Source organism: Thiomicrospira cyclica ALM1 (assembly GCF_000214825.1).
Taxonomy (GTDB): domain Bacteria; phylum Pseudomonadota; class Gammaproteobacteria; order Thiomicrospirales; family Thiomicrospiraceae; genus Thiomicrospira; species Thiomicrospira cyclica.
In genome coordinates this window covers 1729128-1786798 of record NC_015581.1, presented here as the reverse complement: position 1 = coordinate 1786798, position 57671 = coordinate 1729128, and the positions used below count along the sequence as shown (strand labels likewise).

The following is a 57671-nucleotide window of genomic DNA, read 5'->3' as shown; positions in this document are numbered from 1 at the left end:
CCGCGTCACGGATGTCAATAAATTGTACGCCTTTAACAACGCGACCGTTTGCAACATCTAAACATGGGATAATACGTTTTGCTAAACCCATTTAAAACTTAGCCCCGGCCAGTTTATCTGCTAAAGCTTGACCTTCCGAAAAATCGAGTGATCCCTCATAAATTGCACGACCTGTAATGGCTCCCATAACACCATCTTCGGCCAAGGGTGCAAGTGCTCTAATGTCATCAAGATTGGTGATGCCACCAGATGCGATAATAGGCGTGCTAGTCGATTTTGCGAGCTGATGGGTGGCGGCGATATTAACACCTTGCATCATGCCGTCACGGCCGATATCTGTGTAAATGATTGCGGCAATTCCGTCTTGTTCAAAGCGCTTGGCTAGGTCGATGACTTGGTGATCCGTCACTTCAGCCCAGCCGTTAATAGCCACAAGCCCCTCTTTGGCATCTAGACCAACCATAATGTGACCAGGAAATGCTTTGCAGGCTTGCGCAACAAATTCTGGGTGATGTACGGCTTGGGTGCCAATGATGCAGGTTTCAACGCCCGCAGTTAAATAGGCGTCAATAGTTTTTAGGTCGCGAATTCCGCCACCAATTTGGATAGGGAGAGCTGGGAAAGCTTTTGTGATCTCTAATATCGCATCACGATTAACCGGTGTACCTTCAAAAGCACCGTTAAGGTCGACCATATGAAGCCGACGAGCGCCCTGCTTAACCCAGCGATCAGCCATAGCAGTTATATCGCTAGAAAATACGGTTGCATCGTCCATAAGCCCTTGTCTTAGTCGAACACACTGGCCATCTTTTAAGTCAATTGCGGGTATAAGTAGCATTGAAATTATCTAATCCTAATGGTTATAAAACTGGCACTATTTTATGCCGATTTCGGTTGCCAGTTCATAAAGTTTTTTAAAAGTTGCAGACCTGCTTGAGCGCTTTTTTCTGGGTGTGCTTGGATGGCAAATAATTGATTTTGCGCAACGCAGCTGGCAAATGTTTGGTGGGCATAATCCGTTGAACCCAGGATTAAGTCACTATTGTCGGGTACTACAAAATAGCTATGTACAAAGTAGAAACGGCTATCTTGCGGTATGCCATGCCACATAGGGTGGCCGTCTTGTTGGTGAATTTGGTTCCAGCCCATGTGGGGGATTTTAAATTCAGATAAGCCGGATGTGTCAAACCTAGATACCTGACCCTTAATAACATTCAAGCAATCTACACCATTATTTTCATGCGAATGTGTCATTAGGACCTGTAGGCCCATACAAATTCCCAAAAAAGGCTTCTCATTCGCTGCTTGATGTAATGCTGTCGTTAAATTATGTTCAGCAATAGCTGCCATACAGGCTTTCGCAGCACCTTGTCCTGGAAATATTACGGCATCAGCTTCGGCAATTTCGTGTGCATCATGACTAATCTGAATGTGGCAGTGATCAGGTGCAACATGCTCCGCAGCCTTAGCTACAGAGCGAAGATTACCCATACCGTAATCAACCACCACAACTAGCTTGCTATTCATAGACTAAAGCGCCCCTTTGGTTGAGGGGAGTTGGTTTTGCATTCTATCATCGGCTGAAAGCGCCATTCGTAATGCGCGCCCAAAGGCTTTGAAGATGGTCTCAACCTGGTGATGGGCGTTTTTACCGTAAAGATTGTCTATGTGCAAGGTAACACGGGCATTATTAGCAAATGCTTGGAAAAACTCTTCAACCAGTTGGGTTTCAAATTGGCCAATTTTTTCACGATTGAAGTTGGCATTAAATACCAGGCCTGGTCGACCTGATAAGTCAATGACCACGAGAGAAAGTGCTTCGTCTAGTGGTACATAAGCATGGCCATAGCGTACAATGCCTCGTTTATCACCAACAGCATTAAGAACAGCTTGCCCGAATGCAATGCCAATGTCTTCGACGGTGTGGTGGTCGTCTATGTGCAGGTCGCCATCAGCATGAATGTTTAGGTCAACTAAGCCATGACGTGCAATTTGTTCAAGCATGTGTTCAAAAAAGGGCACGCCCGTATTAAATTTTGCAACGCCTGTACCGTCAAGGTTGACTGAAATTTTGATTTTAGTTTCAAGTGTGTTGCGCTCAATATTGGCTTCGCGTGCGACCATGGCTGTTGTCCTTAAGAAACAAAGTGCTAAAAATTTTTTTATGATAACGAAATTTATTGGTTTTTGCAGGATTTAATATAAAACCTTATAAAACATAGGGAAATTAGCGGTAAATGGCATATTTTATTAGTGAAAAGACTGAAAGCAAGTTACGAATTAAAGTGATTTAATGCTGGGTCATAAATTTTTTTTAATTGTATATGTCGGTATGGTTATAAGATAATTCGCGAGAAATTACAAATGTCGAGAGTTATTGGTTGTTCCGTTCTGGGGTTGGCTAGATGAATTTTGACTGCTCGTGGCTAAGACCTGATCGGCAGAGTTCGGGAAATTAACAATAACTCAAAACGTATTATTAACTAAGGGGAATCCAAAAATGGATACAGCAATAGCTAAACCTAAGTACGACGATAGTGTTGTCAAGTATTTGACTGTCATGGCCGTGGTATTTTTGGTACTCGGTACCTCTATGGGTACTATGGCGGCTTCACAGCTTGCTTGGCCAGCGTTAAATTTTGATATCGCTGAAATAACGTTTGCACGTCTTCGTGTTATGCACACTAATACGGTAATTTTTGCTTTTGGTGGTATGACGTTGATGGCAACTGCCTTCTACACGGTTCAGCGTACCAATGGCGTTAAATTATTTAGTAATGGCACGGCATGGACAATGGCCATTGTGTATACGATTGCATTGGTGCTTGGTGTTATATCTTTATCAATGGGGATGACCCAAGGTAAGGAATACCATGAGCTAATCTGGCCAATCGATATTGTCATTGCAGCGGTTTGGCTAATGTTTACCTTCAACTTTATTATGACTATTGCTTCACGTAATAAGCAAACGCATTCACACGTGTATGTCTCTAACTGGTTCTTTATGGGTATGATGATCATGATCACTTATCTGTATGTTGTGAATGGTCTAGCTATCCCTGTATCTCTATTCACCTCCTACTCTATTTTTAGTGGTGTTCAAGATGCCATGATTCAATGGTGGTGGGGTCATAATGCGGTTGGTTTCTTCTTGACGGCTGGTTTCCTGGCGATTATGTACTACTTTGTACCTAAGCAAGCGCAGCGTCCAATCTATTCATACCGCCTTTCGGTTATCCACTTTTGGGCATTGATGTTTGGTTATGTGTGGTTAGGTGCTCACCACCTTCAATATACCGCATTGCCAGACTGGACAGGCTCGTTAGGTGCCGCTATTTCTCTAGCGATGATCATTCCTTCATGGGGTGGTGCATTGAACGGTATGTTGACTCTGTCAGGTGCTTGGGATCGTCTACGTACGGACTACATTCTTCGCTTCCTAATTATGGCTTTAGCTTTCTATGCCATGGCGACGTTTGAGGGGCCGGTAATGGCATCTAAAACAGTGAACGCACTTTCTCACTACACTGACTGGACTATCGGTCACGTTCACTCCGGTGCACTTGGCTGGGTTGCGATGGTATCCATTGGGGCTATCTATCATATGGTCATGAAGTTGTGGAATACTGAAATGTATTCGATGAAGTTAATTAACTTCCACTTCTGGTTGGCCACAATTGGTACTGTGCTATATATCGTAGCTATGTGGGTATCTGGCATCATGCAAGGTCTAATGTGGCGTGCCTACGATGAATATGGCATGTTGGCATACTCTTTTGTTGAATCTGTTGCAGCTATGCATCCTTACTATGTGATGCGTACTATGGGCGGCATTCTGTTTACTTCTGGTGCGGCATTGATGTTATTCAACGTCATTATGACCGTTAGAATGGCGAAAGCGCGTCAGAGCGCAGGCCAAAATGTGGCTGCAGCAACAGCGTAATTAATAGTGTAATTTCGCCACCAATTTTGGTGGCGGTAATGAATTGAGTTGAGGAGAAGAACTCATGGCAAGAGGTGTCGGTGGTGAAGACAAACCCAAGAACCTACAAGACCGATTTGAGCGAAATATTTTTGCGCTAATGATTGCGACTGCTTTTGCAGTGTCAATTGCCGGTATCGTTCAGATCGTTCCATTGTTTTATTTGAAGTCAGCAGTTGACTACACGGAGAAGGTTGACCAGTTTGGTAACATTAAGAATGAAAAGTTCCCAGAGCTTGTGTGGCAGCGTGAATTCGTAATGGATGAAAATGGTCGGGTAGTATTGGCTCCTGGTAGTGAGAATAAGCGCCTAATCTTCAAGCGTGAAGATGGTAGTTGGGGATCTGATTGGAAGGCGGGCGATGGTGTGCGTCCTTACACACCATTAGAGTTGGCTGGACGTGATATTTACCTTCGCGAAGGTTGCTATATCTGTCACTCTCAGATGATTCGTCCATTCCGTGATGAGCGTGAACGTTATGGTCATTTTTCATTGGCAACCGAGTCAATTTATGACCATCCTTTTCAGTGGGGCTCAAAGCGTACGGGCCCAGATCTGGCACGTGTAGGGGGCAAGTATTCTGATGAGTGGCATATTATGCACCTTATTCGCCCAAAGGACATGATTCCTGAGTCAATCATGCCAGCTTACCCATGGCTTGCTGAAAGAAGTATTGAAGGTTATTTCTTTGGTATGACCCGTGACATGCAGGCTCGTTTGCGTGCCATGCGTCGCATTGGTGTGCCATACACTGATGACGAAATCGAAATGGCGCAAGAGCATGTAAAAGGTAAAACTGAAATGGATGCCATTGTCGCTTATATGCAAGTCTTAGGCACAATGGTTACACTAGACGATAGTAAGGTTTACCGTGAGTAATCTTCAAAGCTACTTCAGTACGGACTGGTCAGCTATGACCGGTCACGACTGGGCAGGGCTCATCGTAACCATTGTGATCTTTTTTGGCTTAGCTTATGCCTTTTGGTGGGCACTGCGTCCAAGTAAGAAAAAAGAGTTAGAAGAACAAAAGTTTAAAGTATTAGACGAAGATTGACGTATTCTGAGGAGAATAGGGATGACACAACATAATCCATGGCCAGATGAAGGAAATACTGGGCACATTTGGGATGATGACATCCGCGAATTGGACAATCCACCACCCTTATGGTGGATGTTAGCCTTTTATGCGGGTTTCGTTGCTATCATTTTTTACGTGATTTATTACCCGGCGATTCCATGGGTTAGCTCACATTCTAAAGGGGTCGCTGGTTGGACTCAGATAGAAGAGTACCATCAAGATTTTCAGGTTTTGAATGACTGGCGCCAGCGAACCTTTGCAGCGGAAGAAGAGCAGTTGCGTGCATTAGATGTCACTGAAATTATTCAAGACGACAACCTTCGTGCCTATGCGATTAATACGTCAAGAGTTATATTCTCTGACTACTGTATGGCCTGCCATGGCGCCGAGGGTTCAGGTAACCCAAACTTTCCAATCCTAGCAAATGACGATTGGTTGTGGGGTGGTTCAGTTAAAGCAATTGAAGCGGCGATGATCAATGGTCGTGTTGGTAATATGCCAGCACGCGGTATGATGGGTAATCTTACCGATGAAGAGGTGATTGAAGTTGCTAAATACTCAATCGCTCTGTCTGAAGGTAATCCAGAGGCTGAAGAATTTGCGGTTGGCAAAGCCTTGTATAATGGTAAGGGTATGTGTATGGCTTGCCATGGCCCTGCTGGTAAGCCGCTAGCTCCAAATGGTGCCGCGAACCTGGCTAATGAAATTAACCGCTTCCAAGGTGTGCCTGATAACCTGCAAGCCAGTCGCATAGATTCTTATATTCACACAATCAAATATGGTGTAAACGTTCGCGATGGTGGTGCATATTTAGCAAATACCCGCCGTGCAGAAATGCCTTCTTTTAAAGAACGTTTACCTGATGCGGAAGTGAACATTAAGCGTTTAGCAGTCTATGTTCATTCTTTGGGCGGTGGTGAGTGATTTTAGCTGTTGTTCTAAAGAGGAGATTATTATGAACGAGTTAAATAATGATTGGGTGCTTTGGGCATCAATATTGAGTGTTGCAATTACGTTAATTACATTTTTAGCTTTTGGGTGGAAAATGTTTAAGCGACTCGATAATAAGAAGTAAAAAATGGGCCTACGGGCCCATTTTTGTTAATGGCGCTTTATAAAAAATTTTGTATGTTTTGTTATGCCTCAACTGAGTACAATATGGCAAAACATAGGGGTAACTGATGTCAGAGCATAACAAAGAAGCGTATCGTCCTAATATTCACACAGGATCAGTGCTGGATGATGTTTCGGTACAGTCCAAAACATTGGATGATATTGGTGTTGAAATTTTACCAATTCATGCAGGGGGGACGATACACGCTAAGCGGATTCCAGGCCGATTTCGTACTCTAAAGTGGATTGCGGCATCTTTCTGGTTGTTATTATTCTTTGGCCCTTACTTACGCTGGGATGGTCGTCAGGCAGTTCTTTGGGACATTGGTAATCGACAATTCCATATTTTTGGCATCACAGTTTTGCCACAAGATATTTGGCTACTTGCGATGATATTGTTGTTTTTTGCGCTGTTTCTGGCCGCTGCAACGGCCATTGCTGGGCGAGTTTGGTGTGGCTTTTTCTGTTTTCATACTGTGTGGGTTGATGTTTATACCTGGCTTGAAGAAAAGCTAGAAGGTAAACCTGCTAAGCGTATTAAGATGGATGCGGCACCCTTTAGCATGCAAAAACTCAAAGTTAAGTTACCAAAGCACTTAATTTGGTTGTTTATTGCCTTTATGACCGGTTTTAGTTTTGTGGCTTACTTTACGGATGCTTTTCAGTTATGGATTAGACTTTTTTATTTCCAACTTGGTTATTATGAATTTGCGATAATTGCAGTTTTAATGGTTTTAACTTACTTGATTGCTGGCTTTATGCGGGAACAAGTTTGTATTGGATTTTGTCCCTATTCTCGAATCCAAGGTGCAATGACCGATACGGAAACGGTATTACCAACCTATGATCGAGACCGTGGTGAACCTCGAGGACGTCAGCGTCGAGTAAAATCGGGTGAAGAAGCAGAGCCTTTAGGCGATTGTATTGATTGTCGTATGTGTGTTGATGTTTGCCCAACAGGGGTTGATATTCGTTTAGGACAGCAGTTTGGTTGTATTACCTGTGGGTTGTGCATAGACGCCTGTGACGAGATTATGACGAAAGTGAATAAGCCGAAGGGTTTAATTCGCTATGCGGCACTTAATGAATTTGCTGGAAAGGCATTGCCGCCGATTTGGCGACGTCCGCGGGTAGTTGTTTATTCTTCTATTATGGGTATTGCGGCGGCTGCGCTCTTATGGGGCTTAATGAATATGTCGCCAATGGATGTGACGGTGTTGAAGGCACGTGCACCCTTATTCGTTCAAATGAGTGATGGTTCCATTCAAAACCGTTATGACGTAAAAGTCGTTAATAAAACCAATGATGTTATGCGTGCGCAGGTTGAGGTGTTTGGACATGATGACTTGCTCGCATTACCCGACAGGGTCGCCGAGGTGGATCCTGGTAATGTTGCAACGATAGGTTTATTTATTCGTATTCCACGCAGTGAAGTAACCCAGGTTTCAACGCCCATTACTGTTCGCGTGACGGATCTAAATAATCCGAGTACGGTTGTAAATTACCAAGCGGTATTTCACGGTCCCGCTCAATAGTACTTTGTAATACAAGAGAAAATAAGATGACAAAGAAGATTGATAAACGCGATTGGAGCAAACCTTGGAAAAACCCAATCGTTTTAATGTGGTTTGGTGTACTAATGGCAGTATTAATGACTAACTTTTTCATGGTCGGTATGGCGATTTCAACAAATCCAGGACTGGTCATTGACAATGCCTATGAGCGTGGTAAAAACCATGCCTCTATCATAGCGCATCGCCAAGAAATGGAGCGAATGGGTTGGCAATTACGCGTTGATATGCCGGTATTAACCGTTGGCAAGTCGGAACGCGTTACGCTGGATATTTTAGATCGAGATAACCGGCCATTTGATGTCGATTCTGCAACTCTCTACTTTTATCGCCCATCCGACAGAAATCTTGATGGCGAACTCGTTTTTCAATCAGCCGGCGCGTCAGGTCAGTATCTTGCTGACTTCGAGTTACCGGTTAAGGGTAAGTGGGATTTAATCGTCGAAGTTGTAAAAGGTGATAAACATTACAGCATAGGCCGCTCAATTATGGTTCAGTCTGACTCCTAATTCATGTCAGGTTGTTATCATTGCGGACAGGCGATTCCACCTGGTGAAAAGGTGGTTCGGTCTATTGAGGGTCACGAACGTGATTTTTGTTGTCACGGGTGTGGCTCTGTCTGTGAAACCATTCATGCCGCTGGCTTAGCCAGCTTTTATAAATTATCTCCCGACACGCAACGCCCTGTTGCTCCCGATCTTAAGCAACTAGCCTCCGCTGACTTTTACGATTATGACGAAGTTCAAGCCGACTTTATTAAGCAAAAAGGAAAGCAGCGCGAAGTCACACTTATGTCTGACTCCATTCACTGTGCCGCCTGTATCTGGCTCATTGAACATTCACTTGCCAAGGTCGAGGGTATTAGTTATGCCAACGTTAACTTTACTAACAAGCAAATAAAACTTCGTTGGGATCAACAGCAGGTTAAGTTATCAACTATTCTCAAGGAACTCGCCAGAATTGGTTACGAGGCGCGTCCCTATGATGCTGCTGAGAGTGAGCAGGCTTATCGCAAAGCAAATCGAGATTTGCTTTACCGCATAGGTTTTGCTGGTTTTGCCTTGATGAACTCGATGTGGTTTTCTGTTGCGCTCTATACCGGTGCACAGGATGATTCGGCGTATCGTATCTATTTCTATTGGATGTTGTTTTTTCTAGCTGGGGTTACGCTGGTTTACTCTGCTCAGCCGTTTTTAAAAGGCGCCTGGCAAGGTTTAAAAGCCAAAACCTTGGGTATGGATTTTTCGATAACACTGGGACTACTGGTTACTTTTATCTATTCAACCTGGGTGATGCTTCATCCAGAGGAGTTTGGTCGTGCCTTCTTTGGCACGGTTATAGATTTAACCTTCTTACTATTGATTGGCCGTTATCTAGAAGCGATATCTAAAAATCGAGCCCTAGATGCCACAAAACGTTTAATGGACTTGCAACCTAAAATGGCTCGCAAATGGCTTGAGGGTGAGGAGCAGATTACACCGGTTAGTCGATTAAAGCTCGGCGATTTTGTGCGGGTTAAACCTGGGGAAAAGTTTCCGGTTGATGGACTGGTTGTGGTCGGGCAGGGCAGTGTCAATGAATCTATGTTAAGTGGTGAGTCACGTGAAGTCTACAAGCAACCGGGTGACCAGGTAGCGGCAGGTACTATTAACCTAGATGGCAGTTTAGAAGTTCGAGTAGAAGCCACGCTCGCAGACACCAAGCTAGGACAAATCATTCATCTGGTATCCGATGCGCAAGGCTCTAAAGCCGGTATTCAATGCACCGCTGAAAAAATTATGCCTTGGTTTGTAACCGTGACGGTATCTCTAGCCGTTGCGGCCTTTGTGTTTTGGTATTGGCAAGCCGGTATCGAGGTAGCGGTTTTGGCAGGTACTGCAGTGCTAATTATCACCTGTCCCTGTGCTCTTGGTCTCGCCACGCCGATGGCTATGGCCGTTGCGGCGGGGGTGTCAGCCAAAAATGGTATTTTGATCAAAAATACCGTGGTACTAGAAACCTTGAATGAGGTCGATCATATTGTCTTTGATAAAACCGGAACCTTAACGCAAGGCAAGATGGCGTGGGTTGACCAGGCCTGGTTAGCCGATATCGATGTTACTGAAGTAGTCAGCGTAATGGCTAAAATCGAGCAGCAATCTGAGCATAGTTTGGCACAAGCGATTATGGATTATGCTAATCAGCATGCGCCACAGTGGAATCGACAAATCTTGTGTGACGATTTTAAAGCCTGGCCAGGTCAGGGAGTGTCGGCAAGGGTACAGCAGCAGGCCTGGTATTTAGGGACTCAAAAATGGCTTGAAGCGCAAGGCTTGGTCTGCCCAGAACAACTCATTACACATTCAGAGCAACAGGCTCAGATGGGTCGCACGAGTATGTGGGTGGCGCGAGATCAACAGGTGTTGGGTGTGGTGTTTATTGAAGATCAGCTTCGTCCCGATGCGATTCTTTTAATCCAGCGTTTAAAAGCGCGAGGAAAAGCGTTAACCATTTTAAGTGGCGATCGCTATGAAGTCGCTCAAGCCGTTGCGAAACAGCTGGGCGGTATGAATGTCATCGCTGAGGTTATGCCGGAAGATAAAAGCCAAGTTATTGCGGATTTGCAAGCACAGGGGCAACAGGTGGCTATGGTCGGTGATGGCATTAATGATGCACCGGCACTCAGTCGTGCCAATGTAGGTATTGCCATGGGTAGTGGTACAGATGTGTCGATGGATTCAGCCGATATTGTGCTACTACACAGTCGCCTGTTGGCGATTGATACGGCCTTTGATTTAGCGAAGAGAACCCTCAAAACGGTAAAAGAAAACATCGCGATATCAATCGCTTATAATATTACGATGGTGCCTTTAGCTATGGCCGCTATGTTGACCCCAATAATCGCCTCGATTACTATGCCATTGAGCGGTTTAGTGGTGATACTTAATGCCATGCGGATTAGGCGCTTTTACAAGGATGGTCAGCCACGCAACCCACGCTTTGTTGGGGATAGCGTGACTGACATAAAGCAAGAGGTGTAATTTGGAAATTATTTATATCACCATCCCCTTGGTATTGGTTGTTGGTGCTTTAGTGGTAGCGGTCTTTATCTTGATGGCAAAAAGTGGTCAATTTGACGATATGGATGGCGCGGCCCATCGAATGTTAATGGAAGAAGATGTTTCCGCTGATGCGCAGGAAGCCGCTGGTGGTAAGAAAGTGGTTATGCCGGGTGACCCAAAAAAGAACTCTCAGTCCTAAGCGCGCCAGAAGCTGCGGGTTAGAATAACCAATAGCGTAAAGATTTCTAAACGCCCCAGCAGCATTGACAGCGTTAAGATCCATTTTTGCGGGTCATTGATCTGCCCAAAGTTATCAGCAACTTCACCTAAACCGGGCCCTAGATTGTTTAAGGTCGCCGCTGTGGCTGAAAATGCGGTAACTTGATCCATACCAAATGCCATCAGTAGTAATAGAATGACCGCAAAGGTGGCAACATAGAGTGCAAAGAAACCCCAAACAGACGACATAACCCGTTCTGAAATAGCCCTTCCATTCAATTTCACGGGCATGAGTGCATTCGGATGCATTAATCGTTGCACCTCGCGCACCCCCTGTTTCAATAACAGCAAGAAGCGAATAACCTTAATCCCGCCGCCGGTTGAACCGGCACTGCCGCCAATAAAGCTCATCAGAATCAACATGACGGGTAAAAAACCTGGCCAGGTTGCAAAGTCGGCATTCCCAAAGCCCGTTGTGGTTGCAATCGACACGGTCATGAAGCTTCCGTAGCGCAAGGCTTCGCCCCAGCTTGGGTAAACTGCTTGCCAATACAAGTAGCCCGTGCTTATTAAAATACCAATAATTAACACACTGGTGTAGGTCTTAAATTCAGGGTCGGTAATGTAGGTACGCACCTCTAGGGTACGAAAAGCCCGAAAATGCAGGGCAAAGTTTGCGCCAGCTAGAAACATAAAAAATATCGCAATCGCTTCAATTAGAGCACTGTCAAAATAGCCCATACTGGCATCGTGGGTTGAGAAGCCACCAATAGCAACGGTTGAAAAGCTGTGTCCAATCGCATCAAACCAATTCATCCCGGCGAGTTTATAGGCCGCGGCACAAGCAACGGTGAGCGCGACATAAATAAGCCAGAGGGTCTTAGCCGTTTCTGAAATACGCGGGGCGATTTTATTATCCTTGGTTGGCCCCGGCATTTCAGCACGATACAGCTGCATCCCCCCAATGCCCAGCATCGGCAGAATGGCTACGGCTAATACGATAATCCCCATCCCGCCTAGCCATTGTAATTGTTGGCGATACCATAAAATCGCATGTGGCATGGTATCCAGACCGCTTAATATAGTCGCACCTGTGGTGGTCAAGCCAGAAAAGGATTCAAAAACGGCATCGGTAATACTGATTGGAACCTCTTCTTCGAGCACCAGCGGGAGCGCCCCCACCAATCCAAGTGCGGTCCAAAACATCACCACCACAATAAAGCCATCTCGAATTTTGAGTTCGCGTCTTTCCCGGCGATTAGGATACCAGAGCAGCAGGCCTGCTAATAGAGTGATAACCAAGGCTGATGCAAACGCCCAATGCGCGCCATCTTGGTAAATGAGCGCAATGATGATCGGAGGCACAAGGGTCACGCTATACACCATCAGCAGTAAACCCAAAATTTTGATAATCATTGAGTTTTGCATGCTTAGCGCAACCAGCCTCGTTTTTGTTCGGGCGAAAAAAGCTCCGCAATCTGTTGGGTGCGACTACGATCGGTTAAAAATAAAATGACATGATCTTCGGCTTCAATAACCAAGTCTCGATGCGCCAGCATCACCTCGTTATCACGAATAATACAACCAATGGTAATGTCTTGTGGCCAGTCGACATCAATTAGGCGTTTGCCAATAATCTTTGAGGAGTTTTCACTGCCATGGACAATAACCTCCATCGCCTCTGCTGTACCTCTCCTCAGCGTAAACGCTTTTACGGTATCACCCTTACGCATATAGTGCAGTAGGTTATTGGTCGTGATGCGATCGGCTGAAATGGCAATATCAATGGAGTTAAGGTGAATTAGATCCAAGTAAGACTGGTTGTTCACTAACGCAATAACGCGTTTGACGCCCAGCTTTTTAGCCAGCATGGAAGAGATAATGTTGGCCTCATCTTGATTGGTGACCGCGATGAAAAGATCAATCTCATCAATATTTTCTTCAATTAGTAGATCCTTATCTGCCACATCGCCATTAATTATGATGGCGCGATCGAGAACTTCGGCAATTTCTCTGGCTCGCGTGATATTGTGCTCAATAATTTTGACTTGATGGCTGTTCTCGAGTTGTTTGGCTAAGTTAAAACCAATGTGCCCGCCCCCGGCAATCATGATATTGCGTGCACGTTTTTGTTTTTCACGCCGAAACTCTTCTACGATTTGAGAAATATCGTGTGGTTCGGCCATAAAAAACACCTCATCGCCAACCCGAATGGTCACATCCCCAGTCGGCATAACGACCTCATCATGGCGGTAAATCGCGACAATTCGAAAGCGCAATCGGCTTGGTAAATGGTGCTTCAGCTCTGATATTTTTTTACCGACGAGTGGACCACCGTTGTGTGCACGCATGGCGACAAGGCGTACTCGGCCATCAGCAAAATCAATGACTTGTAAAGAGCCTGGGTAGGCGATGAGTTGCAAGATATAGTTGGTAACCAAACCTTCCGGACTAATCAAAACATCAATAGGTATCGCATTGTCGTTAAGCGTTTTATCAAACAGCTCCGCGTGCTCAAGATAACTATTGCCGCGAACGCGGGCAATTTTAGTGACGCTTTTTTGCAGAATATGCGCAATTTGGCAGGCGCAAATATTGGTTTCATCGTTTTGCGTTGCCGCGATTAATAAGTCAGCGGTTTCTAAACCGGCTTGAATCAAAATGTCTGGATGGGACGCATGGCCATGTATGGTGCGAATATCAAGCCTATCTTGCAGGCGTTGTAGATGACTATTGTCTAAATCAACAAGGGTAATGTCGTTATCGTCGGTCACTAATAGTTCGGCAAGAGAGGAGCCAACTTGACCAGCGCCTAGGATGATTATGTTCATTTGTGAGGTTTCCTACAAAGGATCTTTTGGATCGATGTCGAGGCTCTTAAGTTTTCGGTAGAGGTGGGTTCGCTCTAAGCCAGCCATTTTAGCAGCTTCGCTAACGTTGCCTTGGGTTTCAAGTAGTAGTTTTTTCAAATACTGCGCTTCAAATATCTCTTTCGCCTGCTTAAGTGGAACGCCGGTATCAATTTGTACTTCATTATAGTGTTGCAGATGTTTCTCGGTCAACATTTGCTGAATTTCAGCCGGTGTTAATTGGTGGGTTTGGCCAAAAATGAGTAGTCGTTGCACTAGGTTTTTTAATTCCCGAATGTTACCAGGCCAGGTGTGTTGTTGTAATACCGCATAATCATCCGGGCTAAACTCTCGTTTGGGCAGGCCTTCTTGGGATACCGCTTGTTCGACAAAATGTGTGACTAGGTCAGGAATATCCTCTAAATGCTGGCGCAGTGGTGGTACTTGAATGGGCATAACATTAAGGCGTTTAAATAGGTCTTCCCGAAATTGTCCTTGCTCAACCAGGGGCGCCAAGTCCTGTTGTGTTGTGCACAAAACGCGCAGGTCTAGTTTGGTCAATTTTTGCGACTGGCTGTCTTGTTGATTGGGTGCAAAGATCAACTGGGCTAAAAAATTTTGTGCCTCGCTACTGAGCTGGTCTAGATGAGAAACCACTAAGCTCCCGCCTTTTAGTGGATCAAGTAAGCTAGGTTGCTCGCTATTGAGTTGCCAATCGGCTAAGTTTGCGGATAACTCCAAGGCATGGACTTCGGTAATTCGTGCTTGGTGGCGGGTCGAGTGGTTGTGGAGTGCTTTTGCAAACAAGTGCTTTCCAACACCGGCCTCGCCATTAATCAGCACGGGCATCGTATATTTTGCCAGACGCGCAATGGTATCGCGTAATTCACGAATGACCTTACTTTTGCCTATCGGCATGATGTTTTGTGGCTGTTGACGTCGCCATGCGGTGTTTTCGGATTTTAGGCGATTATGCTCGAACGCCCGCTCCGCGGTTAAGATCACTTTCGCTAAAGAAAGGGGTTTTTCTAAAAAATCATAGGCGCCATGTCGAGTGGCCTCCATCGCAGTTTCAATTGTGCCGTGTCCAGACATCATTATGACAGTGGTATGCTCTAGCCATTGATCATGTGCCATATTTTTTAGAAGTGTAAGCCCATCGGTGTCAGGCATCCAAATATCTAAAAAAATGACATCGGGGCGATGCTCTTGCCAAAGTTGTTGTCCTTGCGTGCCATTGCTGGCTAAAAATACGTCATAGCCTTCTTCGTCAAAAATTTCTTTCATTAATAGACGAATGTCTTTTTCATCATCAATAATTAGCAATGTTCCAGGCATCAAAGAGCGTCCTTTTTGTGGCGATGAAAGCAAATAATAAACTCAGTGCCTTGTTCATTGGTTTTGAGTTCAATTTGAGCTTGGTGTTCTTCAACAATTTTTTTTACGATGGCTAACCCCAGCCCGGTGCCCTTTGGTTTATTTGTCGCATAGGGTTCAAACACCCAATTATCTGCCGCATTAGGTATGCCAGGTCCGTTATCTTGTACTGATAAACAGATACGTTCAGGGTTATTTGCAGCCGTTGTACTGATTGTCACCAGTGGGCTTGGTTGCTCTGCTAGTGCCTCAATTGCGTTTTTAACCAGGTTATGAAGCATTTGGCGAATACGATTGGCATCTACAGATACCCTAATGTCCCCTTTGTAGAGGTTCAACTCAAGGCAGTTAGCGGGTAAGCTGGTTTGATAGAGAATAGCAATTTCCTGAACCAAATCGTTTAGGTTGGTATCGGCTAAGTTTAAGTCCGGTGTATGGGCATAATCAATAAATGCTTGCACAAGACTTTGCATACTTTGCACCTGCTGTGTAATGGTTTGGGTCATCCGTTGCAACAAGGCTTGGTCGTTTTCATCGAGTTTTGGCATCAGTTTAAATGCCAAACGTTCCGCACTCAACTGGATAGGCGTAAGTGGGTTTTTTATTTCATGCGCTAAACGTCGCGCTACATCACCCCAAGCGGCATGTAATTGGGCTTGCACTAAATCGGTAATGTCATCGAGTACCAACACATAACCGGCTAGTTGGTGATCCAGGGTAGTCAAGCTTGCGCCTTGGACGCGTAAAATACGTTGTTCATTGTCGATTTGAAGCGAAACCTCAAATGCCCAGGGCTGGTGGTCTTTGTAAAGTGTCTTATCATCGGTTTGTTGCGGTTTTTGTAATTTATTAATAAGCCGCTTAATCAGTGGTGCCAAATGAGGATCTTGAATTTCATTAAAAACCTCACTAAATACTTGTCCTGTCAGCGGGTGATGATGGAGTTTGAGAATATCTATGGCACGATTGTTAAAGGTACGCAACCGTCGTTGGGTATCAAAAGTGATCACGCCATTGGTCAGGTTGCGGATAACCGCTTGAAAGTAGAGTTTCTGTAATTCGGTTTGTTGATGGTTAAGCTTAATATCATTACGCGCTTTAGCCACTTGTTGCGTCATAACATTAAACGATTGGATCAGGCGACCAAATTCATCATTGCGCTCGATAGGCATAACAGTCGTGTAGTCGCCATCGGCGACTCGCTGGGTACTTTGGATCAGTTGTCGAATGGGGCGCGTTAGATTTTGAACCGCTTGAATCGTAAAAAGAATCGTACTGACAAGGGTTCCTAAAACAACCAAAAACAACAGCAGGCTAAAACTGGTTTTTAGGGGTTGGCGTAGGTAATTGAGCTCCTGATACTGGCTTTCAGCGAGTCGAACGGATTCGGCATAACGGGTGATATAATCTGGCACGGTAAAAATGGCCTGTAGCGCAAAGGTTTGATTTAAAAAGGGATCAATAACCGGTACGAGTACGCGAATAATGTCTTGTTCATTATTCAATTGTGTTTCTAATGCCGCGTAGTTATTGCGCTGACGTACCTGTTGCAGTAAGTTGTCAGCAGGGCGCTCTGGTAGGATGGTTAAACCAAAGGCATTACTAAAAGCGATCAATTGTCCATTGCTTTGGTAAAGAGAAACCTCTTGGGCATTTAGCGTTTCGCGTAGATCATTAATGCTAAACGCGGGTCGCTGAATTAAGGCTTCTCGAAAGCGCTCCTCAGTGCGCAAAGTCGCATTAAGATGGTCGCGCGTGGCATTGTCTAAATTACTTCTAACCAGTGCACTCGCATCACTTAAGGCTTCTTCGGTTTTTAAGTCAAACCATTGGTCAATGCTCTGGTGAATCACACTGAGCGAAAAATAAAATAAAATCATAATAGGCACGGCGAGTAATAGAGACAGCGTCCCCGACAACTGAACGGTCGTTTGAATGCCCGATTCGCCTCGCCGGTATTGTTGGTACAGTTTGACTAAACTTCGTGCCAATATCGCTAACAAGGCCAAGCTGGCCATCAGGCTGAAAATTAGCAAGGCAAGATAATAAGAAACCAAGTCCGGTGCATGCTGTAATAAATAACGCATCACCGCAAGGGCGCTAATGAGCAGTAGGGTACTCAGTAGAATCCAACCATAACTTCTAAAAAATTGTTGGCTACGTCTGAACACTTAAATTCGTCCTAGTTGAACGGGAACATGGTTCCACCGACTGGCTAAGCGCCAATCGCGATTGAATAAGGCATGGGTTAATAGTGGCGCATTTAATTGCCAATAGTCTACCGAAAATTTTAGTCTAATTTGGTAGTCCAGTCCGGGATGCAGTTGCGACATCGGCAACAATGGAAAGCTCTGCAGTCGAGTTAACGTATTGAGGGCTTGGTTAATGTTTTGAAAATGTCTGACATTGCCATTGCGCTGATTGACTAGCGTGTAGCGTTGATAGAAGCGAGAGTAGCTGAGCTCGGTTAGGTAATCAATCTGGGTAATAACCGGTTGGTGCCAAGCCATTAAGCCCGATTTTTGCTGGCGCACTTCAACTTGAGTTCTAAAATAGACCTTAATGCCCTTATCAATGGCTTCCATCAGGCCTGGTGACAAGAGAATGTCGCCTTGTGCATCCAGAAGTAATTGCCCACCTTGTTGTGATTCATTTAAATGAATAATGGTGATTTCACCCTTTGGTGTCATGGCGCTAGCACTCAATGGCACAGTGACCAGGAAGCAGATGAGCAGGCTGAGCTTAACGTTTTGCCAAAAGTGCATAGTAAAAACCATCCATGCCTGCTTGGCCGGGCAGGATTTGCCAACCGACCTGCGTCGCAGAAGTTAATGCCATCGGTGGCGTAATGGGTACCAGTTGAGCATCCGGGTGTGCTGCCAGAAAGGCGGAAATTTGTTCACTATTTTCTTGTGGCAAAACAGAGCAGGTTGCATAGAGCAAGTGGCCACCGGGCTTAAGTGTTGACCAGAGTTGGTGCAGTAGGCCTGCTTGAATAGGCTGTAGTGCCGCTATATCCTCGGGACGACGATGCAACTTAATATCGGGATGACGCCGAATGATACCCGTCGCCGAGCAGGGCGCATCTAATAAAATTCTGTCAAAAAGTTTCCCATCCCACCAGGTCTCTAAATTTGCGGCATCGGCGGCTTTTAAGTTAGCCTTCAACTGCAGTCGAGCTAAATTTTCGGCGACACGTCTAAGCCGATCAGGGTCTTTATCCAGTGCTAACAGGTCTAGCTTGTTATTCGCGTATTCCAGTAAATGGGTGGTCTTGCCCCCGGGTGCGGCACAAGCATCGAGGATGCGTTCACCGGGTTGTGGCGCTAGTAGAGCGGCGGCTTGTTGAGCTGCAATATCTTGGACGCTAAACCAGCCCTCGCCATAGCCGGGTAAAGTGGTTATATCCGTTGGTTGTTGCAATACTAAACCATCAGGGCTGGCAGGATGCGTCGTAGCGAGGATCTCGGCTTTACCCAGCTGGTCTATAAAATCGTTGATTGGGCATTGGGTGGGGTTAACGCGCAGCGTGATTAACGGGTTACTGTTGTTCGCCGCTAATACCGCTAAATATTCGTCAGGATAGGCCGCTGCTAATTGATCTACCAGCCATTGCGGATGGGCTTGCTCGATCGCCGGTGTATTTGTCAGTTTTGCCAGCACCTCGGTTTGTTCACGAATAAAGCGGCGTAACAGTCCATTCAATAGACCTTTAGCCCATGGTTTTTTTAGTTTTTGCGCCACTTTTAAGGTTTCTGCAACTGCGGCATGACTGGGCGTGTCGAGATACAGGATTTGATAGAGTGCCAGCAAAATTAAACTATTCACATCTTCATCTTTGGCGCGCATTGGTTTGTCGAGCAAGCATTCCCGAATCGCAGTCAGTCGACCGTGCCAGCGTAAACAACCAAAAACTAAGTTTTGGCAAAATGCTCGGTCTCGACGGTCCGCTATTTGAGGCAAAATTTCAGGCATCACCTGACTCAGTGATTTGCCGTGTTGGGTGACTTGTAGTAGCGCTTTGAGTGCCAGGTGACGAGACATTAGCGCAACACCCGTCCCAGCAGGTTACGCGCCTGGGCAAAATCGTAGGCACTCATCGCTTTTTTTCCGGCGGGTTGCACCTGGGTTAATCGGACTTGTCCTTGCCCACAAGCCACATAAAGCCCGTCTTTATCAAGATGGATGATTTCGCCAGGTTGATCGTTCATATGCTCGGTATGCGTGGTGACCACTTCCGCGTTCAGCAGACGTAAAGGTTGCTCATCTAAGAGCGAAAAAGCCATCGGCCAAGGATTAAAGGCATGGATTTGTCGCACCAACTCCTCGGCATGTTGTTGCCAATTCAGCTGTGCTTCGGCCTTGGTTAGCTTTGCGGCATAGCAGGCCTGCACATCATCTTGAACTTCTGGCGTCAAATTAGGTAAATGAGCTAGTGTGGCTAACAAGGCATCTGCTCCCAGTGGGGCTAATTTGTCATGAAGCGTTTGTGCCGTGTCATCAGTATTGATGCTAAGTTCAGCTTTATAGAGCATGGGGCCGGTATCGAGTCCGGCATCCATTTGCATAATGGTAATGCCCGTTATCGCATCACCCGCAGCAATGGCCCGCTGTATCGGTGCCGCACCGCGCCATCGGGGCAATAAGGACGCGTGGATGTTTAAACAACCGAGTTTTGGCGTGGTCAGTACCGCTGGTGGCAGCAGTAAACCGTAAGCCACTACTATCATTAAATCGGCTTGATAGCTGGCAAGGATGGCTTGTGCATCGGTAGTTTTGAGTGATTCGGGTTGCTCAACCGGAAGTTGGTGCACCAGTGCGAGCTGTTTGACCGGGCTGGGTGTCAGTTTGCGTCCGCGACCGGCGGGTCGGTCAGGTTGGGTATAAACCCCAACAACGTCATGCTCAGAGTCGAGCAGGGCTTGTAGCGGTGCGACCGAGAATTCGGGTGTGCCTGCAAACAGAATCCGATAACCCATTAGTCCTGTCCTCGTTCAGCCGCTTGCATTTTCTTAAATTTGTGTAGTAAGCGTGTGCGCTTGAGAGTGGACAAGTGATCGGTAAATAGCACGCCGTTTAAATGGTCAATTTCGTGTTGAATGCAAACCGCAAGTAGATCATCGGCGATCATTTCAGTGTGCTGACCATCGCGATTTAAGCCACGAACTTTAATATGGCGTGGACGTTTAACCTCACCATAAATCCCAGGCAGTGATAAACAGCCTTCTTCCCAACTAATATCGCCTTCGGCGCCAATGATTTCAGGGTTAATCAAGGCGATGGGTTTGGAATTATCTTCACTGACATCAACCACAATAACCCGCTCTTGTACGGCTACTTGTGGCGCGGCTAAGCCAATGCCTGGTGCTTCGTACATGGTATAAAACATATCATCGATCAATCGATCAATACGGTCATTCATTTCCGCCACGGGACGACATTTTTCGCGTAATCCAGTATCCGGATACAAAACAAGCTCGAGTTTTTGCATATTAGTAGTTATACTTAGTTTTTAAATTAAATTTATTTCTTATTATAGCGAAAATATGAGCATTCTACTGACCGACCTGCAGACAAGTTTTAGCATTGATGCACCGCTAGGCATTCCACCCCTACTCATTAAGCGTTTGGTGCTGGGGCAGGCGAGCCTAAAAGGACTTACAGCGTTGGTGCATTCTTTTCCGAGTTGGGAGGCTATTTATGATGCCGATCCGCAGGCCTGGTCTCAGCTTGCAGGTTGGCGTGGTGAAGCCGTTGCCCGATGTTTTGGGGTTACTGAGCAGGCGATTGAGGCTTTGGATCAGTGGTTGTTGCAACCCCAAAATCATTTGGTCTTGCTTGGAGATGCCGCCTATCCACCCTTGCTAAAAACCATTGCTGACCCACCGATTGCGCTATTTGTAAAGGGGGATATTGTTTGCTTACAACAGCCCCAGTTTGCGATAGTGGGCAGTCGGCATGCCACTCGTCAAGGTTTAGCTGTGACAGCCGATTTTGCTGAAGCCTTAGCGAACGCCGGCTTGCAAATCGTGAGCGGGTTGGCGCGGGGCATTGATGCGGCGGCCCATCAAGGCGGATTACAGGGCTTGGCGGGTACTCTGGCGGTGGTAGGTACCGGTTTAGATCAAGTCTATCCAAAAGCACATCAGCGTTTGGCGGATCAGATTGTCGAGCAAGGCGCGATAGTCAGCGAATATCCGCTTGGCACGCCGCCACTACGGCATCACTTTCCACAGCGCAATCGTATTATCAGTGGTATGGCGTTAGGCTGTTTAGTCGTAGAGGCGGCGTTGCAAAGTGGCTCGCTTATCACCGCAAGGCAAGCACTAGAGCAGGGTCGGGAGGTGTTTGCGATACCCGGTAGCATTCAAAATAGTCTGGCACGTGGACCTCATGCCATCATTCGCCAGGGCGCAAAGTTAGTTGAGCAGGTGACCGACATTTTGGAAGACTTGTGGCCGTTACTACAACAACATCAAGCCCTATCGGGTCAGCTATGTTTGACCAACTTAGACGAGGACAAGGCAACTCAGAAACCGCCAGAGCTCGATAGTTTATCGGAGCAAGAGCGTCAACTTTATGGTTTGATGGAGTTTGAACCGGTTTCTTTAGAGCAGTTGATGGCATTAAGTGATTACAATGCCGCCGAGGTACAGACAGCGATGATGATGTTGGAATTGGCTGGGTTATGTCAGGGTCTATCGGCTGGGCGCTGGCAGCGAAGTTAGTCCTCATCATCAATCGACGTTATATTTCGCTTGAGTTAAGGGAATCTTTGCGGATAAACTTAAACGGTCTGTTTTACGGTTCAATTTATCTTTTATTGATTAAGTGGAGTGCATGTAATGATTAAAAAATGGTTTGGTGGTGTCTTGGCCGCAATTGTTTTAGGTGCCGCAAGCATGGGTGCGCAAGCGAGCATGATTTCTAATGCGGAATTAGCCGCTATGGAGGCGCAATTAGAGTTGCGTGATCAAGTCATGCAGCAGATTAGTCGTGCTGACGTTCAACAGCAGTTAGTTGCGATGGGCGTGTCGGTAATGGAGGTTGAGCAACGTGTTGCGGCTATGACCGATGCCGAAATTGCGCAATTACACAGTCAATTACAAGATTTACCAGCGGGTGCGGGTGTTGTTGGTATCGCGTTGTTTATCTTTGTGGTGTTTGTGGTGACAGACGTCATTGGCGCAACGGATATTTTCCCATTCATTCATCCGGTTAGATAATGGCCCCTACTGCCCTTAAATGGCCACTCAACACCCGGCTTTGGCTGGGTGTTTTGTTTTTGGTGTCTGTGCTTTGGTTAAGCGGCTGTGCGACGCCTAAGCAAAGCCAGGCCTGGTTGCAAGCAACCAGTGCAACGATGCAGTTTGAGTTGCTAGAGGTCCCTTTTTTTCCAAATCAAGACTACTATTGTGGACCTGCGGCCTTGGCCAGTATGATGGCTTACCAAGGGGATGATGTTGGCCCAGAAGACTTAATCGGTCGGTTGTTTATTCCTGAAAAGGCCGGTACCTTACAAATTGAGTTAATGGCCGTCGTGCGCCAAGCTGGTTGGTTGCCCTATCAGATTCCGGGTAATTTGGCGGCGTTGGAAGAAGCGGTTCTGGCCGGTTATCCTGTGTTGGTGCTGCAAAACCTGGGTTTAGAATCGGTGCCGCGATGGCATTACGCGGTAGTGGTCGGATTTGATCGCCGTGCAGGAGATTGGATTTTACGTTCGGAAAATGAGCCTAGGCGTTTAACTAAAACGGGTGTTTTTGAGCGAACTTGGGCTAGAGGTGATTACTGGGGAATTGTGTTAGCAGACCCTATTAAACCGCCGCCATTTGCGCAAGCACGTGGTTGGTTTCAACGCGCGTTTGATCTCGAATCAGTTGGGCAGGTCACAGCGGCTCAAGCCGCCTATGCGTCAGGCTATCAGCGGTGGCCAGAGTTTTTGCCATTGGGTTTAGCTCTGCTCAATCATCACTATGACCAGCAGGCCTGGTCAGCCGGTGATGCGCTGTTAGCACAGCTTTGGCCTCAGCACGCAGATTCGGCGCAGCTGTGGAATAATTGGGCAGTGTGGCTTGACGCGCAGGGGTGTCCTAACTTAGCCCAGCAGGCCTTGCAATGTGGGTGGCAGCGCCAGCCCGGTGCCCCATTTTTGAGTCAAACAGCCACGCAGTTGGGTGTTACGGATTTAGACCAACTTGCACCATTATCTTTTACAGATTGTGAGATACTGCGATGCCTGAATTGATTTTATTGGGTATTGATCAAGTTTTCGGTAGAATGCCTGCATTTAATGTGCAAAACAATTTTTTAGGTTGAGGTGAATGAAGAACTTAGTTATTGTGGAATCGCCAGCAAAGGCCAAGACCATTGAGCAGTACTTAGGTAAGGACTTTGTGGTTCGTTCTAGCTATGGTCATATTCGCGACCTGTCCAAAAAGGGTATGGGGATTGATATCCCTAATCGTTTCTTACCCAGTTATGAAGTCTCACCCGACAAGAAAAAAACCGTCACGGAATTACGCAAATTAGCTAAAGAGGCAGATGCCGTTTGGTTGGCCACGGACGAGGACCGCGAGGGAGAGGCGATTGCCTGGCATTTAGCCGAAGCCTTAAACCTGAATGTAGCTGAAACCAAGCGCATCGTGTTTCATGAGATTACCAAGCCGGCGATTACGCAGGCGGTAGCGAATCCGCGTCAGGTGGATTTGAACTTAGTCAATGCCCAGCAGGCCCGACGTATTCTAGACCGGGTAGTGGGTTTTGAGCTCTCCCCCATTTTGTGGAAAAAAATTCGTACCGGCTTATCAGCCGGGCGCGTACAGTCAGTGGCTGTGCGTCTAATTGTTGAGCGTGAGCGAGAAATAGATGCCTTTACACCCGTTTCGAGTTTTAAGGTTTCTGGCGAACTCTACACATTAAATGCGCAAGGTCAGCCAGATGAAATGTTGCCGGTTAAACGTCTGGCTGCTTTTGACGATGAAGCCAGTGCGCAAGCCTATTTAGCCAGTTTAACGGGCGCGACCTTTAGTGTTGCACAACTCGATCAAAAACCTGCCAAACGCTCGCCAAAACCGCCGTTTACGACCTCGACTTTGCAGCAAGAAGCCTCGCAAAAGCTGGGCTTTTCAGTCAAACAAACCATGGTCATTGCCCAGCGATTATATGAGTCTGGCAAGATCACCTATATGCGTACTGATTCGGTTAATCTGTCGGAAGTGGCGATTGGGCAAGCTAAGGATGTCATCACCAAGCGTTTTGGTGCTAATTACAGCCATCCTCGTCGCTATAAAACCAAGCAAGCCGATGCCCAAGAAGCGCACGAAGCCATTCGTCCGACCGATTTTTCCGTAACTGAGGTGGGTGGTGAGCGAAATGAGCAGCGTTTATATCAATTGATTTGGGCTCGAGCCCTGGCCTCGCAAATGAGTGAGGCCGAGTTATTACGCAGCCAAGTAGATATTGCGATTGCCCCTTCCAACAACGAACTACTTGTCGCCAAAGGCGAAGTCGTAACCTTTGAAGGCTTTATGAAAGTCTACAACCTCGATGGTCAAAAGGATCAAGATGTGCTGTTACCCGCGTTAAAAGTTGGTCAAAATCTGCAACCAGTCCTGCTGCAAGCGAAGCAAAGTTTTAGTCGCGCGCCGGCCCGTTATAATGAAGCTAGCCTAGTACGTACCTTAGAAGAAATGGGTATTGGACGTCCGTCTACTTATGCCCCTACGATTGATACCATTCAACAGCGTGGCTATGTAATTAAAGAAGATCGCGAAGGCTCACCTCGTGCGGTGCGTCTGCTGAGTTGGCAGGCTGGACAAGTCAAGGCTGAAACCCTCGAAGAAATTACCGGTAGCGAAAAAAACAAACTGTTTCCTACGGACATTGCCGGAATCGTCAACGACTTTTTGGTCAAGAACTTTGGTCAGGTGTTAGATTTTCAATTTACCGCCCAAGTAGAAGCTAAGTTTGACCAAATCGCGATGGGTCAGCAGGCCTGGCAGGATATGCTCGAAGACTTCTATCATAAGTTTCACCCCAATGTTGAGCTAGCCGAAACGCTATCTCGTGAAGAAGCCGGCCAGGCACGGTTACTCGGCAATGATCCGAAGACCGGTAAACCGATGCTGGTCAAAATTGGTCGCTTTGGCCCCTTCGTTCAGCTCGGTGATGGCGAAAATGATGAAAAACCCACCTTTGCCAGCCTGAAACCGGGTCAAAAAATGGATACGATTAAACTTGAAGAAGCCTTAGAGCTATTTAAGTTACCACGGGTGTTGGGTGATATGCCCGAAGCCTATCATGCGGCGGCCGCTGATGGCACCCCGTTTGGTGTCGAACAAGGTCAAACCATTACTGCGAAACAAGGGCCTTTTGGTCCCTACCTAGAGTATGGCGAAAAACAATTTGCGCCGATTAAAGGCTATGATCCGCTTAGCATTACGCTTGAAGAAGCGGTACTCGTGATTGAAGCCAAAATTCAAGCCGATGCCGATAAAATTGTGCGTAGTTTCCCAAGTACAGATGTCAAAATTTTGAAAGGGCGCTGGGGGCCTTACATCACCGATACTGTGACTAAAGTGAATGCTAAAATTGCCAAAGATGAAGACCCGATGGAGTTAACTCTTGAAGAGTGTCAAACGCGTTTAGCGGCGGCGCCGCCACCGAAAAAACGGGGTCGCGCCGCGGCGGCGAAAAAGCCGGCGGCCAAGAGAGCACCGGCTAAAAAAACAACGACAAAGAAAGTGACCGCAAAAAAATAACCGGCTACTTACAACAGATTTACTATTAGGTTTAATGAGATAGCAATGAAAAACACGCTGAATCAATTATTGATCACTGCCATTAAAACGTTGCAGGCAGACCAAGTTTTACCGCAAGAACTGAATTTTACTTTGCAAATTGATGCAACCAAAGATAAAGCCCATGGCGATTTTGCCACCAACCTAGCGATGATGCTGGCCAAACAAGCAGGCCTGCCACCGCGCGCCTTAGCGGAAAAATTAGTAGCAGCCTTACCCGCACACGAATCGGTGACTCAAGTGGTCATTGCCGGTCCTGGGTTTATTAATTTTTATGTGAATGAACAAGCCAAAATGGCGGTAGTTGCTCAAGTTCATCAACAAGGCCCGCAATTTGGTCAAACCAGTACGGGTCAAGGCGCATCGGTATTGGTGGAATTTGTATCAGCCAACCCCACAGGCCCATTGCATGTGGGTCATGGCCGTGGTGCGGCCTATGGTGCGAGCTTAGCGAATTTGTTGGCGTTTGCCGGTTATCAGGTGACGCGTGAGTATTATGTTAATGATGCCGGTCGCCAAATGGATATCTTGGCGACTTCGGTTTGGTTGCGTTATTTGGAGCTTTGCGGTGAAAGCTTCCGTTTTCCGAGTAATGGCTATAAGGGCGATTACATCTACGCGATCGCGCGTCAATTAGAGGTTAAATTTGGCCAGACCTTGCGTAAACCCAGTTTTGAAGTTATGGCCGGAATTGCCGCTGATGAAGGTGAAACGGATGCACAGGGGCAGGCGGGTGATAAAGAACGTCATATTGACGATCTCATTGCCAAAGCGAAAGCCTTATTGGGTGCGCATGACTATGAAGAGCTGTTTAATTTGGCTCTGCACGATATTTTAGCCGATATCGAAGAAGACCTAGCTGAGTTTGGTGTGACCTTTGATAACTGGTTCTCTGAGCGTTCATTAATGAATTCCGGAGTGGTTGATGCCGCGATTGAAAAACTCCAACAAGCCGGGAAAATTTATGAACAAAATGGCGCGTTATGGTTTCGCTCAACCGATTATGGTGATGAAAAAGATCGTGTTGTGGTGCGTGAGAATGGCATCAAAACCTATTTTGCATCCGATATAGCTTATCACTTTAATAAGCTAGAGCGCGAGTTTGAAACCCTCATTGATATTTGGGGCGCCGATCATCATGGCTATATTCCACGGGTGAAAGCGGCGATGGACGCGATGGGGACTAACCCCAATGCTTTACAAGTGCAGTTAGTGCAGTTTGCCATTCTCTATCGCGGTGGTGAGCGTGCCCAAATGTCAACGCGTAGTGGCCAATTTGTGACCTTGCGTGAATTGCGTGACGAAGTGGGTAATGATGCGGCGCGATATTTTTATGTGTCACGAAAATCCGAACAGCACATGGACTTTGATTTGGATTTAGCGAAATCGAAATCCAATGAAAACCCAGTCTATTACATCCAATATGCTCATGCGCGTATTTGCAGTGTACTGCAACAGGTAACCGAAAAAGGCTTCACAGCCTTTGATGCCCAAGCAGGCCTGGAAAATCTGGCACTATTAACCACTGAGCACGAACAAGACGTTGCCGCCAAGTTGGCGCAGTTTCCAGATTTGATTGCGCGGGCGGCGGAAGCGCGTGAACCGCATCAGATTGCCTATTACCTAAAAGACCTGGCCCATGCGTTGCATAGTTACTACAATGCGCAACCGTTATTAGTAGCCGATGATCATTTGCGCAATGCGCGTTTGAGTTTGCTGGTTGCGATTAAGCAAGTGTTGGTCAATGGTTTAACCTTACTCGGGGTTAGCGCCCCTGAGCGTATGTAGTGAACCATTATGGCGCGTGACTATCGCTATGGCCCAGCTCAAAAAGCCGGATATCAACGTAAATCGCAACAGGCGCCAACGCCAAATAATGCTCAGCCGTCGCAGCGACCACTAAGCTCTAAGGGCTTTGTGTGGTTGATTTTGGGTTTAAGTCTTGTCTTAGCGCTCGGTTTTTATGTAACCAACCACTTTAAACAACATGGGCCGAAAAGCCAGTGGTCGCAAGATGCGTTAAGAGATGAAGCCTTGGCATTAGAAGCCTTAGCCCATGAATCAACCAAGCCTACTGAATCGTCAGCGCCAGCGGTTGTAGTTGAGCCGGTGGCTACGCCAGAGGTTGCAGCAAGTGTTACAGAGCCATCAAGGCCAAGTTTTCGTTTTTATGAAGATCTGCCGCGCTTGGCCACGGTTACCGATGTTCAGCCCTTACCTGTTCAGCTTCCGGAGCCCTTATGGATTCAAGCCGGTTCTTTTCGTCATTTGGAGCAAGCCCAGCGTGAACAACGTCGTTTATCGACCGAAGATAGGGTCATGCAAATTGCACCGATCGAAACGGCTAATGGTAAGTTTTATCGAATTGTCATTGGACCTTACACAGATCGATTAAAACTTAATCAGCACCGTAATGAGTTGCGTCGTTTTGGTGCTGATACGCGCGTGGTTAAAATAGCGCCACAAGTCATTAATAATTAGTAAAAATACTTATCTATTCTATCGTTTCATGGTGTTTTAAGTTATACTTATAACCCTTAACTCTCTTATTCACCCTAAAGAAAAAGGTAATCCCATGTTCAATCCACAGCATCTTGATGGCATCGTAAAACAAGTTTTAGACGCCATACCTGCCGAAGTCGGCCAAGCCCCTGAACAGTTTAAAGCGCAAGTTAAAGCTAAAATTCAACAAGCACTGCAAGAAATGGACTTAGTGACTCGTGAAGAATTTGAAATTCAGCAGCAGGTGTTAGCGAAAACGCGTGCTAAGCTAGATGCCCTAGAAGCAAAACTGGCCGAATTCGAACAGTCTGGTGCCCAAAACCGTTGAGTGTTGCGCGAATTTATTGTCGAACCCAAGTAGGATTAACGGCTGAACAGGTAACCATTGAAGTTCATGCCGCGAATGGCTTACCCAGTTTGACCTTGGTCGGCTTGCCAGAAGCGGCGGTGAAAGAAAGCAAAGATCGCGTGCGAAGTGCGATTCTTAATAGTGGTTTTGACTTACCGCCCAAGCGGATTACGATTAATCTTGCCCCCGCCGACCTTCCCAAAGCCGGCAGTCGCTTTGATTTGGGTATTGCGTTGGGTGTTTTAGTGGCCACGGGGCAATTAACGGGCGCCCGCCTTGCCGAGCACGAATTTTATGGCGAGCTGGGTTTGGAGGGGCAGGTGCGGATGTGTCAGGGGCTGTTGCCAGCACTTGTTGCGGGGGCGTCAGCAGGTCATCGGCTGGTACTTCCAAGTGATATGGCCGAGCAGGTGGGTTTGCTTGATTATCCCAATGTGGGCTTAGCGGACAATTTACGTCAGGTCTGTGATTATTTGCTGGGTCATGTCGAGTTGGCTGCGCAGAAACCCGTTGCCCTTGCAACAGAGCCTGATTATGCATTTGATCTGGTCGATGTTCAGGGTCAAGCGCAAGCGAAGCGAGTATTAGAAATTGCAGCGAGTGGCCATCATTCGTTGTTAATGGTGGGTCCTCCGGGTGCGGGTAAAAGTATGCTGGCACAGCGTTTGGTTAGTTTATTACCACCACTCAATCGGGATGAAGCGCTTGAGGTGGCACAATTGCAATCCTTGGCCGGTCAGCGCGTTAAAGCCGAAAGTTTTTTACAGCGTCCATGGCAAGCCCCCCATCATTCATCCTCGGCGGCTGCGGTGATTGGCGGGGGCCAAAATCCGCGTCCGGGCGCTTTATCTTTGGCGCATCACGGCGTCATTTTTTTTGATGAAATGCCAGAATTTAAACGCGATGTTCTCGAAGCTTTGCGCGAGCCGCTTGAGACCAAGCAGGTTAATATTGCGCGGGTAAAACAGCAGGTGAGTTATCCCTGTAACAGTCTGTTTGTGGGAGCGCTCAATCCATCACCGTCTGGCTTTTTTGCCGATGATCCTCGCTGTAAAGAAACACCGGAGCAAATATTACGTTATCAGCGCAAATTATCAGGGCCTATTTTGGATCGTATTGATTTGCATCTTCAGCTGGCCGCCGTCGATTTGGCCGATCTTGCTAGACCCCAAAATACCCCGCAAGAAACGTCCGCTCAGGTGCGTCTGCGAGTTACCCAAAGCCGAGAACGTCAGTTGGCGCGTCAAGGCTGTCTGAATAGTCAATTAACCGCACAGCAGTGCCAAGTACTGCCACTGGCTCAAGCTGAACGTGATTTTTTGGCCACCGCTTTGACCAAGTTGGGTTTATCCGCACGCAGTTTTCATAAAGTATTGCGGGTTGCGCAAACGCTAGCCGATATGGCCGATGCGGAACAAATTGATCGCAAACACCTAGCCGAAGCCTTGGGCTATCGTAATTTAGATCATTTGGGAGCGACAGCCTAATGGCACTGGAAGGTATGTTAATCGCGGCATTTATTGTTGGATTATTAGGTGGCGTGCATTGTTTAGGGATGTGCGGCGGGGTAGTTGGCACCCTTACGTTCAGTTTAACGCCCAAACACCAGCTCAGTCAGTGGCGAATGTTACCCTTTCAGTTAGCTTATAATTTAGGGCGGATTAGCAGTTATGTCATTATTGGTGCGCTGATCGGCTTGTTGGCCGCATCATTAACGACGCTGGTGCCTTTTTTGCCGTTTCAGCAGGCGCTGCAGGTGTTTGCCGGTCTGTTTATGATTGCATTGGGTTTGTATTTAGGGGGCTGGTGGCTAGGGGTTGCGGCAGTTGAGCGTCTTGGTGCTGGCTTGTGGCGTCGCTTACAGCCCTTCACCCAAAAGCTGACCCCGGTAAGAACCCTGCCGCAGGCCTGGTTATATGGCCTTGTTTGGGGTTGGTTACCCTGTGGGTTGGTCTATAGTGTGCTGATAATGGCGTTCAGTGCCGCATCAATGACCCAGGGTGCTTTAGTCATGTTGGCGTTTGGATTGGGCACCTTGCCAAACTTAATGCTCATGGGTGTGTTTGCGTTTTACTTTACCCGTTGGGCGCGGCTAACCTGGGTCAAGCGATCCGCTGGGGCAACGGTCATGTTAATGGGGCTTTGGCAAATCTACCTCGCTCTTAGTTTAACTGTGGTTTAATTTTTTACGCCATTCCTCCTCTCACCTCTGTAAAGTCATTAATAAAATTTACGACCAAAACAAAAACTTTAATGTCCTTAATAAAGTTGGGGTAATTTTTTAGTGTTAGAATCTTCTACGTAACATTATACAAATGTTATACAGGTGGTCGTTTTAACCGTTGCTATAAGATCTATAAATATAAAGCTTATCAATTGATGATTTGGAGGTTGTCATGGAATTAACATTTGGACAGTATGAGTTGGTCTATAACGCCTTCTCGCTGGGTATTGCCGCTTTTTTAGCTGCAACACTATTTTTCTGGCTAGGCCTGTCACAAGTATCTGACAAATACAAAATGGCGGTTGTTGTTACTGGGTTGGTAACCTTTATTGCTGGTTACCATTATTTGCGCATGTTCGATAGCTGGGGCGATGCCTATACAGCTGTAGACGGTGTTGTTACATCAACCGGTGTGGCATTTAACGTTGCTTATCGTTACGTTGATTGGTTTTTAACTGTGCCATTGCTATTGATTGAACTGATTTTAGTTATGAGCTTGACGCGTTCTGAAACAGTCCGTAAAGCTATCTTACTAGGTGGTGCGGCAGCATTAATGATTGCGTTGGGCTATCCAGGTGAAGTATCTGGTGGCATCGACTCAACTCGTCTGTTGTGGGGCGCGCTATCCATGATTCCATTCCTATACATTGTGTATACATTGTTTATTGGTCTATCGGAATCGATTGCAAGACAGCATGAAAACGTTCGTGGCTTACTAAATACAGCACGGTGGATTCTGGTCTTGTCATGGAGTTTCTATCCAGTTGTTTACTTTGCGCCATTCGTAATGTCATTAGATGGTGGTCAAGCGCAAACTGTAATAGAAGTAGGTTATACCGTTGCTGACCTTGTTGCTAAAGTAGTCTTTGGTGTAATTATCTTCATGATTGCTGTTCGCAAATCACAAAATGAAAAAGCTTAATATCTTGGAAGTATTCAAGGTGAAATAGTGAATAGAATCCCAGGCCAAAATAACTGGCTTGGGATTTTTAGGAGGTTGTGACATGAATACGCATGAAGATTCTATTTCGATTCAGTTCCAAGGTCTCTTAAAAGAATGTGAAGTTACTATACATCAACAGTTCAATAAGCTTGATAACCCTATTCTTAACGAATTATTTACATACCATCTGGCAAGTGGCGGTGGCCGTAATCGAGCAAAATTAGCGCTCTATTCCGGTTGTGCTGTTAATCTTGCTAAAAAGGATACATTGGCTATTGCTGCGGCTTGTGAAATGATTCACAACGCATCACTTCTTCACGATGATATTCAAGATGGCGATACACATCGTCGTGGTCGCGAAGCGGCTTGGTATCGTTTTAGTGTTAATGATGCCATGTGTGCCGGTACGTTAATGTTGTCTGCCGCCTATGCCGCTGTTACAGAAGTTAGAACAGCAACGGCTGAATTGGTGCAGCATATGCATGACCGAACAGCACAGCTTATTTCAGGTCAGGTGTTAGATTTAAACCATGATAATCAACAGTCAAGTTTGGATCAGTACTTAAAAATAGCCATTCAAAAATCGGGAAGCTTGATGGCGCTCCCCCTCGAACTCACTATGATTGCTTCTAGCAATCATGCGTCACTCTTAGCGGCAAGGCAAGCAGGAGAATCCTTTGCTTTGGCCTATCAAATTTTTGATGATCTTCAGGATCAACGCAAAGACCTTATCAACAGCAGCTGTAATATTGTTTATGTGCTTGAAGCCTCTGGTTTGAGCCGGCCAAGTGCAGAACTCCAAGCAGTCATGCTTGTTGAGTTTTATATTCAAAAAGCCTTAGAGCAAAGTCAGGCATTACCCAATAACAGTGGTCAGCTTCTGGCGGATATGTGTCATCAACTTAGCATGGCATTAAGCCCCTATACTTCACAAGAGGCAATGCAAGCGTGAGCAAGGTTATCGTTATTGGTGGTGGTTTTGGCGGTATGGCCGCAGCACTACGTGCTCGCGCAAAAGGACACGAAGTCACCTTAGTCGACCGGTGTACACGTCTAGGCGGACGTGCACAGGTATTTGAGCGTAATGGTTATAAACATGATGCCGGCCCAACGGTAATCACGGCACCATTTCTTCTAGAAGAACTGTTTAGTCTGTTCGGAGAGCGGCTGGAAGATCATGTAAAGCTTGTTGCCCTCAAGCCTTGGTATCGCTTTGAGTTTGCCGACGGCGAACATTTTAATTACGGTGGCACGATGGAGGATACGCTTGCAGAGATCAACAGAATTAATCCTCAAGACGTCGATGGTTACCAGCGATTACTTGTCCATTCAAAAAAACTCTATGACGTTGGCTATACCCAGCTAGGTGATCAACCGTTTCATCGTCTTGGCGTGATGCTAGCACAGGTCCCACATCTTGCACGCTTGGGCGCTTGGCGCAGTGTCTGGCAAATGGTTTGTCGTCATCTTAAAAATGATTATTTACGCCAAGCCTTTTCTATTCAACCCTTACTTGTCGGCGGTAATCCATTTGATACCACCAGTATTTATGGATTGATTCATTTTTTAGAACAAGCGCATGGGGTGCATTTTGCGATGGGCGGTACTGGCGCTCTGGTAGATGCACTGGCCGATTTGATGACCCGTCAAGGCATTGAAGTAAAACTAAATAGCACAGTTACGGCATTAAATTTTAATGATCAAAAGGTCGAATCAGTCGCGCTGATGGATAAGTGGGGTAACCAGACTCAGCAGCACGCCGACTGGATAATTTCTAATACCGATCCAGCCTATCTCTATCAAGAGCTGGTGCCAGCAAAAAAAGTGAGCTGGTTAGCTAAGCTGAAAGCCAAACACAGTAAAAAATCAATGGGGCTCTTTGTTTTATTCTTTGGTACCGATCGTCAGTATCCAGAGGTGGCGCATCATACAATTTGGATGGGACCGCGTTACGAAGCATTATTAGATGATATTTTTAATCGTAAAATTTTAGCCGATGACTTCTCAATTTACTTGCACCGACCAACGGCCACCGATCCAACTTTTGCGCCAGAAGGTCACGATAGCTTTTATGCGTTGGTGCCAGTACCTAACCTACAGGGACAACAGGATTGGTCGCAAGAAGGTCCTATACTAGCTGATCGAATTGTTGAAGCATTGGGAGCGAGCATTCTGCCAAATCTAACAGCGCACATTGCAGATCAGTTTTTTATGACGCCACAAGACTTTGCAAAAGACTACTTTTCACCTGAAGGGGCGGGTTTTTCGATATCGCCTTTGTTTACACAATCAGCATGGTTTCGATTCCACAATCGGGGTGAAGGGCCAAGCAACCTCCTTCTTGTGGGCGCGGGAACGCACCCAGGCGCAGGCCTGCCTGGCGTCATTACGTCGGCGAAAGTCCTTGAGCACTTACTGCCAGAGGCCGGCTAATGAGCCCTATTGTTACCAATCAACACATAGACGCTCTGGCGATATTACGATCACACGGGCGTAGCTTTTATTTTGCCAGTCATTTGCTATCTAAAAGACATCGTAATCGTGCCGCACGCCTTTATGCCGTTTGCCGTCAAATCGATGACCTCGCAGATGAAGCGCAAGACCAGCGGTATGCGAAAACAGCATTACACGCGTTAAAACAGTCTATATTGCAACAGCAACCTATCGACCGGCTCGCTTATCAAGCTACTGAATTATGCCGAGACATGGCTATTGAAGCCCCGCTCTTAGATTTAATCAATGGGGTCGCGTCAGATCTGGAAGATGTACGTGTGCAAAATCAATCAGAATTACAACACTATGCCTATCAGGTCGCCGGCACGGTTGGACTAATGATGTGCGAAGCCCTTGATGTTAGCGACCCCGAAGCGCACCCCTATGCCATTGATTTAGGCATTGCTATGCAGCTAACAAATATTGCACGAGACCTGGCCGAGGACGCCCAAAATAATCGAGTGTATTTTCCGGCTGACTGGATTGGCACAATGTCGCCTGAGCAAATACTCAATCCGAACCAGGACCAACAATTGTGTCTGCAACAAGCGACTAAAAAACTTCTTGATCTCGCCGATAACTACTATCAAAGGGGTTTACTCGGGCTACCTTATTTGCCAGGGCGGGCGGCTTATGGCATTTTAGTGGCCGCCAGTGTATACCGCGAAATTGGTGAAGAGATCAAAAAAGCTGACTATCAAGCGTGGCGCTTTCGTGCCAAAGTATCATGGCTAAAAAAAATAGGCTGTGCCTTTGACGCGATTAGCCGTTATGCTATTAAAAAACAGCCAAAGTTTATCAAAAATACGTAATGCAACAATTCGACTTAATCATTATTGGCGGGGGCTGCGCTGGCTTATCGCTAACAAATCAGCTGATTGACCAAGGGTTCCAAGGGCAAGCACTTATTCTTGATTCGAGAAGCCGCTACGAGGATGATCGAAGCTGGTGTTTTTGGGATAAACAGCCATCCACATATCAGCACCTGATTAGTCAGTCTTGGCAAAATTGGCGATTTAGTTCCGCCGCAAAACCCATACAAACACAAGCCTGTAAAGGCTACGCTTATCATTATGTCCGAGCGGCTGACTTCTATGGCTATGCCATGACGCAGCTCGACACCACCAATCAGATTAGTCTCAAGCTCAGCACTCCTGTTCTTAGCATTAGCCCCGATGGCGATGGGTGGAGAATTACCACCCCTCAGCAGGATTATCTGGCAAGTCAAGTGGTAGATACGCGCCCGCCATGCAAGGAAACCCTTATGCAGGCCAGCTTATTTCAATGTTTTGTGGGATTAGAAGTCGCGGATATCGATCCGCTTATAGCGCAAGATAGTTTGGATTTAATGACCGAGATGCGTGTTGCAGAACAGGCATTTTGCTTTAATTACATTTTGCCAATCTCCGCCGAGCGAACACTGGTTGAGGTCACTTTTTTCTCCAATAAACCCATTAAATCGGCAGTCATTGCAAAGTATCTAGATACATTACTTGCCCAAAAAGGCTGGCAGCAGGCCAACATTATTCGTCAAGAAATGGGCGTGCTTCCAATGGGCCTGCCCCAGTTTAAAGACGCGAACCCAATGTCGCCTTCGGCTAAAAACTATGTCAATGCCGGTATCGGTGGGGGCGCTTTACGGGCGTCTTCAGGATATGGGTTTTTGCGGATACAACGCTGGGCAAAACAAGCGGCTGATGCGATGATTCAGCGCAACAGTTTGGTTGGACAGCCGGCAACGCCACCGGTATTAGCATTTATGGATAGGATTTTTTTACAGGTTATCAAGCAGAACCCTGAACTGGGTCCGATCATCTTCGAGCGCTTGTTAGCCAGGGTTGCCCCCATCCGTTTTTTGCGATTCATGGACGATCGACCCAGCATTATTGATCTAGTCAGTATTATAATAAGCCTGCCAAAAACGCCATTTTTAAAAGGACTTATCTGTCTGGTTTTGAGAAGGTAACATGACAAATCATTTTTACACGCACGCCGATCGCCTGCAGAGTTTTGGGTTTACGCTAGTAGCACTCCTAGTTGCCGGCCTGTTAAAGCTACAACCAGACCTGCTACCAATAACCTGGCAAATAGCACTGCTAGCCGTATTGGTTATTGCGTTAGGGCTACCGCATGGCGCCCTTGATCCATGGCTGGCCGAACAAATTGGCATTCATAACACCTTGCGTCAAAAAGCCTTATTTGCAATAGGCTATCTATTGATTAGCGTGGCGGTGGTTGCCATTTGGTGGGTAATGCCAGTCATAAGTTTGCTGGTCTTTTTAATCATTAGCGCTTGGCATTTCTCCGGCGACTGGGAACAATCGCTCAATCGACCGCTACGCCTTGGGCTTGGCGTTCTGCTGCTGCTGATGCCCATTGGATTTCACCCTGAAGAAGTTGCCAGACTATTTAGTCATCTCTCTGGAGAAGGTGGCGGAGCGTTGGCTTATACCCTAGCCATAGATCCGTTCGTTTTAGCAGGCATTATGTTGCTAATTATCATGGTTGCGCTGTTTCAAAAACAATGGCGGACAGCGGCAGAATCAGCGGCGTTATTAATTTTGGCGTACAGCGCGCCACCCTTGCTCTACTTTATTGTTTACTTTTGTCTGCTTCATAGCCCGCGGCATTTATTGGGAATATATCAACACGCGGGTCAAGCGCAGTATGCTAAATTAACCAAAATGCTCGTGCTATACACCTTGGCCACCCTATTATTACTAGGTGTGCTCGCCTGGTATTGGTCTGACTTGTCAATCGAGGCCCTGGTGTTACGTCTGGTATTTATTGGTCTCGCGGCCCTCACGGTACCGCATATGATGTTGGTGGCACTACAGCACATCAAGCAATCAACTAAAACAGCTTAAATGAGGACATTAAACAAATGATACAACAAGGTTTTTTATTGCGGCTAATGTCGGGGTTATTGCTAACCTTGCTAGTGCTAACTGGGCTGGTTGGTTGCGATAAACCAGCGACGGGACTTGCTGATCTGAGCCAACCGATTCAGGTGTCTTTAGTGGAGCATGAAGCACTGGGTGGCCACACCATAGAGCGCCACGTTGCTAAAACGGATGATTATTTAATCGAACGTTTACAGACTGATTCACGATTAAATACCGTGTCAACCTTTAGCAATCTTGCGGTTGCAGAAGCCTCAGTTAATGCGGTGCTGAACCTACAGCGAGAGCAGGTGGCGGATTGGTGGCAGGGTGAGCTAGCTCGCCAAGGGTTTTTTGCTCGAGTTCCAACTCACGGCACTTATCTTACTCGCGCGCAATTAAATAATAATCCTGATGCGAAGCCGCAATGGGTGCCGGACCAAGCGATAGTGCGAGTTGTGCTTGTTAGGCGTGGCGATGATTTCTTCGTCCTAACGGCCTTTCCGCAACCGGACTGACTATATGCGCGAGTTTGATTGGCAAATACAAATGGATTTTTTAGATAAGTATCCAGAGCTCCATAGTTTGTTAGCCGCTTACATTGCGATTGAAGATCTGGAGCTATCAGCCTGTGTGCGGCTTTTTAGTCAACAAAACCCACGGTCTGTAAGCAAGGTGCTGGCGCAACTGGAAGAGTTACGCCACCAAGTCGATGCCCAGTTATTAGTCTGTGCGATTAAGCTTGCTGGTGTGGAATTAAGTGAAGATACCTTGCCTAACGAGCAAGCACAGGCCTGGTTGGCAGAATTACATAACCATCTTTTGGAGGTCATGTCATTATGACGCTTTATCAATTGTTACTGATTGTCCCAGCACTGTTATTGATCATCGCTTTAGGAATGGTCATTTTGGCTTTTTTCCAATATCGCCCCGAAGAAATTCTGCAAACAGTGGTGGCATGGTTTAAAGCCCATGCCTTTATGTTGGCGATATACGGTGGGGTTTTGGTGATGATTGGGCTATTTTTGCTATAAGTTCGCTTATTATAAGTTCGCCTAAGCAACACTGGGAATGAGTGGCGGGTCATCATTGGGTTGATGGTCTGGTAGCACGATAGGCGGCATCCCTTTTAAGGCGCGCAAACGATTGCATTCCGGATTGAGGCTACCATCTTCAAGCCATAATGGAAACTCACGGCAAGGTGTCGGACGTTGGTCGTAAATTTTACAGCTAACACCTTCTCCCAAGGTCCCTTCTAAGGTAATACAGCGGGGATTAGGCTGGTTAGTGCCCTGCATACAAATGTAATTGTTATTGATTTTTTCAGTGAGTTCTACTGGCACTGTGCCGCCTAGAAAGGGATCGGCTTCCGACCAGTAAAATGACACTCGAAAATGATGACAGCAGGCACCGCAAGACAAGCATGGATTGAAGTCATCCATACATCACCTCATCAAAAAATACTGCGATTGATAAATAGTCGTTTAGATTAGCATCGAAAAATGCTCGCAGTATTTTACTGATAAATGCGCTCGATAGGTTTAATTTTTTTCGGCCGGTTCGGCTTTTTTACAGCGATGGGCTTGACGTAGTTAGGGGTGGTTTCGCGTTATAATAAATCAACGGCATAACGACTTATGGATACAGAGCAGATACCCAATACCGAGAGTGGTTTCATGATCAAGCTTATCGTCATCGATTTAGATGGCACACTATTAAATCCCGATCACATTATTTCTGCAGCCAATCGCCAAGCCTTGCAATGGTTGCTCAAGTACTGGCCTTATCCGCAGGCGGCAATCACCTTATCGAATGCCGAGGCCGGAGTGGCGGATTATTTGCAAGGTTATTTTCGCCACAGTCTGTAAAACCATAGTAATTTATCCACCTTCGCCAGACTGGCTTACTCATTTCTAGTAAACTAGCTTTTTAGATTTTGGGTAGAAAACGGAAAGCTTATGGATGTTATTCAGTATATCGACAAGATCAATTCACGCTTGGCAGACGGCCACACCAGCGAACATACGTTTCGAGCCGATCTAGAACAGCTATTAGCAGGCCTGCTTCCCGACTGCAAAATCACCAACGAACCCTCCAAAATCACCGATTGCGGCAACCCGGATTTTGTTGTCACCCGCAAAACCGTACCGATTGGCTATATCGAAGCGAAAGATGTCGGCAAAGACCTAAATCACAAAGGCTACAACGAACAATTCAACCGTTACAAAAAAGCCCTCGACAACCTCATTATCACCGACTATATCTGGTTTCAGTTTTTTGTTGAAGGCGAAAAAGTCGCCGAAGTGCGATTAGCCCAACCCGCGTTTGATAACCTCAAAAAATACGAAATTGACTACAAGGCGATCAATCTATTTGAAAGCTATATTCGTGACTTCTCGATCAAGGTCACCCAAGCGATTAAAAACCCCGGCAAACTCGCCGAATTGATGGCGGGCAAAGCGCGTTTATTAGAAAGCATTCTCGAAGCCGCCCTCAACGCCGACCTCGAAAATAACACGCAAAGTGAACTTACCAATCGATATAACGTATTTAGAAAGCAATTAATTCACGACCTTGAACCCAAACAGTTCGCCGATCTTTTTGCGCAAACCCTGGCCTACGGTATGTTCGCCGCGCGTTATCACGACCAGGATTTACAAACCTTCGACCGCGACGAAGCCGCGCGTCTGATTCCCAAATCCAATCCATTATTGCGTAATTTATTTCAGTCCATCGCTGGTTACAATATTGACGAACGCATCCTCACCACTGTCGATAACCTCGCTGAAGTGTTTCGTCATACCGATGTTAAAAGCATTCTGCACGGCTATGGCAAAGCCACCGCCCAAACCGACCCGATTATTCATTTTTACGAAACTTTTCTCGCTAAATACGATCCGTCATTACGCAAATCGCGTGGCGTTTGGTACACCCCCGAACCCGTGGTCAGCTTTATCGTGCGCGCGGTGGATGAGATTTTAAAAACCAAATTCGGTTTAAAAGATGGCCTAGCCGATAACAGCAAAACCACGATTGAAGTCGATGCGTTGGCAGCGGATCAATCCAAGAAGATTTATAAAAAAAATGGCAAGTTGGTTGGCACCAAAGATGTTCATCGCGTGCAAATTCTCGACCCCGCAACCGGCACCGGCACCTTCTTAGCCGAAGTGGTCAAATACCTCTATCAAACTCGCTTTCAACACATGCAAGGCATTTGGCCGAGTTATGTGGATGAACATTTAATCCCGCGTTTAAATGGCTTTGAAATTTTAATGGCGTCCTATGCAATGGCGCATTTAAAACTCGATATGTTGCTCGGCGAAACCGGCTACACCGCCGAACAACGTAAACAATCCGACAACCGCTTGCGCATCTTCCTTACTAACTCACTGGAGGAATATCATCCCGATACAGACAATATATTGTTCTCTCAGTGGATAAGTGAAGAGTCGCGCGAAGCCAATGCGGTGAAAAAAGACACCCCGGTCATGGTGGTGATTGGCAACCCGCCTTATTCTGGCGAAAGTGCCAATAAAGGCGACTGGATTATGTCATTAATGGACGATTACAAAAAAGAACCCGGCGGCAAACAAAAACTGCAAGAACGTAACCCGAAATGGATTAACGACGATTACGTTAAATTTATGCGCTTTGCCCAATACTTTATCGAAAAAAACGGCGAAGGCGTGATGGCGTTTATCAATCCACACGGTTTTTTAGACAATCCGACTTTTCGCGGTATGCGCTGGAACCTGCTCAGCACCTACGATGAAATCTACACCATCGATCTGCACGGCAACGCCAAGAAAAAAGAAACCTCGCCCGATGGCTCAAAAGACGAAAATGTGTTTGATATTGAACAAGGCGTGTCGATTAATATTTTGGTTAAAAACGGCTCGCGCATCACCAGGCCTGGTGATTTAGGGCAAGTTTACCACTATGACCTCTATGGCAAACGCAAAGACAAATACAGCTTTTTACAAAACACCGCGTTTAAAGACGTGCCCTATCAAGCCATTCCGAATGTCTCGCCCATGTATTTTATGGTGCCTAAAGATTTTGGCTTGCAAGGAGAGTATGAAAAACTCTTATCGTTAAATAATTTATTTCCAATCAATGGGGTAGGTATGACAACCGCCCATGACGGTTTTGTAATTGATGAAAATCGTCAAAAATTAATTTCCAAATTTGAAAAGTTTAGAGACAGCGAACCCAAACCTGAAGAACTTCATAAGCAATTTGCTGTTAAAGAAAAAAAAGGTTGGGATATATTAGAGGGTTGGAAAAATCTTCAGGGACAAGATATTAAATCATATATTCAACCAATTTCTTATCGACCATTTGATGACCAGTACATTATGTATGAAGATAAATTGGTTTGGCGGACTGTTCGTAAAGTTATGTCTCACATGAATAAAATAAATAATGGGATAATTATTGGAAGACAAGGCCAAGTTGTAGGTGCCAATCAATGGAATCTAGTTTTTATTTCTGATTCACCATCTGACTTCAATCTTTACTACCGAGGGGGGGGAGTACAGTTCCCAATTTACCTCTATCCGGAAGACGGTAGCAAACGCATTCCCAATCTCAACCCCGATGAAATCAAGGCGTTTGAAGCCGCGCTCAATTTGCCATTTGTCGCTGAAAATGATCAAAAATCCTTTGTGCCTTCGTGCCTCTGTGGTTCAAAAAACCAATTCACGCCGATTGATATACTGGATTATATTTATGCGGTATTGCACAGTCCGACCTACCGCGATACCTATAAAGAGTTCCTTAAAACTGATTTCCCGCGTGTGCCTTATCCAGACCCGGACACCTTTTGGCAATTGGTCGAACTCGGCGACCAAATTCGTTTATTGCACCTGATGGAATCGCCGTTACTTGACACGCCAATTACCCAATATCCGGTGGGGGGCGACAATAAAATCACCCGAAAAATTAGCAAAACCAGCCCTGGCTATGAACCGATTGCCAAGAGCAATAATGAACTGGGCAAAGTCTGGATTAACGACACCCAATACTTCGACAACGTACCGCACCAGGCCTGGTTGTTTTATATTGGCGGTTATCAGCCGGCACAAAAATGGCTAAAAGACCGCCAAGGCCGCGAACTGAGTTTTGATGACATACTGCACTACCAAAAAATCATCGTCGCCCTAACCGAAACCGCCCGCTTAATGCAAGAAGTTGATCAGGTGTTGTATCCGGAGAGAACCTAATGCCAAACGAAATTAAAATTGAGTGCTTGGAAGATATTCAGCTACTCAAGGAAAGCTGTACGGTTGAGTGCAAATCGGCTTTAGGGCAAAACGGTAAGGGGTCGCTCCCAAAAGATTTTTGGCAAAGTTACTCCGCTTTGGCAAACACCTACGGTGGCGTTATTTTATTAGGCGTTAAAGAGAAAAATGGTCAGTTTTCGATTAGCGGCTTAACGGATACCGATAAGGTTCTAAAGGAAATTGCGACAGGCGCAAACAATCCAAGTGTGGTGAGTGCTAATTTGCTAAATGATCAATTGATCGAGGTCATTGATCTTCTTGAGGGGGTTATCATAAAAGTGACCATTCCTGAAGCGCCCCGCAAATTAAGACCGGTTTATCTAAAGAACACACCGTTTAATCACAGTTATAGGCGGTTTAATGATTCGGATCAGTTGATGTCGGATGAAGACGTTAAGCGTGCCTTAGCCGAACAAGTCAATGAAACACGAGATAATGAAATTTTACTCGGTTATGGCATAGTGGATTTAAACCCGGATAGCTTGAAAAGATATCGTCAACTTATGGCTGTCAGAAATCCGCAACATCCGTTTAATGAAGTGGATGATTTAGCTTTTTTGGAACGCATTGGTGCTTGGCGCAAAGATCGTGAATCAGGAAAACAAGGCTTAACACTCGCTGGTTTGTTGATGTTTGGACAAGATTATTTAATTCGAGAAAAACTCCCCAATTATCAACTGGATTACCGAGATGGATTTGACTCCAAATACGACTCTGAAACCCGGTGGCAAGACCGAGTAACACTTGATGGCACCTGGTCTGGTAATTTATTTGATTTTTATCAGATTGTTTATCGCAAGCTAACGACTGACCTAAAAGTACCGTTTGAATTGGAAAAAGGGGTTCGAAAAGATTCTACACCTTTACATGATGCTATTCGTGAATCACTGTGTAATGTCTTAGTGCATGCGGATTATAGTGGACGCACCTCAGTTTTAATTGAGAAAAAGCCGGATATGATTTTGTTTCGTAACCCAGGGCTTATGCGAATTCCGGTCGAAACCGCCATTAGAGGGGGTGAGCCGGATTGCCGTAACCGAATTTTACATCAAATGTTTTTTATATTGGTGCAGGTGAGCGCTCGGGTACTGGCATTCCTACTGTATTTAAAAATGTTAAGCACTATCATTGGAAAGCGCCGAGTATTGAAGAATATTTCGATCCCAGTGAACGAACTGAACTTAAACTTTGGATGACGGATTTGTTCCCAAAAGGGACAATGGAGCTGCTGGCACGCCATTTAGGAAAAGATTTTGCTTTATTGGGTTACCTTGGACAAATAGCGCTTGGTATTGCTTTAAATGAAAAAACGGTATCGCATGACCGCTTAACTTCTCTTTGCACAGAACATGCCAGTGATATAAGCAAAACCCTTAACCGATTGGTTGAACAGGGCTACTTGATTAGAACCGGTCAGAGCCGCGGAGCAAGTTATCACTTAACCATGCTTGATGATTTTCTTCCTAAACCGGATGAATTTTTTGGGCCAAATACCCGGAGTTCAAACTCAAATACCCTAAGTTTGGATCCAAACACCCTAAGTTCAAACTCAAATACCCTAAGTTCGGATCCAAACACCCGGAGTTCGGATATCCAACGTGATGAATTTGGGAGGCGCATTTCAAACTACACGATACATAGATGCCCTTTTATTGATAACTTAAGCGAAATAGATTCGTTATTAATAAACAATTTAAAAGCCATTGCTAAACCGGCTATGGAAAAAGCGAAGTTACCAAGCTCTGAGTTGGAAACTATTATTTTTGAACTATGCAAGAATCATTATGTCCCGCTTTCAGTATTAGCAGAGTTGCTCAATAGAAACCCTGATTCATGAAGGAAGCAATACCTCACACGATTAGTGAAAAGCGGACAACTTGAACTCGCTTTTCCTACAGAAAAAAACTCACCCAAACAGGCATATTTAACATCAGCCAATGATTTAAAAGCGCAAGATTAAGGATTGAACTACACACATTAATCAGGATATTTCATAATAAAAAATGTGAGTGGAGTGTCGGATTGAAGATAAAACAATTTGGCTAACGAAAGCGTTGATGGCTGATTTATTTCGATTTACAGTGCCAACAATCAACGAGCATTTAAAAACCATTTATGCCGAGCAGGAGCTGGATAAAGCGGCAACTATCCTGAAATTCCGGATAGTTCGACAAGAGGGCGCACGGCAGGTTTTTTGAATGGGTTATTTAGTAAAGTAAACCAAACAGCCACAGTGGCACGGTATTCCCATGCCCGACTTCCATATCATCAACAGCCAACCAGGCCTGCTTATTGTGCTTAATCTGTTGCTTGGTTTTACTGGCCCCACCGATTTCAAAAACCCGCTGGTCGTCGATTAAAAAATCACCTTGATCGTGGTAGTGCACCTGGTGCTCTAAGCTCAGTTGCGAGACAAAAAAGCTTTCTCTTAGACTGCCGATGTTGGGATTAGCGCATAGTACGCTGAACAGGTTGGGATTATTAAGCAGTAACTTATCGGGCCGATTCACCGCACGCATGCCAGCCCCGCCTCTTATGCTATGAAGCAAGTCTGCTGACTGCATGAGTGCGATGTATTTGGCCAGTGTTGGCCAAGAGGTATGCACCGCACCACTGAGTTTGGCTTTGTTGAGTTCAACGGGTGGTGTGGTGCAAAGCATATAGAGAATTTTTTTCAGCTTATCGAGCTTTGTTGGGTCGAGATTAAATATTGCGGGTAAATCGGCATCAATGGTGTGGTTGATGGTTTCTAGTAATTTAAGTGGGTAGTTGCTGATTGATTCTTGATAAAAAGGATAGGCTCCGGTTTGGCAGTAACGACGAAAGTATTCGATCGGACGCAGTTGTTTGCTTAGATTAAAAGCAAGATCCTGATGTTGATTAAGAAGTTGATCCAGTGATACTGGCGCGATTTTAAGACCTGTTTCAATTTCAATAAACTCCCGTAAGGATAAGACCGGTAGATGAAATAACACAGCACGTCGCGATAAGTCTGCGCTCATTTGGCTTATTTGAATGGCAGACGAGCCCGAAAAAATAACCTGTAAATCAAAGGTGTCATAAATAGCCTTCAGGGTCAGGCTGAAGTTTTTTGCTTTTTGGATTTCATCCAAGATGAGCAGTTTGCCGCCTTCTTGATAAAAGGTTTGTGCTATTTCAAATAAATCTTCATCCACCATGGCAGGGTGATCGCATGAGAGATAGAGCATTTTTGAAGCTGGCCAAGCCGTAGATTGCGCATATTGCAACATGATCGTCGTTTTGCCACTACCGCGTGCGCCACGAATACCAATAAGCCGATCGGAAAAATCCATTTTTTTAAGTAAGAAGCGCTGATAGTTTGGCAGCTTGCGGGCAAGGATAAAATTGGATGTTTGGCGCAGGATGCTATTAATCATGTTTTAGGACTTTCCGGTTTCTGTATAAAATATACTTTATACAGAACTTGGCTTAATAGCAAGTGTGTTTTATAGCAGAGCTGGCAACCAGGCCTGCTACTGCTTAACCGTTCTTGATATCGTGTAATCTTTGCCCTGCTTGACCTTGTCGTAATAGCAGAATATTTCCATTAATTCATGTTTTAGTGTAATTTATACATAGGCTAATAAGGTTTTTTCACTATGTTTAAGTTTCTATTGAAGACAGGTTAGTTTTTATGGAGTTTGTTTTTGTTGTATTGCTTGCTTGGTTCTTTCTAGTAACGCTTGTGATCATACCATTTACTATTATTTATACCCGTTTAGGTCGCAACCTAAAGTGGGCTTTATGGTTATATTTTCCGGTTATTGGTATGTTCGTAACCTTCGTAATACTAGTAAGCGAGCGTAAGCGATTTGGAATCAATGGTTGGTTTTATGTGCCTGCGCTTCCTTTTCTTGGCATTTTTGCATGGATAGTCGCATTAATGGACTGGTCCCCAGAAAATAAAAAGGTTCATTTTAAAAAATTTAGTGAATTAAAAGCTGATTGTGAAACATGCCCCGTTGATAAAAGTTTAATTGAAGAGAACAAGGGTGCGCTTTTAGAAGCAAAGCAGGTGGTTGAGAAAAATAATCTATACCCTACTAATGATTGGAGTAAGAGCAGTGGTGCGATAGTGGCATTCTTTGTAATAATGACTTTGATCGCATCATTGTTTACCGGGTGGTTTTTTGGATTTATTTTGACGGTAATAACTTTTGCAATGATTGGGGTAGTGGCGGATTCAATAAATAAAGGGAATAGAAAGCGTCACCAAGAAAAACTATTGTTTGGAATAAATAAAGAGCTAAAACTCCACGAAAAAGTGGATTGGTCTAAAGATGCTCAAGTTTTAGATGATTGTGAAAGACTATCATCAAGAGATGAGAGGCTCAAAAAATATTTCTCTAAAATAGATAAAGATCAGTTTTATTATGGATACTTATCCTCGGCTAAAGAAATTGAAAGCGCTGTCTTGAGAGAAAAAGAGGCACTGCAAAGCAAGCAGAACCTTATTGAGACAAAAAAGAAAGAAGTGCTACTCAACGAAAAAAATGCTGAAGAAAGAGAGCGTAAGCTTAATAATATTTTTTCATAGAAGTCTAAGTTTATTAAAAGAGTGCATAATGTTTGAAAAATTAAGATTGAAAAGATCTTTAAACAGAAAAGTTGAAGAAATACTATATGAGCTTGCCTACAAAGAATTCGAGGATGGCAAGGTAAGACCAGGTCTGTGGGCAAAGGCTTTATCAGAGTCAGATGGGTCTGAGGTAAATACGCTTGGTTGTTATTTGAAATTAAGAGTTAGATCCATAGAGGATGATACTTTGTTACTTAGCAGCTTGGTTGACTCCGTTGTAAAGGGTGAAGACTTTAATAAGATATATAGTGATCAACTTAATAAAAAGAAGAGTAACAACCCAAAAATTATTAATTCTATTGATCAGTATGATGAGAATGGCTATACTCAATTAATGAATGCAATAATGAATTTGGATTTAGAAAAAGTTAATATTTTAATAAGGCAAGGTGCTAATCTAAGTTTAACAGATGATAATTTTGGTTTTTCTGCGATTGAAATTGCTAATTTGCAATTAACACAAAGCTTGTCTATGGAAAATGAAATCAAACTAAGAAATATAATTCGTACTTTAAAGGCTGCAGTATAAGCGTGGTTTTAATATGAAAACATCCATCTTACGTAATGTGTTGTTGGCTTTTTTGTTATTGGGGCAGGCTGTGGCAGTGCACGCGAGTAGAGTTTCAGCGTTAGAGCAGGCTGCAAAGCAAGGCGATGCAGAGGCGCAATTTGAATTGGGTGTTAAGTATTACGTTGGTTCTGGTGTAGAGCAAGACTACAACCAAGCTGCCTATTGGTATGAGCAAGCTGCCAAGCAAGGTTTTGCTGATGCTCAATTCAGTTTAGCTGTTATGTATCTAAATGGATTATATGTAGAGCAAGATTACAATCAAGCAGCCTATTGGTATGAGCAAGCAGCCGAACAAGGCGATACAGATGCACAGTTTCACTTAGGTGTTTTGTATCGAAGTGGACTAGGTGTGGCACAAGATTACAAGCAAGCAATTTACTGGTATGAGCAAGCAGCTAAACAGGGTGATGCAGATGCGCAATACTTTTTAGGTGATAGTTATCTATATGGACAAGGCGTAACGAAAGACTATAATCAAGCAGTCTTTTGGTATGAACAAGCGGCAAAGCAAGGTCGAATATATGCACAATTTAGATTGGGTGTTATGTATGGAAATGGTGAGGGTGTTAAGCAAGACCTTAAAGCAGCGGCTTATTGGTATGAGCAAGCTGCCAAGCAAGGTTATGTTCGTGCACAATTCATTTTAGGTGTTATGTATACAGATGGGCTTGGCGTTGCGGAAGATTATACACAAGCGGTTTATTGGTATGAGCAAGCTGCCAAACAAGGTCTTTTTGATGCACAGTACGGCTTGGGTGTTATGTATATAAATGGAACAGGTGTAGCACAAGACTATAAACAAGCCTTTTATTGGTTCAAAAAAGCAGCCAAGCAAGGTGATGCAGTTTCACAGAACAGTTTAGGTGTTATGTATGCAAATGGAAGTGGTGTTAAGCAAGACTATGTAGCTGCATATAAATGGTTTAACATCAGTTCTGCTAATGGCAATGAACTTGCAGCAAATAATAGAGATATGGCTCAAAATAGAATGACAGTCGAACAAGTCGCAACTGCCCAAACTAAAGCCAGAAGGTGTTTGGAATCCAACTATAAAGATTGTGATTAGTTGTGTATTAAAATACAACTTTTTAAAGGGTGAGTCGGTGTTTTTATTAGGGTATAAAAACACATGCCCACCAGGCCTGCTACTGCTTAACCGTTCTTGATATCGTGTAATCTTTGCCCTGCTTAACCTTGTCGTAATAGCCGAAAACTTCCATAAAATTACGTTTCATGTAATCACGCAAGCCATTGATGGTCACCACCACGAGTTGCCCTCCTGGCGTCATTTGTGCATGGATATCGTTGAGCATAATGCTGAGCATTTCTTTGCCAACCTTGGCAGGTATATTCGATACCACGGTGGTGAATTGCATCTCTTTGGGTACCGCGCTTAGGCCATTCGACAAATAGGCTTTCGCATGGTCAAAACCGTTCAAGCGGGCATTTTTATTGGCGTAATCCACAGCAACAAAATCTTTATCAACCATATGCACTTGGCCATGCGGTGCTTTGGCGGCAATCGCAATGCCTAGCGGGCCGTAGCCACAACCCAAATCCAATACCACATCATCGGTTTTTATATCCAGATGGCGCAATAGCAATTGCGTGCCATCGTCGATTTCACGCGGGCTAAAAATTCCCCAGGTGGTTTTAAAGGTTAGGGGCGTGCCTAGTAATTCGGTTTCAATGGTCAGGTCTTTTTTTAGTTCGGCAATCGTGGCCATAGTTTTATTCACATTTGGTTAAAGTGGTTATCTATTATAAGCTAAGGTCAGCAAGATAACCGCTATCGCTGATGAAAGGAGCGTGAATGGACGTAATTAATATGGATTTAAGCCAGCGCGTTGTGGTGGAAACCGCTAAGCAGGCCTGGTTGGGCAGTCGGGCGGATGGCGTGTTGCGCAAACCCTTGGAGCGCGAAGCCGCGGAATCGGGTCGCACCACCAGCGTAGTTCAGTTTATGCCCGGTTCGGCGTTTCCGCCACATTCACATCCGCAAGGTGAAGAAATTTTTGTGCTCGAAGGGGTGTTTTCTGATGAGCGCGGAGATTATCCAGCGGGTAGTTATTTACGCAATCCCCCAGGCTCCCAGCACGCACCTTTTTCAAAACAGGGCTGTGTGTTGTTTGTGAAGTTGGATCAATTTCAGCCCGGCGATACCGAAACGCTGGCTATTAACACCCGTCAGCAGGCCTGGCAACCGGGGCATGGCGGCTTAAAGGTGATGGGATTGCATCAGTTTGGTACCGAGCATAGTGCGCTGGTTTGGTGGTCGGCGGGTGAGGTGTTTCAACCTCATACCCATTACGGTGGCGAGGAGATTTTTGTGCTGGAGGGTGAGTTTATTGACGAGCATGGTCGTTACCCAAAAGGATCTTGGTTGCGCAGTCCGCACGCCAGTCGCCATCATCCGTTTGTGGAGCAAGATACCTTAATATGGGTGAAAACCGGGCATTTGTAGCCTGTTTAAGTGACTTTAGCGGTAAAGTCAGCACAGACCGTTGCGAACCTTTACAATAATAAAGACTTGAACTTCAACTCTAGGTAACGGAAAAAGGCGCAATTATGAAATTAGAAACCATTGCATTACATGGCGGCTATAAGCCTGAAGACACCACCAAATCGGTGGCGGTGCCAATTTATCAAACCACCTCGTTTGCGTTTGATGACGCCCAACATGCCGCCGATTTATTTGACCTGAAGGTAGCGGGCAATATCTATTCTCGCATTATGAATCCAACCAATGCGGTGTTAGAAACTCGTATTGCCGCAATGGAAGGCGGCATAGCAGGCCTGGCGGTATCATCTGGTATGGCTGCGATTACCTATACCATTCAAACCCTGGCGGAAGCCGGCGATAACATCCTCAGCACCGGTGAACTCTACGGCGGCAGCTATAACCTCTTTGCCCACACCTTGCCGCGCCAAGGGCTAGAAGTCCGCTTCTTTAACAAGGATGCCCCAGATCAGGACATTGCCCAATTAATTGATGCCAATACCAAACTGCTTTATTGCGAAACAGTCGGCAATCCGTCGGGTGGCATTGCGGATATTGAACGCTTGGCAAAATTAGCCCACCAACACGGCATTCCTTTAGTGGTTGATAGCACGGTGGCCACACCCGCCTTATGGCGACCGATTGAACAGGGCGCAGATATTGTGATCCATTCTGCCACCAAATATATCGGCGGTCACGGCACCACGATTGGCGGCGTAATTGTGGATTCAGGTAAGTTCCCCTGGGCAGAGCATGCCGAGCGCTTTCCGCTGTTAAACACCCCTGATGTGTCTTACCACGGTGTGACCTATACCCAAGACTTCGGTGCCGCTGCGTTTATCGCACGGGCGCGGGTTGTGCCGTTGCGCAATATGGGTGCGGCTTTGTCACCGATGAATGCTTTCCAGCTTATGCAAGGTCTCGAAACTTTGGCGCTTCGCATGGAACGTGTTTGTGAAAATGCCCACAAGGTCGCCGAATTTCTAGAAGAACAACCACTGGTTTCTTGGGTCAATTATGCCGGCCTGGCCAGTCATAAAGACCATCAGCTGGCGCAAAAATATATGCAAGGCAAAGCGTCTGGCATTCTTAGCTTTGGGTTAAAGTCTGGCCGAGAAGGTACGCGTAAATTTTACGATGCGCTGCAGATGATTCTCCGTCTCGTTAATATTGGTGACGCCAAATCTTGCGCCAGTATTCCGGCCGAAACCACCCATCGTCAACTCAATGACGTGGAATTAAAAGCAGCGGGGGTATCACCAGATATGGTGCGCCTGTCAATTGGGATTGAACATATCGATGATATTTTAGCGGATATTGACCAAGCTTTAATGGCCTCAAAAGCTTAAAAGCAAACAACATGACCACCAGGCCTGGTGGTCGTAGATCCAGCTTTAATCACTCGGATATCTTGAACAACCAATTTGTTTTTTATTAAAAATTCGTTGATAGAGCATCACCGCGACCAATGTACTGATCACACTCAACGCAATCAGCGGCCAAAAAGCCGGAATCATCTCCCAGCCGACGGCCAACGTAATTTCACTGTGCGCATCCAAACGCTCCACCAAATGCCAATTTTCCAAATGACTATCCAAATAATAAATCAATAAGCCCACCGCTATAATGAGCGCGACAATACACATTTATCTGTCTCCTAATAGATGACACAACCAGGCCTGGTTGTGGTTTGATGCTATTTCCAAGTCAAACGGGATAACATCGAGTATTAACTTATCGCCAAATTCAAATGTTGCCAACGGCTGTGTAAACCCTTGCCATTGTGGATAAATCAAAACCAGATTACCTTGACCATTTAACACCTTTTGGCCATAGGCAAACAGTTGATACATATCGGCTTGAGCAATACCCGCTTTGCCGTCGGGTTGAGTTTGATCGAGCAATTTCCACTTGGTGTCTAATACCGCTAAAAGTTCATTACCCCGATAAATTATTAGGTCTGGCCGCAGTTGGAACATCGACCTACCGTTCTGCGTGGCTAAATACTTGGCGCTAGATTGGGTTTTAAGCTGATAACCCGGTGGCAAACCGCGCTGAATTTCGCTGGCGACATAGGCTTCAAACAGTTTATCCATTGGCAGTAAAAACGAAATACCTGCGTGTTGGTTGGCGGTCGCAAATGGACTGTATTGACTTAATATCAGCTTTAACCAAGGCAGCAATGTTTGGTAATACTGCATATTGCGACTGGTACGCCAGGCCTGAAAATCCGATGCGATCTGTGTTGAAACCGGCACCGCATCAAACGCGAAACGCAACTCGCGCGCCAGTTTTTGATTCGGTAAATACTGGCTCACACGCGTTATCGATATCAATGCGGCATGAATCAAACGGTTTTCCGCGCGATTATCATTAAACACATCGTATTCAATGCAGAATTGGGTTTGCTTGACGGGTGATTGCCTTAATTGACGTGCCGTGTGTAGCTGTCCTTTTAAAAAACGTTCTTGCGCCTCAACCCGCTGGTAATCCTTGCGGATGCCCTTACGCACCACCTGCGCCAAATCTTGTAAGAACCGGCCGATCAGCACCTCCGGCAAGGGTTGTTTCAGCGTGTCAATCAAAGCATCGGTGGACGCAATAAATGGCAACACCTTGGCGGCTTTGAGCATACGCAATAACAGCTTGCGGCTAGCAACCAGGCCTGGTTCTTCAATCATTGGCGCATGTTTGGGTAAGATTTCGATTTGCGTGCCATCTGGTGTGGCAATCACGCCAACAAAGCCTTGTGCTTTTAAGGTATGCGTATTTAAAAAGGTTAGATATCGGTGGGTTTTATCAGACGATTGTGCAATTTTGGCGAGAAACAACCAGGCCTGTTGACCGACTTCAATTTCATCAAAACCAACTTGTTTATTTTGCTCGGAGCGAACAATCCGCCCCCATTCGCGCAGCACTAAACTAGTGGTCAATTAAGCCGCCTGTTTATGATGCACAAGTTCAAATAAGCGCTTTGCCGATAACTCCAACCCATGCGGCCAGCACAATGCCCCCGCATCAATAAAACACCGATCGGCAAACGCTTCATCTTTTAGTTTCTCTAACAAAGGTCCCTCATGTGCTTTTAGATAAGCATTTAAATCAAACTCACCCTTCGTGCCATTCGAAAACGTGAGATGAATCACGCCACCTATTTTGTAGTCACACTCTAATAACTTAATCATAATCCGCACCTCGAATACGCTCTAAAGGTTCAAAGTTTTGCGCCTTAGTCCAATTATCCATTAATTCGGGCTGATGTTCTAAACACCAGTCCTTTACAATCGCTGCTACTTTTCTTGGCAGACGACCTTCTTTAACCAACCCTGTACTGATTTCAACCAGAGCCTCAAATCCTTGATATTCAACGTGAATATGCGGCGGTGGGTGGTCGTCGTGCCACATTCTAATTACAATACCAAAAAACACGGACAAAATTGGCATATAACCTCCTAAAAGGTGTAAATAGTAGCCAGGTTTTCAGCCGTTAATCCATCGAGTGGTTTGCGTTGAAATTTTTCTGTGTCACTAGGGGCTTCAGCGTCAGTAAACAAATTGCTATAGGCTTGTCTTTCATAAAAATGATCCTCCGCTGCGCCAAGTACCCAGCGGATTTTTTGCCAATCATCGTAGAAACATTCTTCCAGCAACGGCAAGATTTTGTTTTTAAACGCCTGACGCAAATCATCAAGCGAATCCAGATTCATTAAAAATGCATGACCGAGCGTGTGTTCGCGATCATATAAGGCTTCGATGCGCTGGTTCATCACGTCTAACATTTTGCGGACATCAACACCTTCTAAATTGTCTGTCACCAGGCCTGGTAACGGCATCATTTCCATAAAATCAAAGCGGCGGCGCAAGGCGGTATCCATTAACGCCAACGAACGGTCAGCGGTATTCATGGTTCCGATAATATACAAATTGTTTGGCACCGAAAACGGTTCTTTAGAATAAGGCAAAGTCACCTCAATCGCCTCGTCATTGCCCGCCCGTTTACTCGGTTCAATCAGCGTAATCAATTCACCAAAAATCCGCGAAATATTACCACGATTGATTTCGTCGATAATCAAGACGTGGGGCTTTAATGCTACCTCTTCAGCTTGCCTAGTTGGCTCTGAAGATTCATTGAACTCCCTAAATGCATTGACGAGGCTCAAGTAGTAAGTATCTTCTTGACGAGTATATTTGTACTTGTTACTAAAAATTTGTTCGTGGACTTCTCGTGCGCTTTGAAATGGATAATCAGACTGAAATACTTGTTTTAACTCCTCAACCTTTAACTGAACTTCTCCACCACTAAATGTTGAATCTGGTGACTCAATCGTTAAACGCTCATCATCCGTGTTGATAATTTTAAACTCGGTACCTTTTTTCTTTTTAAACGCAACTTCAGATTCAATGGCATGGGTTATAAAATCGTCATAACGCTTATCCAAGTTCAGGTCTTCAACGAGTTGATTGACTGACTTCTGGCTATCCTCTAGGTTTTTTGATGCTAATTTTGCAAGGCGTTTAAACACGCCACTTTCGACCTGATAGCTGATTTTGCCATCATGCGTTTTAGCCTGAATGCCCTCAACAAAATCTTCATAGCTAAAACTTTGGTGAAAGGTTACAAATTCAACTTGTCCGGGATAGCGTGATTTTAGCTCTTGAATCGAACCAGGCCTGGTGGTGTCAGTTGAATCCGTTACATTTAAAATCTGCCAAGCCAAATCCACCGTATTAAAGGTTTTCCCTGTTCCCGGCGGGCCGTAAAGAATGGTGTTAAGCGGCTGATTATCTAAAGCTTGCATAGACATATCTTCAGACTCGACTTCAATCGTTTGATTCCACCAAGTTGTTACGAAATATTCGTAATCTTGGGGGCTGTCATTGAAAGTAAAATCAACCAACTTGCTGGCATATTGCGACCACCACTTGTTTTCTTGATTAATTCGCCAAAATGTTGCGCGGTATGTAAAAAAATACCAGTCTTTAGGTTTGAAATCCTTTTGCCAATTTACTATAACGCGCTGACCATTTGATGGATTTTCTACAACGGTTCCAATAGCCTTAATTGTCATTTTTGATATGGACTTACCAAGGGGAGCGCCACTGAAAGGCAAATTATTTTTCTGAACAGTAGCAGCCTTAATCGCTATACGCTCCCCCACCTTAATTTGTTTAATTTGTTCTGCTAATTTGGGCTTCTCGTCAACGTCATAGCCCATCTCCCAATAGCCGCCATCAACAAATTCGGCAGTTTTATCTTCGGTGTTGTTCCAGACTGCGCCTACAAAATAATAATTTTCCATTTCTCATCCCTTACATCATTCCGTTCATTCTAACTAAGCATCTTGATGGATGCGAATTTTTGCTCAGGGTTAAAGGCGGAGTAAGAACATTTGAGGTGTAAACAGTATGAACGGCTTGATCTCCACCTAACGCCAATCCAGCCTTGCCAGCACACGCAGTTGATCGGGTTGTTTGGGGTCGTAGCGGGTTAGTAACACATCGCCCATGGAGGTATTTTGACCGGTCGCCAGCAGAATGTTGCTGCGGTGGGTGCTTAAAATCCAGTTTTCGCCCGCGGGTTGTTGGGCGGCGGCGGTTAAAACGGCGCGGGTTTGTGCTGGCCCACGGTCACGGTTTGCAAAGACAGAGTTGATGGGTTCCCACACTTCATGGCGCCCAAATGCAATATCGGCGGCTTCGGTACAACGACACCAGGCACTCGATAAAATTCGGTCAAGTTTGACACCCGAGGTCTGAAACACAGCGCCAATCTGGCGTGCTTCGGCACGACCTTGAGCATTGAGTCGGCGTTGGGTCATGCAGTTATCTAATCGAAAACCTTCGGGATCGCCAATGCCGGGATAGGTGCGAGGATGGCGCCACCAAATTAGGTTGTTGCCTTCGGCGGCTAAGCGCCAGAACTCGGCATTTTTATCGGCCGCTAGCGTGTGTTGGCTTAGTAGCAGGCCTGGTGCCATAAAACTGGTCGCTAAGGTTTTAACAAAATCACGGCGTTTCATATCTCACAATTCCACTTAATTAATTGAAGGTAATCTAAGGCTTCACGCACTTGCAATATGTTTTATCATATTCTACCTTTTAACCCAGATGTTCAGCAAAGAATGCATAGTTTAAATCCACGACAATTAGAAGCGGTATTACATATCGACACCCCGTTGTTGGTGCTTGCCGGTGCGGGCAGTGGTAAGACACGGGTTATCACTGAAAAGATTGCCCATTTAGTGCGCAAGCATGACTTCAAACCGCACCATATTTATGCGGTCACCTTTACCAATAAAGCCGCGCGTGAAATGAAAGAGCGGGTTACCAAGCTGATGGTGGACACCCCCGCCAAAGGCCTCAATGTATCGACCTTCCATAACCTAGGGCTTAACATTATTCGTCAGGAATATAAGGCGCTGAACTATAAAGCCAATTTTTCGATTATGGATGCTACCGACACCGGACAAATCCTTAAAGAATTGATGAAGAAAAACGATTTGTCACCCGAAGAATTGGACGGTGTGCAGTGGGAGATTTCGGCCTGGAAAAACCAACATCTTGATCCCAAAATCGCCTTAGAAATGGCTGAAAATCCCCTGGAACAGGCGCGTGCCCGCTTGTATGCCGCCTATCAAAAACAGCTCCATGCCTACAATGCGGTGGATTTTGATGACCTGATTGGCTTGCCGGTGCGCCTGTTTAATGATCAGCCAGACATTTTGACCAAGTGGCAAAATAAAGTGCGTTATTTGCTGGTGGATGAGTATCAAGACACTAACGCGGCGCAATATAAATTGGTGCGCCAGTTGGTCGGTTTAAACGGCAAATTGACCGTGGTGGGCGACGATGACCAGTCGATTTACGCCTGGCGTGGTGCGCAACCGGAAAACCTGGCGATGTTGCAGCAGGATTTTCCGGGCTTGCATTTGGTGAAGCTGGAACAAAACTACCGCTCAAGTCAGCGTATTTTACAAAGTGCCAATGCGTTAATCGCCCAAAACCCTCATGTGTTTGAAAAACGGCTGTGGAGTGAAATGGGCATGGGCGATGCCATTCGGGTGATTGCCTGTGCGAATGAAAACCAAGAAGCCGAGCGGGTGGTGTCGGAACTGGTGGTGCATAAATTTCAGCATCGCACCAAAACCCGCGACTATGCGATTTTGTATCGCGGTAACCACCAGGCCCGCTTAATTGAACGGGCATTGCGCGAGCAAAATTTGCCCTATATTTTGTCGGGTGGCCAGTCGTTTTTTGATAAGGCAGAAATAAAAGATGTCATGTCTTATCTT

58 protein-coding genes (2 of these 58 cut by a window edge) are annotated in these 57671 nt (G+C 45.6%); 37 read left to right on the top strand and 21 right to left on the bottom strand.

Annotated features, from left to right (window positions below; genetic code table 11):
* The 4 genes in view from hisF to hisB are tightly spaced (at most 41 nt apart) and all read right to left on the bottom strand, a layout consistent with a single transcriptional unit that may run on beyond the window.
* Nucleotides 1–91: the start of an imidazole glycerol phosphate synthase subunit HisF gene (hisF, locus tag THICY_RS07810; protein WP_013836072.1), read on the bottom strand. The gene continues 683 nt to the left of window position 1, outside the view; only the first 91 of its 774 coding nucleotides appear in the window; its start codon is at nucleotides 89–91; the stop codon falls past the left edge of the window.
* The gene (gene hisA, locus THICY_RS07805) at nucleotides 92–838 is read right to left on the bottom strand and encodes a 1-(5-phosphoribosyl)-5-[(5-phosphoribosylamino)methylideneamino]imidazole-4-carboxamide isomerase (RefSeq protein ID WP_013836071.1); all 747 of its coding nucleotides are present in this window, start codon (nucleotides 836–838) and stop codon (nucleotides 92–94) included.
* A 41-nt stretch (nucleotides 839–879) separates the two neighbouring features.
* Nucleotides 880–1527, bottom strand: a complete 648-nt coding sequence (gene hisH / locus THICY_RS07800) for an imidazole glycerol phosphate synthase subunit HisH (RefSeq protein WP_013836070.1) — start codon at nucleotides 1525–1527, stop codon at nucleotides 880–882.
* Between the two features lie 3 nt (nucleotides 1528–1530).
* Nucleotides 1531–2124, bottom strand: a complete 594-nt coding sequence (hisB, locus tag THICY_RS07795; protein WP_013836069.1) for an imidazoleglycerol-phosphate dehydratase HisB — start codon at nucleotides 2122–2124, stop codon at nucleotides 1531–1533.
* Nucleotides 2125–2500: 376 nt separating this feature from the next.
* Between hisB and ccoN the strand changes: the two genes are divergently transcribed.
* From ccoN to ccoS, 8 genes are all read left to right on the top strand, one after another.
* Entirely contained in the window at nucleotides 2501–3943 is a 1443-nt protein-coding gene (gene ccoN, locus THICY_RS07790; protein ID WP_013836068.1) for a cytochrome-c oxidase, cbb3-type subunit I, read from the top strand.
* A 64-nt stretch (nucleotides 3944–4007) separates the two neighbouring features.
* Nucleotides 4008–4862: a cytochrome-c oxidase, cbb3-type subunit II gene (ccoO, locus tag THICY_RS07785; protein WP_013836067.1), complete on the top strand. Its 855-nt coding sequence runs from the start codon at nucleotides 4008–4010 to the stop codon at nucleotides 4860–4862.
* Nucleotides 4855–5037 carry a hypothetical protein gene (locus THICY_RS07780; RefSeq protein ID WP_041435471.1) on the top strand — a complete coding sequence of 61 codons (183 nt, stop codon included), beginning with the start codon at nucleotides 4855–4857 and terminating at the stop codon, nucleotides 5035–5037. Before ccoO ends, THICY_RS07780 begins: the two co-directional genes overlap by 8 nt.
* A gap of 21 nt (nucleotides 5038–5058) precedes the next feature.
* Nucleotides 5059–5985, top strand: coding sequence for a cytochrome-c oxidase, cbb3-type subunit III (gene ccoP, locus THICY_RS07775; protein WP_013836065.1), 927 nt, complete (start codon nucleotides 5059–5061; stop codon nucleotides 5983–5985).
* Nucleotides 5986–6242: 257 nt separating this feature from the next.
* Nucleotides 6243–7709 carry a cytochrome c oxidase accessory protein CcoG gene (gene ccoG / locus THICY_RS07770; RefSeq protein WP_013836063.1) on the top strand — a complete coding sequence of 489 codons (1467 nt, stop codon included), beginning with the start codon at nucleotides 6243–6245 and terminating at the stop codon, nucleotides 7707–7709.
* Nucleotides 7710–7735: 26 nt separating this feature from the next.
* Nucleotides 7736–8254, top strand: a complete 519-nt coding sequence (locus tag THICY_RS07765) for a FixH family protein (RefSeq protein ID WP_013836062.1) — start codon at nucleotides 7736–7738, stop codon at nucleotides 8252–8254.
* Nucleotides 8255–8257: 3 nt separating this feature from the next.
* Nucleotides 8258–10765, top strand: coding sequence for a heavy metal translocating P-type ATPase (locus THICY_RS07760; RefSeq protein WP_013836061.1), 2508 nt, complete (start codon nucleotides 8258–8260; stop codon nucleotides 10763–10765).
* Nucleotide 10766: 1 nt separating this feature from the next.
* Nucleotides 10767–10985: a cbb3-type cytochrome oxidase assembly protein CcoS gene (gene ccoS / locus THICY_RS07755; protein WP_013836060.1), complete on the top strand. Its 219-nt coding sequence runs from the start codon at nucleotides 10767–10769 to the stop codon at nucleotides 10983–10985.
* On the opposite strand, the gene THICY_RS07750 is transcribed toward ccoS, so the two are convergent.
* The 8 genes from THICY_RS07750 to def are packed head-to-tail and all read right to left on the bottom strand — an operon-like array spanning nucleotide 10982 to nucleotide 20722.
* Nucleotides 10982–12433, bottom strand: a complete 1452-nt coding sequence (locus THICY_RS07750; RefSeq protein ID WP_013836059.1) for a TrkH family potassium uptake protein — start codon at nucleotides 12431–12433, stop codon at nucleotides 10982–10984. The genes ccoS and THICY_RS07750 overlap by 4 nt on opposite strands.
* Nucleotides 12434–12435: 2 nt before the next feature.
* Entirely contained in the window at nucleotides 12436–13836 is a 1401-nt protein-coding gene (gene trkA, locus THICY_RS07745; RefSeq protein WP_013836058.1) for a Trk system potassium transporter TrkA, read from the bottom strand.
* A gap of 12 nt (nucleotides 13837–13848) precedes the next feature.
* Nucleotides 13849–15192, bottom strand: a complete 1344-nt coding sequence (locus THICY_RS07740) for a sigma-54-dependent transcriptional regulator (protein ID WP_013836057.1) — start codon at nucleotides 15190–15192, stop codon at nucleotides 13849–13851.
* On the bottom strand, nucleotides 15192–17402 hold the full coding sequence (locus THICY_RS07735) for a sensor histidine kinase (RefSeq protein WP_013836056.1): 2211 nt from the start codon (nucleotides 17400–17402) through the stop codon (nucleotides 15192–15194). Before THICY_RS07735 ends, THICY_RS07740 begins: the two co-directional genes overlap by 1 nt.
* Entirely contained in the window at nucleotides 17403–17996 is a 594-nt protein-coding gene (locus THICY_RS07730; RefSeq protein ID WP_157862736.1) for a DUF4390 domain-containing protein, read from the bottom strand.
* Entirely contained in the window at nucleotides 17974–19275 is a 1302-nt protein-coding gene (gene rsmB / locus THICY_RS07725; RefSeq protein WP_013836054.1) for a 16S rRNA (cytosine(967)-C(5))-methyltransferase RsmB, read from the bottom strand. The genes THICY_RS07730 and rsmB overlap by 23 nt, the downstream gene beginning before the upstream one ends.
* Nucleotides 19275–20210, bottom strand: a complete 936-nt coding sequence (gene fmt, locus THICY_RS07720; protein ID WP_013836053.1) for a methionyl-tRNA formyltransferase — start codon at nucleotides 20208–20210, stop codon at nucleotides 19275–19277. Before fmt ends, rsmB begins: the two co-directional genes overlap by 1 nt.
* Nucleotides 20210–20722, bottom strand: a complete 513-nt coding sequence (def, locus tag THICY_RS07715) for a peptide deformylase (protein WP_013836052.1) — start codon at nucleotides 20720–20722, stop codon at nucleotides 20210–20212. The genes fmt and def overlap by 1 nt, the downstream gene beginning before the upstream one ends.
* 55 nt (nucleotides 20723–20777) lie before the next feature.
* Between def and dprA the strand changes: the two genes are divergently transcribed.
* The 18 genes from dprA (at nucleotide 20778) to THICY_RS07625 (ending at nucleotide 38457) form a co-directional block, all read left to right on the top strand.
* Nucleotides 20778–21959 (top strand): DNA-processing protein DprA, encoded by a 1182-nt coding sequence (gene dprA, locus THICY_RS07710; RefSeq protein WP_013836051.1) that lies wholly within the window; start codon nucleotides 20778–20780, stop codon nucleotides 21957–21959.
* 117 nt (nucleotides 21960–22076) lie between these two features.
* Nucleotides 22077–22457, top strand: a complete 381-nt coding sequence (locus tag THICY_RS07705; RefSeq protein ID WP_013836050.1) for a DUF6627 family protein — start codon at nucleotides 22077–22079, stop codon at nucleotides 22455–22457.
* Nucleotides 22457–23476, top strand: coding sequence for a PA2778 family cysteine peptidase (locus tag THICY_RS07700; RefSeq protein ID WP_013836049.1), 1020 nt, complete (start codon nucleotides 22457–22459; stop codon nucleotides 23474–23476). The genes THICY_RS07705 and THICY_RS07700 overlap by 1 nt, the downstream gene beginning before the upstream one ends.
* Before the next feature lie 76 nt (nucleotides 23477–23552).
* A complete protein-coding gene (topA, locus tag THICY_RS07695) occupies nucleotides 23553–25991 on the top strand; it encodes a type I DNA topoisomerase (RefSeq protein WP_013836048.1) in 2439 nt (812 codons plus the stop codon).
* A gap of 45 nt (nucleotides 25992–26036) precedes the next feature.
* Nucleotides 26037–27818 carry an arginine--tRNA ligase gene (gene argS, locus THICY_RS07690; RefSeq protein WP_013836047.1) on the top strand — a complete coding sequence of 594 codons (1782 nt, stop codon included), beginning with the start codon at nucleotides 26037–26039 and terminating at the stop codon, nucleotides 27816–27818.
* 9 nt (nucleotides 27819–27827) lie between these two features.
* The gene (locus THICY_RS07685; protein ID WP_013836046.1) at nucleotides 27828–28511 is read left to right on the top strand and encodes an SPOR domain-containing protein; all 684 of its coding nucleotides are present in this window, start codon (nucleotides 27828–27830) and stop codon (nucleotides 28509–28511) included.
* Between the two features lie 94 nt (nucleotides 28512–28605).
* Nucleotides 28606–28860, top strand: coding sequence for an accessory factor UbiK family protein (locus THICY_RS07680; protein WP_013836045.1), 255 nt, complete (start codon nucleotides 28606–28608; stop codon nucleotides 28858–28860).
* A complete protein-coding gene (locus THICY_RS07675) occupies nucleotides 28857–30368 on the top strand; it encodes a YifB family Mg chelatase-like AAA ATPase (protein WP_013836044.1) in 1512 nt (503 codons plus the stop codon). The genes THICY_RS07680 and THICY_RS07675 overlap by 4 nt, the downstream gene beginning before the upstream one ends.
* Nucleotides 30368–31063, top strand: coding sequence for a sulfite exporter TauE/SafE family protein (locus THICY_RS07670; protein WP_013836043.1), 696 nt, complete (start codon nucleotides 30368–30370; stop codon nucleotides 31061–31063). The genes THICY_RS07675 and THICY_RS07670 overlap by 1 nt, the downstream gene beginning before the upstream one ends.
* A 214-nt stretch (nucleotides 31064–31277) precedes the next feature.
* A complete protein-coding gene (locus THICY_RS07665; RefSeq protein WP_013836042.1) occupies nucleotides 31278–32027 on the top strand; it encodes a bacteriorhodopsin-like in 750 nt (249 codons plus the stop codon).
* An 82-nt stretch (nucleotides 32028–32109) separates the two neighbouring features.
* Complete coding sequence (locus THICY_RS07660; RefSeq protein ID WP_013836041.1) at nucleotides 32110–33000, top strand: polyprenyl synthetase family protein; 891 nt, start codon at nucleotides 32110–32112, stop codon at nucleotides 32998–33000.
* On the top strand, nucleotides 32997–34481 hold the full coding sequence (gene crtI / locus THICY_RS07655) for a phytoene desaturase family protein (RefSeq protein WP_013836040.1): 1485 nt from the start codon (nucleotides 32997–32999) through the stop codon (nucleotides 34479–34481). The genes THICY_RS07660 and crtI overlap by 4 nt, the downstream gene beginning before the upstream one ends.
* Nucleotides 34481–35353, top strand: a complete 873-nt coding sequence (locus THICY_RS07650) for a phytoene/squalene synthase family protein (protein ID WP_013836039.1) — start codon at nucleotides 34481–34483, stop codon at nucleotides 35351–35353. The genes crtI and THICY_RS07650 overlap by 1 nt, the downstream gene beginning before the upstream one ends.
* Entirely contained in the window at nucleotides 35353–36507 is a 1155-nt protein-coding gene (locus THICY_RS07645) for a lycopene cyclase family protein (RefSeq protein WP_013836038.1), read from the top strand. The genes THICY_RS07650 and THICY_RS07645 overlap by 1 nt, the downstream gene beginning before the upstream one ends.
* 1 nt (nucleotide 36508) lies before the next feature.
* Entirely contained in the window at nucleotides 36509–37408 is a 900-nt protein-coding gene (locus THICY_RS07640; protein ID WP_013836037.1) for a Brp/Blh family beta-carotene 15,15'-dioxygenase, read from the top strand.
* Nucleotides 37409–37425: 17 nt separating this feature from the next.
* Nucleotides 37426–37941, top strand: a complete 516-nt coding sequence (locus THICY_RS07635) for an RNase A-like domain-containing protein (protein ID WP_013836036.1) — start codon at nucleotides 37426–37428, stop codon at nucleotides 37939–37941.
* 4 nt (nucleotides 37942–37945) lie between these two features.
* Nucleotides 37946–38266, top strand: coding sequence for a hypothetical protein (locus THICY_RS07630; RefSeq protein WP_013836035.1), 321 nt, complete (start codon nucleotides 37946–37948; stop codon nucleotides 38264–38266).
* Nucleotides 38263–38457, top strand: a complete 195-nt coding sequence (locus THICY_RS07625) for a hypothetical protein (RefSeq protein WP_013836034.1) — start codon at nucleotides 38263–38265, stop codon at nucleotides 38455–38457. The genes THICY_RS07630 and THICY_RS07625 overlap by 4 nt, the downstream gene beginning before the upstream one ends.
* A 21-nt stretch (nucleotides 38458–38478) precedes the next feature.
* On the opposite strand, the gene THICY_RS07620 is transcribed toward THICY_RS07625, so the two are convergent.
* Nucleotides 38479–38865 carry a YkgJ family cysteine cluster protein gene (locus THICY_RS07620; protein WP_013836033.1) on the bottom strand — a complete coding sequence of 129 codons (387 nt, stop codon included), beginning with the start codon at nucleotides 38863–38865 and terminating at the stop codon, nucleotides 38479–38481.
* Nucleotides 38866–39060: 195 nt separating this feature from the next.
* On the opposite strand from THICY_RS07620, the gene THICY_RS07615 reads away from it, so the two are divergent.
* From THICY_RS07615 to THICY_RS08795, 5 genes are all read left to right on the top strand, one after another.
* Nucleotides 39061–39291, top strand: a complete 231-nt coding sequence (locus THICY_RS07615; protein ID WP_245534953.1) for an HAD family hydrolase — start codon at nucleotides 39061–39063, stop codon at nucleotides 39289–39291.
* Nucleotides 39292–39381: 90 nt separating this feature from the next.
* Nucleotides 39382–42648 carry a type ISP restriction/modification enzyme gene (locus THICY_RS07610; RefSeq protein ID WP_013836031.1) on the top strand — a complete coding sequence of 1089 codons (3267 nt, stop codon included), beginning with the start codon at nucleotides 39382–39384 and terminating at the stop codon, nucleotides 42646–42648.
* Nucleotides 42648–43904, top strand: coding sequence for an AlbA family DNA-binding domain-containing protein (locus THICY_RS08665; RefSeq protein ID WP_049778977.1), 1257 nt, complete (start codon nucleotides 42648–42650; stop codon nucleotides 43902–43904). The genes THICY_RS07610 and THICY_RS08665 overlap by 1 nt, the downstream gene beginning before the upstream one ends.
* A gap of 23 nt (nucleotides 43905–43927) precedes the next feature.
* Complete coding sequence (locus tag THICY_RS08660; protein WP_049778976.1) at nucleotides 43928–44545, top strand: hypothetical protein; 618 nt, start codon at nucleotides 43928–43930, stop codon at nucleotides 44543–44545.
* 220 nt (nucleotides 44546–44765) lie between these two features.
* Complete coding sequence (locus THICY_RS08795) at nucleotides 44766–44906, top strand: hypothetical protein (protein ID WP_157862734.1); 141 nt, start codon at nucleotides 44766–44768, stop codon at nucleotides 44904–44906.
* Nucleotides 44907–44915: 9 nt separating this feature from the next.
* Here the strand turns inward: THICY_RS08795 and THICY_RS07595 are convergent, their stop codons facing one another.
* Nucleotides 44916–46106: an ATP-binding protein gene (locus tag THICY_RS07595; protein WP_013836030.1), complete on the bottom strand. Its 1191-nt coding sequence runs from the start codon at nucleotides 46104–46106 to the stop codon at nucleotides 44916–44918.
* 257 nt (nucleotides 46107–46363) lie between these two features.
* On the opposite strand from THICY_RS07595, the gene THICY_RS07590 reads away from it, so the two are divergent.
* Genes THICY_RS07590 through THICY_RS07580 form a run of 3 tightly spaced genes read left to right on the top strand, consistent with a single transcriptional unit; the run spans nucleotide 46364 to nucleotide 48945 of the window.
* Nucleotides 46364–47266, top strand: coding sequence for a hypothetical protein (locus tag THICY_RS07590; protein ID WP_013836029.1), 903 nt, complete (start codon nucleotides 46364–46366; stop codon nucleotides 47264–47266).
* 28 nt (nucleotides 47267–47294) lie between these two features.
* Nucleotides 47295–47837 (top strand): ankyrin repeat domain-containing protein, encoded by a 543-nt coding sequence (locus THICY_RS07585; protein ID WP_013836028.1) that lies wholly within the window; start codon nucleotides 47295–47297, stop codon nucleotides 47835–47837.
* A gap of 13 nt (nucleotides 47838–47850) precedes the next feature.
* Nucleotides 47851–48945 carry an SEL1-like repeat protein gene (locus THICY_RS07580; protein ID WP_013836027.1) on the top strand — a complete coding sequence of 365 codons (1095 nt, stop codon included), beginning with the start codon at nucleotides 47851–47853 and terminating at the stop codon, nucleotides 48943–48945.
* Nucleotides 48946–49024: 79 nt separating this feature from the next.
* On the opposite strand, the gene THICY_RS07575 is transcribed toward THICY_RS07580, so the two are convergent.
* Nucleotides 49025–49606 carry a class I SAM-dependent methyltransferase gene (locus tag THICY_RS07575; RefSeq protein WP_013836026.1) on the bottom strand — a complete coding sequence of 194 codons (582 nt, stop codon included), beginning with the start codon at nucleotides 49604–49606 and terminating at the stop codon, nucleotides 49025–49027.
* Nucleotides 49607–49692: 86 nt separating this feature from the next.
* Here THICY_RS07575 and THICY_RS07570 point away from each other — a divergent pair, with 86 nt between their 5' ends.
* On the top strand, nucleotides 49693–50343 hold the full coding sequence (locus THICY_RS07570) for a cupin domain-containing protein (protein ID WP_013836025.1): 651 nt from the start codon (nucleotides 49693–49695) through the stop codon (nucleotides 50341–50343).
* A gap of 104 nt (nucleotides 50344–50447) precedes the next feature.
* The gene (locus THICY_RS07565; protein WP_013836024.1) at nucleotides 50448–51728 is read left to right on the top strand and encodes an O-acetylhomoserine aminocarboxypropyltransferase/cysteine synthase family protein; all 1281 of its coding nucleotides are present in this window, start codon (nucleotides 50448–50450) and stop codon (nucleotides 51726–51728) included.
* Nucleotides 51729–51773: 45 nt separating this feature from the next.
* Here the strand turns inward: THICY_RS07565 and THICY_RS07560 are convergent, their stop codons facing one another.
* From THICY_RS07560 to THICY_RS07535, 6 genes are all read right to left on the bottom strand, one after another.
* Nucleotides 51774–52025: a hypothetical protein gene (locus THICY_RS07560; protein ID WP_013836023.1), complete on the bottom strand. Its 252-nt coding sequence runs from the start codon at nucleotides 52023–52025 to the stop codon at nucleotides 51774–51776.
* The gene (locus THICY_RS07555; protein ID WP_013836022.1) at nucleotides 52026–53312 is read right to left on the bottom strand and encodes an McrC family protein; all 1287 of its coding nucleotides are present in this window, start codon (nucleotides 53310–53312) and stop codon (nucleotides 52026–52028) included.
* Nucleotides 53313–53564: a DUF2442 domain-containing protein gene (locus THICY_RS07550; RefSeq protein WP_013836021.1), complete on the bottom strand. Its 252-nt coding sequence runs from the start codon at nucleotides 53562–53564 to the stop codon at nucleotides 53313–53315. It lies immediately after the preceding gene.
* Entirely contained in the window at nucleotides 53557–53823 is a 267-nt protein-coding gene (locus tag THICY_RS07545) for a DUF4160 domain-containing protein (RefSeq protein WP_013836020.1), read from the bottom strand. The genes THICY_RS07550 and THICY_RS07545 overlap by 8 nt, the downstream gene beginning before the upstream one ends.
* 8 nt (nucleotides 53824–53831) lie before the next feature.
* A complete protein-coding gene (locus tag THICY_RS07540) occupies nucleotides 53832–55679 on the bottom strand; it encodes an McrB family protein (RefSeq protein ID WP_013836019.1) in 1848 nt (615 codons plus the stop codon).
* Nucleotides 55680–55805: 126 nt separating this feature from the next.
* Complete coding sequence (locus tag THICY_RS07535) at nucleotides 55806–56399, bottom strand: histidine phosphatase family protein (RefSeq protein ID WP_013836018.1); 594 nt, start codon at nucleotides 56397–56399, stop codon at nucleotides 55806–55808.
* Between the two features lie 102 nt (nucleotides 56400–56501).
* Here THICY_RS07535 and THICY_RS07530 point away from each other — a divergent pair, with 102 nt between their 5' ends.
* On the top strand, nucleotides 56502–57671 hold the 5' portion of the coding sequence (locus THICY_RS07530; RefSeq protein WP_456154840.1) for a UvrD-helicase domain-containing protein. It continues 870 nt past the right edge of the window; the window shows 1170 of its 2040 coding nt (coding positions 1–1170); the start codon lies at nucleotides 56502–56504; the stop codon falls past the right edge of the window.

Coding starts and splice junctions, on each gene's coding strand:
- THICY_RS07540 (WP_013836019.1), bottom strand. CDS start 55,679: ATGGAAAATTATTATTTTGTAGGCGCAGTCTGGAACAACACCGAAGAT.
- dprA (WP_013836051.1), top strand. CDS start 20,778: ATGAGCATTCTACTGACCGACCTGCAGACAAGTTTTAGCATTGATGCA.
- THICY_RS07685 (WP_013836046.1), top strand. CDS start 27,828: ATGGCGCGTGACTATCGCTATGGCCCAGCTCAAAAAGCCGGATATCAA.
- hisB (WP_013836069.1), bottom strand. CDS start 2,124: ATGGTCGCACGCGAAGCCAATATTGAGCGCAACACACTTGAAACTAAA.
- THICY_RS07625 (WP_013836034.1), top strand. CDS start 38,263: ATGACGCTTTATCAATTGTTACTGATTGTCCCAGCACTGTTATTGATC.
- rsmB (WP_013836054.1), bottom strand. CDS start 19,275: ATGTCTCGTCACCTGGCACTCAAAGCGCTACTACAAGTCACCCAACAC.
- THICY_RS07650 (WP_013836039.1), top strand. CDS start 34,481: ATGAGCCCTATTGTTACCAATCAACACATAGACGCTCTGGCGATATTA.
- ccoP (WP_013836065.1), top strand. CDS start 5,059: ATGACACAACATAATCCATGGCCAGATGAAGGAAATACTGGGCACATT.
- THICY_RS08660 (WP_049778976.1), top strand. CDS start 43,928: ATGGAGCTGCTGGCACGCCATTTAGGAAAAGATTTTGCTTTATTGGGT.
- THICY_RS07620 (WP_013836033.1), bottom strand. CDS start 38,865: ATGGATGACTTCAATCCATGCTTGTCTTGCGGTGCCTGCTGTCATCAT.
- THICY_RS07750 (WP_013836059.1), bottom strand. CDS start 12,433: ATGCAAAACTCAATGATTATCAAAATTTTGGGTTTACTGCTGATGGTG.
- THICY_RS07570 (WP_013836025.1), top strand. CDS start 49,693: ATGGACGTAATTAATATGGATTTAAGCCAGCGCGTTGTGGTGGAAACC.
- argS (WP_013836047.1), top strand. CDS start 26,037: ATGAAAAACACGCTGAATCAATTATTGATCACTGCCATTAAAACGTTG.
- THICY_RS07660 (WP_013836041.1), top strand. CDS start 32,110: ATGAATACGCATGAAGATTCTATTTCGATTCAGTTCCAAGGTCTCTTA.
- THICY_RS07565 (WP_013836024.1), top strand. CDS start 50,448: ATGAAATTAGAAACCATTGCATTACATGGCGGCTATAAGCCTGAAGAC.
- THICY_RS07705 (WP_013836050.1), top strand. CDS start 22,077: ATGATTAAAAAATGGTTTGGTGGTGTCTTGGCCGCAATTGTTTTAGGT.
- THICY_RS07760 (WP_013836061.1), top strand. CDS start 8,258: ATGTCAGGTTGTTATCATTGCGGACAGGCGATTCCACCTGGTGAAAAG.
- THICY_RS07590 (WP_013836029.1), top strand. CDS start 46,364: ATGGAGTTTGTTTTTGTTGTATTGCTTGCTTGGTTCTTTCTAGTAACG.
- ccoO (WP_013836067.1), top strand. CDS start 4,008: ATGGCAAGAGGTGTCGGTGGTGAAGACAAACCCAAGAACCTACAAGAC.
- THICY_RS07545 (WP_013836020.1), bottom strand. CDS start 53,823: ATGCCAATTTTGTCCGTGTTTTTTGGTATTGTAATTAGAATGTGGCAC.
- THICY_RS07645 (WP_013836038.1), top strand. CDS start 35,353: ATGCAACAATTCGACTTAATCATTATTGGCGGGGGCTGCGCTGGCTTA.
- THICY_RS07615 (WP_245534953.1), top strand. CDS start 39,061: ATGGATACAGAGCAGATACCCAATACCGAGAGTGGTTTCATGATCAAG.
- trkA (WP_013836058.1), bottom strand. CDS start 13,836: ATGAACATAATCATCCTAGGCGCTGGTCAAGTTGGCTCCTCTCTTGCC.
- THICY_RS07640 (WP_013836037.1), top strand. CDS start 36,509: ATGACAAATCATTTTTACACGCACGCCGATCGCCTGCAGAGTTTTGGG.
- THICY_RS07610 (WP_013836031.1), top strand. CDS start 39,382: ATGGATGTTATTCAGTATATCGACAAGATCAATTCACGCTTGGCAGAC.
- ccoG (WP_013836063.1), top strand. CDS start 6,243: ATGTCAGAGCATAACAAAGAAGCGTATCGTCCTAATATTCACACAGGA.
- fmt (WP_013836053.1), bottom strand. CDS start 20,210: ATGGGTTATCGGATTCTGTTTGCAGGCACACCCGAATTCTCGGTCGCA.
- THICY_RS07560 (WP_013836023.1), bottom strand. CDS start 52,025: ATGTGTATTGTCGCGCTCATTATAGCGGTGGGCTTATTGATTTATTAT.
- THICY_RS07595 (WP_013836030.1), bottom strand. CDS start 46,106: ATGATTAATAGCATCCTGCGCCAAACATCCAATTTTATCCTTGCCCGC.
- ccoN (WP_013836068.1), top strand. CDS start 2,501: ATGGATACAGCAATAGCTAAACCTAAGTACGACGATAGTGTTGTCAAG.
- THICY_RS07580 (WP_013836027.1), top strand. CDS start 47,851: ATGAAAACATCCATCTTACGTAATGTGTTGTTGGCTTTTTTGTTATTG.
- THICY_RS07665 (WP_013836042.1), top strand. CDS start 31,278: ATGGAATTAACATTTGGACAGTATGAGTTGGTCTATAACGCCTTCTCG.
- THICY_RS08795 (WP_157862734.1), top strand. CDS start 44,766: ATGGCTGATTTATTTCGATTTACAGTGCCAACAATCAACGAGCATTTA.
- THICY_RS07535 (WP_013836018.1), bottom strand. CDS start 56,399: ATGAAACGCCGTGATTTTGTTAAAACCTTAGCGACCAGTTTTATGGCA.
- THICY_RS07550 (WP_013836021.1), bottom strand. CDS start 53,564: ATGATTAAGTTATTAGAGTGTGACTACAAAATAGGTGGCGTGATTCAT.
- hisA (WP_013836071.1), bottom strand. CDS start 838: ATGCTACTTATACCCGCAATTGACTTAAAAGATGGCCAGTGTGTTCGA.
- THICY_RS07585 (WP_013836028.1), top strand. CDS start 47,295: ATGTTTGAAAAATTAAGATTGAAAAGATCTTTAAACAGAAAAGTTGAA.
- THICY_RS07700 (WP_013836049.1), top strand. CDS start 22,457: ATGGCCCCTACTGCCCTTAAATGGCCACTCAACACCCGGCTTTGGCTG.
- def (WP_013836052.1), bottom strand. CDS start 20,722: ATGCAAAAACTCGAGCTTGTTTTGTATCCGGATACTGGATTACGCGAA.
- THICY_RS07730 (WP_157862736.1), bottom strand. CDS start 17,996: ATGCACTTTTGGCAAAACGTTAAGCTCAGCCTGCTCATCTGCTTCCTG.
- THICY_RS07670 (WP_013836043.1), top strand. CDS start 30,368: ATGGCACTGGAAGGTATGTTAATCGCGGCATTTATTGTTGGATTATTA.
- THICY_RS07630 (WP_013836035.1), top strand. CDS start 37,946: ATGCGCGAGTTTGATTGGCAAATACAAATGGATTTTTTAGATAAGTAT.
- THICY_RS07765 (WP_013836062.1), top strand. CDS start 7,736: ATGACAAAGAAGATTGATAAACGCGATTGGAGCAAACCTTGGAAAAAC.
- THICY_RS07740 (WP_013836057.1), bottom strand. CDS start 15,192: ATGCCTGGAACATTGCTAATTATTGATGATGAAAAAGACATTCGTCTA.
- THICY_RS07635 (WP_013836036.1), top strand. CDS start 37,426: ATGATACAACAAGGTTTTTTATTGCGGCTAATGTCGGGGTTATTGCTA.
- THICY_RS08665 (WP_049778977.1), top strand. CDS start 42,648: ATGCCAAACGAAATTAAAATTGAGTGCTTGGAAGATATTCAGCTACTC.
- THICY_RS07575 (WP_013836026.1), bottom strand. CDS start 49,606: ATGGCCACGATTGCCGAACTAAAAAAAGACCTGACCATTGAAACCGAA.
- THICY_RS07680 (WP_013836045.1), top strand. CDS start 28,606: ATGTTCAATCCACAGCATCTTGATGGCATCGTAAAACAAGTTTTAGAC.
- hisH (WP_013836070.1), bottom strand. CDS start 1,527: ATGAATAGCAAGCTAGTTGTGGTGGTTGATTACGGTATGGGTAATCTT.
- topA (WP_013836048.1), top strand. CDS start 23,553: ATGAAGAACTTAGTTATTGTGGAATCGCCAGCAAAGGCCAAGACCATT.